Here is a 57,671-nt window from a genome sequence, read left to right as displayed (position 1 = left end):
TTAGCATGGTTGAGATGGCAAAAATCGCATTGACAGTCGCACCGTAGCCGACGGTAAACATATGATGCACCCATACCATGAAACTAAGAAATGTAATCAGGGCTAACGCAATAACCATCGACAAATAACCAAACACGGGTTTTTTAGAAAATGTACTTATGATATCTGAAAACAGCCCAAACACTGGCAGAACAATAATATATACTTCCGGGTGGCCAAAAATCCAAAACAAATGCTGCCATAAAAGCGGGTTTCCGCTTCCTCCTGCAAAAAACTCAGTCGCAAATATATTATCAAACATTAAAAGTAAAACAGCGGCCCCAAGCGCCGGAAAAGCGAGCAATATTAATATAACGGCAACAAGGCTCCCCCACGTAAATAAAGGCATTCTCATATAGGTCATACCGGGAGCTCTCCTTTTCACAATCGTGACGATAAAATTGATAGCTGTCATAATCGTACCGATACCGGCAACCTGAAGTCCCAGCGCATAAAAGTTGTTCCCGGTATTGTTCGAATACCCGCCTATAGCTAATGGCGAATATGATGTCCAGGCTGCTTCCGGCGAACCTCCTAATAAGTAGCTGATATTAATAAGCGCGCCGCCGCAAATAAACAGCCAAAAACTTAAGGAATTTAAAAAAGGAAAAGCAAGATCCCTTGCCCCGATTTGCAGTGGCACCGCCACATTCATTAAACCGATTAATAAAGGGGTAGCCACAAAAAAGATCATTGTCGTCCCGTGGGTAGTCATCATTTGGTTATATTTTTCCCCTTGAAATACCCAAAACTCGGCATTCGGAAATGCGAGCTGAAGACGGACAAACATAGCATCAAGCCCGCCTCTTAAGAAAAAAACGAAAGAAGCTGCCAAATACATCATCCCGATTTTTAAGTGATCCGTTGTTCGCATCCAATCCCAAAGGATTCCCCACTTCTTTTTATAGGAGAGGAAAAAAATCGCTGCTGCTCCTAATAGCAGCGCGCTAACATGTCCAAAAATCACGTCCGACACTAAATCAATTTCTGTATTAAAAAAGGGGATAGAATTCATATCAATCCCTGCCTTCTTCTACTTTGTTTCCTTTAATACTGTGCAAATAATCTACCAATGCATCCATTTCTTCTTCGGTTAAATTGTCATAGGCTGGCATTTCCGTTGAAGGTTTAAACGACTCGGGATCACGAAGCCAGGCTTTTACATTCTCTTTATTATTCGCCATCATACCTGAAATTTTTTCTTGTTCCCCGTATAAAGCTAAATTAGGCCCTCTGTCATTGTCTTTATCAGCACCATCAACAGCATGACAGGCCAGGCAATTTTCTTGAAAAACACGTTCCCCTTCATCTACCGCTCCTTCTTCCTCCGGCTCTGTTTTTTCTGGTGTTATATCCTGCCCTACCGCTTCACTCCATGCTTCAAAATCCTCTTCTTCTTCTACTACAACTTGAAAGCGCATATCCGTATGAGCTGCACCGCAGAGCTCCGCGCATTTTCCGTCGTACACTCCAGGATCGCCTGTTTCTAAATACAATTCATTTGTTTCGCCCGGGATGGCATCTTTTTTTCCTCCCAGCTGCGGAATCCAAAAGGAATGAATGACATCAGATGATTTAAGTTCAATTACAACGTCCTCATTTGCAGGCAGATGCAGCTCCTGTGACGTTCGTATGTTTTGATCCGGATAATCAAATTGCCACCAATATTGATGACCAGTTACGTTTACCCGGAAAGCATCACGATCCGCTTTTGTTTCTAAATCATATGTTTGCATTAACATCGGCACAGCTAATACTCCGAGTACAATCACCGGCAAAATCGTCCACGTTATTTCGAGTTTTTTATTGTCATTTCGAAGCGTATGATCAGACCTGTCTGCTTTTGAATGTTCCCGGTACGTCCATATAAACTTTGCAAACAGAATAAACACGGTCACAAGAACTATCATCATAACCGCTAAACTAAAAACGATTAAATGGCTTTGTTCTTCGGCCACGCCGCCAGCCGAGTCCAAAACGTCCATTCGACAGCCAGAAGTCAGGATGATTAACAACAAAACCCAGGTACTTGTCCATGCTCCTTTCATCCATATGCCTCCCGTTATTTGTTGCACATCTTTTGAAAGTCTTTTTCCTTTTTGTTCTACTTGCAAACATAGAAATATCAAGACATATCTGCTTCTCTCGTTCTTGTATTGCTTTTGTATTAGGAGTTTATTTGTTTAAGGAGACATTCAAAAAGCAGAGGTTCATTTCACAGCAATCCTTACTCTCGTTCTGCAATTATTTTAATCGAACGTAACCCGTCGGTTTATGAAAAAGAAGAAATTCACAAAGACGGCGTAAAGAAAATTTAGGGACAAAAACCTATTGGTGAGCAATAAGCAGAATAATTTTATTCACCTCTTCAAAAAATAAAGCCAATAAGTGAATGAAAGGACAGGAAATCAAGGTCAAGAGGGGAGTCTGGAGAAAAAAATTCAATTTTCATTACAGGAGGAAATATGGACACATCACACTATACCCGCTTAACATCTGCCGAAATAGCATCTTTATGGACTTCTTATTTAAACAACACCATGTCTATATGCGTACTTAAATACTTTTTAAAAACAGCTGAAGATGAAGAAATTAAATCAGTAATTAAAGATGGACTGCACTACTCTAAAAATTACAATAAAATTATTACAGACATATTTCATGCTGAGCAGTTTCCCATCCCGCAAGGTTTTACTGAAACAGATGTAAACTTAAACGCTCCTCGTCTATTTACTGATATTTTTATAATCAATTTCCTGAAAAGCATGGCAAAAATAGGGTTGGGAACCTATTGCTTAGCATATTCCTTAGCTTCTCGAAACGACGTACGCTCTTTATACAAGCATTGTACTGAGACGACAACAATACTTGATGAAAAATCTTTAGAAGTATTAAAAAATAAAGGTATATATACCCGGTCCCCTTATATTTCTTATCCTGAAAAAGTACGTTTTGTTCATAAAAAAAATTTTTTAGCTGGTTTTACGACAAAACGGAGACCTTTAACTGCTCAAGAGATCACACATCTTTTTACCAATTTAGATACAAACATATTAGGACATATGCTTATGATCGGTTTTGCTCAAACAGCTGAGTCAAATGATATTAAAGAGTTTATTTGGAAAGGACAAAAGATAGCAGAAAAACATAAAAAACAATTTTCACAAAAGTTAATGGAAGACCATTTACCAACCCCTGGTCCTTGGGATTCGGGTGTAACCAAGTCAAAAGAAGCACCGTTTTCAGATAAATTGATGTTATTTATGATATCGTTTCTTACTGCATCTGGTATCAGTAATTATGGTCTTGCTATGGGAGCGAGCCCACGACATGATATTAGTTTTTTATATGCACGCCTTCTGTCTGAACTTGGAACATTTGCAGAAAACGCTGCTGACCTTGTAATCGAAAAAGGGTGGTTTGAAGAACCTCCACAATCAGAAAACCGAAGAAAATTAGCTGATACTTAAAACGTCACCGTTCACTATAATAAATAGGAAAATATGCCAGAAGTTGTCTTTGAATGTGGCTTCTCACCAAGTCCTATGGTGGAAGCCGCAATTTTTCTCATACTTTTTTAATTAAATGAAACGTTCTTAACAGTTCAAGAAAAGTACAAGCGTCTTGCTCACGAGCGATAAGTCATGGAGGGTCGGCATATGGAAAGCTGATCTTTTCTTTCCATTGTCGAACCGAAGCAATCTCGAGCGAGTAGGCGCTTTAGCTAGACATGTAAAACGCCACATATTTATCATTTCTTACCTTTTAAAAAAGACCCGAAGTCATATACCCCGGGTCTAACACTTATCTCCTGTGCCTATTTATTCTTCTATGAAATATTGTTCGAGATCGTCTACCATCAGATTAGCAGCAAGATAACCACCTGCTGTATTCCAAATAGCATCACTCACTTGATGAGCATTTCCTTCTTTTACAACGTCAAGGTTTTGGAACAATGAATCTTCGGTCCACTCTTCTTGAAGTTCTGTTGCTGCCCCGTCCCCTGTCTCATACGAGAAGTAAAACAGTACATCTCCATCCATATCCGGAATGCTCTCTTTTGTTGCTTTTTCTATAAAATCATCACTCTTTTGGTTTTCAGGACGGTCAAAACCAATGTCGTCCAAAATGACCCCTGAAAAAGAGTCTTGATGATAAATTCGGACATGGTCAGGCATAAAACGGATGACGGAAACTTTTTGATCGAGAGTGTCTTCTCCTGCTTTCTCAGCAAAATCGGTAAGACGCTCATCATACTCAGTAAGTAATTCTTCTCCTTCTTCTTCCATATTTAATGCTTCAGCATATTGTTTAAAGTTCGTTTGCCATTCCCCACGTAATGTTTCAGAGAACACGGTTGGCGCAATTTCATTTAACTGATTATAAATATCTTCTTGGCGCATTTTATTTCCAATGATCAAATCAGGGTTTAACGAAGCCACTTTTTCAATATTAACATTGGATTCATCACCAACTACTTCTACCCCTTCCATTTGATCTGAGATGTGATCATACCAAGGGTCGCCCGTCCAAGATTCCACGGCCCCAACTGGTTTTTTGCCAAGGGCGAGCAAAGCTTCAGTCCCTTCATTTGTTAAAATGACGACGTTTTCCGGTTCTTCCTCAATGGTTGTTTCCCCCATTGCGTGCTCTACCGTGTAACTTTCAAACTCTTTTTCTGCCTTATCATCTTTAGAATCAGAAGACGCAGCTGTGTCTTCATCTGTTCCGCAGGCTGCCAATAATAAAATACTTGCTAACACAAACATGAATGCAAAATATGTTTTTTTCATAATTATGTATCCTCCCTGCAACTGATTATTATTTTCAATTACGTATCGTATCATAATATAGATACTTTGTTTCGTCAACAAAAATTGATAATGATTCTCAAAATCGTTGACAGTGGGAGCCGGAAGAATTAATGTAGAGAGTGTATATTTTACTATTATAAACATCATTCAAAACAGGGACTTGGTTAAATATGGAAATAAAAACAACGAAAATGAAGGGATGGGGATTCGTTGCAGCAATTCTAGTGTTATGCTTGGCTACAATGGGAAGTATCGTTTTAGGATACACCGAGGTAAGGTTGCATCACTTGTATGAAGTCCTCTTTCACTTTGAACATTTTAAAGAGTCTAACACACATATTATTATCCTTGAAGCTAGAATTCCAAGAGCGCTTATTGCAATCTGTGTAGGGGCATCTCTAGCGATTGCCGGGGTGCTCATGCAGGCTTTAACGAGAAATCCGCTCGCTTCTCCCAGCATTTTTGGCATTAATGCTGGAGCCTCCTTATTTATTGTAGCGGTTGTCATATATATTCCATCTATTTCGTTACAAGGAATGACCTGGGTGTCATTTGCTGGTGCTGCAGCAGCTTCTCTTATTGTTTATACGATTGGAGGATTAGGACGAGAAGGTTTAACTCCGCTTCGTTTGACACTTGCCGGTGCAGCGATTGCAGCATTGTTTTCTTCCCTGACACAAGGTCTGCTTGTTCTAAATGAAAAAGCTTTAGATGAAGTACTATTTTGGCTGGCCGGTTCTGTACAAGGAAGAGGACTTCAATACTTATATCCGGTGCTCCCTTATTTTATCGGTGCTTGGGCAGGATCGCTCCTTATTTCACGTCACATTAACATACTTATCATGGGAGAAGATATTGCCCAAAGTCTCGGGGGACGGATCGCTGTTATAAAAGCAATAGCTGGAATACTGATTGTCGGTTTAGCGGGCGGGGCAGTCGCCGTAGCAGGACCAATTGTTTTTATTGGTATTGTTGTTCCCCATTTTGCACGCGCTATTGCCGGTCAGGATCATCGCTGGGTTATTCCATATTCTGGTGTACTTGGAGCCGTATTACTCTTATTAGCGGATATTAGTGCACGTTTTATTATTATGCCGGAGGAAGTTCCAGTCGGGGTCATGACCGCTATTATTGGCACTCCCTTTTTCGTCTATTTAGCCCGAAAAGGATGGAAAGAATCATGAGCAAAAATAAGGTTTTCCGAACGAAAAACGATCGATTTTCATTTATGTTTGACCAAAAATCAATTTTTAACATTGTTTTCATGACATGTGTGCTGCTGGTTTTGTTTCTTGTCTCCGCTTCTATAGGGGAATCTTTTATCCATCCACTTCAAGTGATGAAAACGTTGTTCGGACATGGGGAACCAGGTGATCAGCTCATCATTGAGACCTTGCGGATGCCAAGACTGCTTGTCGCCTTATTTGCCGGTGCAGGTCTTGCTATATCTGGAGCAATACTGCAAGGTATGATAAAAAATCCGCTGGCTTCACCAGATATAATTGGAATTACAGGGGGAGCAGGTGTGACTGTCGTTCTTTTTCTTGCTTTATTCAGCAACGATAATCACTCCCTTATCGTGAGCGTCCAATGGATGCCGTTAGCAGCATTTCTTGGGGCGGTCGCTCTAGGGTTTATCGTCTATTTTCTCTCCTACAAAAACGGAATTTCCCCGATACGTCTTATCTTGATTGGCATTGGTTTATCAACGCTTACGCAAGCATTAACAACGATGTTTATGATGCTAGGCCCGATACATAGAGCTGCCCAAGCCAACCTCTGGCTTACAGGCAGTGTAAACGGGGCCAGTTGGACAGACGTTCAATTGATTGCTCCTGTTATTATTCTCTTATTTCTATTGACACTCGTAAGCTTTAGAAAAGTAAATGCTCAAACGTTGGGAGGAGAACTTGCTTTAAGCATTGGAGCTCACCTTCAGCGGGACCGGATCCTTATGCTTATTTTATGCACAGGATTAGCCGGTACTACGGTGGCGTTTGCAGGAGGGATTGGATTTGTGGGATTAATGGCTCCCCATATGGCAAGGCGTCTTGTCGGTTCTTCCTATGGAGCACTTATCCCTTTATCTGCTCTTATTGGTGCCATCCTTGTTATGGGGGCTGATTTACTCGGCCGAACCGCCTTTTCACCGCATGAGGTTCCAGCCGGTGTATTCACCGCCACGATCGGAGCTCCTTATTTTATTTATTTATTATATAAAAGTAAAAACAGATCCTAAGGGGGAGAAGATGGAATGAAAACAATTGAAGGTAAAAATGTCACGATTGGCTACGGTGATACGACCATTATTGACTCTTTAGACGTTGCGATTCCAAAGGGAAAAGTGACCGTATTAATCGGTGGTAATGGCTGCGGGAAATCTACTCTTCTGCGTTCTTTATCCCGTCTCTTAAAACCAGATGCCGGTCAGATTATTTTAGAAGGTGCCGATATTTCAAAAATGCGTACAAAGGAAATAGCTAAAAAGATGGCTGTTCTGCCTCAGAGCCCAACAGCACCTGAAGGTCTGACCGTACTCCAGCTCGTAAAACAAGGGCGCTATCCTTACCAAAGCTGGGCAAAGCAGTGGTCAAAAAAGGATGAAGAGGCTGTAACAAAAGCACTAGAAGCGGCCAATATGGCTGATTTTCAAGATCGTCCTGTCGATTCTCTCTCCGGCGGACAGCGGCAGCGGGCTTGGATTGCTATGATACTTGCTCAAAACACAGAAACATTATTTTTAGATGAACCTACAACTTACCTTGATATGACTCATCAGATTGACATTCTTGATCTATTATTTGATTTAAACAAACAAAATGGCCGAACCATTGTCATGGTGCTGCACGATCTTAATTTAGCTTGCAGGTATGCAGACCATATTATTGCTATTAAAGATAAAACCATCTATTCACAAGGAAAGCCTGAAGACATTATTTCTTGTGATTTAGTAAGAAATGTATTTCAAATGGAATGTCAGGTAACCGAAGATCCGCTTTTTGGTACACCACTTTGCATCCCTTACGGTAAGGGACGCTGCTTATTTAATAAGATGGATGATAAACATGAAAAATCTCCAGTTAAAATCGGATGAGGATAAATAAGAAAAGTGCAAGCGCCTTGCTTACGAGCGACAAGTCCTGGAGGGGCGGCATATGGAAAGCTGATCTTTGCTTTCCATTGACGAACCGAAGGAATCTCGAGCGAGTAGACGCTGAGCTAGACATGTAAAACGCCCCATATTTATAATTTCTTACCTTTTAAAAAAATTACATTTGTTTCGAGCTTGTTTTAAACGAAAACGCTAAAGATTTATTGAGCCGCGATCGTTTGACCGATTATATGTATACCATTCTAGAAGAGCTGTATGCGCCTATCCTAATGGATACTGCTTTTGATTTTTCTAAACGGTACAGCTATCTTCTTGTGGTCCCTGCCTTCTATTCCTTCTCGATATGGGATAAAAAATTAAATATGCCCATTGATCAGTTAGTTGTTATCGAGAGTCAAAAACTGCTGGCTTCCTGAAAAATACTATCAAGATCACCCGGTTATACAACTCCCGAAAGTCTCGAAGAAAGAGCACAGCTTAGAATGAGGGGGGCAGAAACTATCTTTGCTAACCATTTGCATATATTGTTATGTGCATGCGTGCGAGCTGGGCGTTGATCCATGCATCAAAAACAACAGAATGTATGATTTCTTATGCTAAAAAACCTGATCCAGCAGCAAATCTGCGGATCAGGTCAGGATTAGCGGTTATCGATTTTTTCTGGATGCATGTCATGATATAGCAGCCGTTGAGACGCCATTTCTTCATATTTCGTATCGGGGCGGCCGTAGTTGACATACGGGTCAATCGAAATGCCGCCGCGCGGAGTAAATTTCCCCCACACTTCCAAATAGCGTGGATCCATCAATTCCACCAGATCATTAACAATCATATTGATCGCATCTTCATGAAAGCCGCCGTGGTTGCGAAAACTAAATAAATACAACTTTAATGACTTGCTTTCTACCATTTTCTTTTCAGGTATATAACTAATATATAAGGCTGCAAAATCAGGCTGTCCTGTTTTCGGGCACAGCGTAGTAAACTCCGGACAGTTAAATTTTACAAAGTAGTCCCGGTTCGGATGATTATTTTCAAACGTCTCTAATAGAGACGGATCATATTCAAACGTATAACTCGTATCTTCACTTCCCAAGTGGGAAAGGTGCTCTACACCTTTTCTTTCGGGCATATTTCTTACACTCCTTGTTTATTTCCCCACAGCAATGTATGCAGCTGCGGCAAGACTTTAACTTCATTTAAACGCTCAGAAGCAATAACTTTTTCCACCAGTTCTTCATATCTGTTTAATAAATGAGATAACAGCCAGCTGTTATCGGCTGTTTCGAGATGCTCATTACCTGTTTGTAAAAACATAGCTACGTGCGGGTAACGCTCATGCACGCCTGCAGCATAATCCAAATCTTTATCGTCAAATATGACGATTTTTAAACTGACTTCTTTATTTTTCCGATCGTTTAATTGGCGAATGTATTCGTCGAGCTGCTCCCAGTTTGTATCCATGCCAGAGCTGGGCGGTTTAGGAGAAATCGTTACTTCATCAATGTCTTTCATCCAGTGCTGCCATATTGTACCTTGTGTTTCTACAGCCGTTTTTATGCCTTTTTCTTGCAGTACTTGAACGACTTCAGCCAATCCGCTGTGAAGAGCCGGATTTCCGCCTGAAATCGTAACATGGTTAAAAGCAGCACCACCAATGCTTTCGAGCTTTTCAATAATCTCTTCAACATTTAACAGCTCCGCTTGTTGCGAACCATCCCACGTAAAAGCCGAATCGCACCAAGCACAACGGTAATCACAGCCGCCGGTCCGAATAAACATTGTTTTTTGGCCGATAACCATTCCTTCTCCTTGAATCGTCGGCCCGAAAATTTCTAATACAGGGACTTTTTTCATGATGAAAAATCCCCTTTCTTCGGGCGGTACACCACATAGCTTGTCGGGGTTTCCCGCACGAGCACCTGAAGACAGCGCGGATTGTTTTGACATTGATCTAACTCGCGCTGCACAAGCTGCCAAATCGTCCTCGCCACTACTTCTGTAGTAGGAAACGTATCTGCTGCACTTGTTTGAGACTCGCCAAATTCGTTGTGATCGTTTAATAAGGAATGGTCAAATCGCTTATGAACAATGTCTTTTAACAATTTAAAGTCGATTAAAAAGCCAGTGTCATTCAATTCGTCTCCCGCGATGGTCAGGTTAATGACATACGTATGTCCATGAATATTTGTGCATTTACCTGCAGCGCTTGCAGGGATAAAATGCGCTGCTGCCAGGTGCATATCCTTATTCAATTCATACCGGTATTCATGCTGTACTTGCGGGTAAAATTGATGAAGCATTATTATTCCCGTTCCTTTTCTTTAATATATTGTTCATAACCAGCCTGACGCAGCCTGCATGCTGGACATTCTCCGCAGCCATCCCCTCGGACGCCGTTATAGCAGGTTAATGTCTTTTTCTTCACATAGGAAAGTCTGCCAAGTTTATCAGCAAGCTCCCATGTTTCTTTTTTATCGAGCCACATTAACGGGGTGTGCAGTACAAAGTCTTTATCCATCGCCAGGTTTAAAGACACATTCAGCGATTTAACAAACACATCGCGGCAATCGGGGTAACCGCTGTAATCTGTCTCACAAACCCCGGTCACAATGTGTTTTGCCCCTTTTTGAGACGCATAGATCGTTGCAAAGGAGAAAAATAACAGATTTCTTCCTTCAACAAAGGTAGATGGCAATTCTCCATCTTGGCCGTCCTGAACTTCTATATCATCTCTTGTTAAGGCGTTTGGAGCAAGCTGATTTAATAATGACATATCCATTATTTTATGCTCTATACCTAGCTCTTCTGTAATGGACTCCGCTACCTTTAACTCTTCACGATGGCGCTGGCCGTAATCGAAAGTGACAGCACTGACCTCTTCAAATCGTTCAAGCGCCCAAAATAAGCAGGTGGTACTATCCTGGCCGCCGCTAAATACGACTACTGCCTTTTCATTAGTAAAACTCAAGGCCAATCCCTCTTTCTTATCCATGTGCCTGCTTGAAGACACAACTTTTAATATATTTATATAGCTGTAAGACTACCGTCTGTCTTCAGCTGGCTATTATTTGTTGACAACATTCCTATTATAACATTTTCAGCCTTATTTAGCTTTTTAAAACTTCCTGGCTTCGAATGCACTATTCCCATTATAGGATTTCCTAACGAAAAGGCTCGATTCTATGATGAACCGAACCCTTTACGTCTTATAGATCGTATTATAAAGTTCTATTAACTTTTTCGTCCTAGAGTAATAATAACCTTGAAGGTAGTGACATTGCAATGATTGCAGCTTACGAACGTGTGATTCGTTTTTATTTCTTCTGCGGTGACTTTTTCAGCCGAGAACAATCCACCAAAGCCAATTACCAAGTAAATCCCAAAACTTCATAATCGTTTCGCTATTGTTCCTTTTTCAAAAGAATTTCAAAAGGATAAAAAAGAAAAAAAGAGTAATCGGAAGAAAAATAAAGGAAATACCGTATTTTATCCGTTTTCACAGGAAATGTTTCCGTTTTCCTATTTATATTTAGATTTTGCGAAAAAATTTATGGAGGAGGATAATGAAGACATAATGAATAGAAAGAAGGAATACAAATGAAGAAATTCTTTGTGGATTTTCTTGAAAACAAGTTTGCGCGGTCACAAAAAGAAGCTGCGCGTGTCATCAAAGAATATCAAGCCGGAAAAGGACACATCGACCACTTTTTCTTAAAATAAAACGATTGGAAGGTATCTTTTAAGCGTTATTCACTTAGAGGATGCCTTCTTTTTTTAAACCAGGATTTTTAAAGGATGAAAGGATAAGCAAAACTACGATTTCCTCCATTTGGACTTGACGGTAAGTCTAGTTTTTCTAATAAATTTTTTTTAATAAGCCGATTCAAGATAACCAAACTTTCAGAAGCCGTGCTGCCGCCTCACTCATTAATCCATTTTACCTGAAATCTCTGCTAAGTGTCAAAAGTCAAAAAATTGTTCTTACAATCAGACATTGATCTGCTGCCAACAAGTTCTTTTACAAAACGACGACCTGTTTTCACACACCGCTGGAAGAGCCGTCTCCCATGCTTTTGAGACAGCTCCTTGGCGGCTTTGTTTTTGAAGTCATTTTTCACTTGTTTCTTCATCAAGGTATACTTGGCTTCCGACTGCTTTTCGCTGTCCTTGATATTTCCCTTGGTATGGCACCGCTGCTTTTTTATCCATAAATGCGAACACGAGCTGAGCTATTCGGCGCCCAGCTTTTAACCGGATAGGCAGACGATTAGCGTTATACAGTTCAAGAGTGATTTCTCCTTCAAAGCCGGGATCGACCCAGCCGGCGTTTTGTATAAACAGCCCCATCCGGCCGATGGAACTTCTTCCTTCCACAAATGCAGTTACTTGATCCGGGAGCCGGATATATTCTGTTGTGGTAGCAAGCAAGAAGGAATGAGGCGGAATGATGACTTCTTCACTTTCAAATTCTACGTATTTTGCCGGTTCATCAAGAGCTATGGATTCAATCGCATTCTCATCAATTTTTAAAAAATGAGTACCCAGTCGTATATCTACGGATGCTGGCTGGATTTGATGTTCCTTTATGGGATCGATCTGCAGCTCCTTTTGGTCTATCATGGTTTTGATCGTTTGGTCCGATAAAATCAACAGTATTGCCTCCTGGTCTCTCGTTAAATTCTTTTTCTCTTATTTAGTATATATAATTGCACAAGCTTACGCTAGAGAAGGATAAGATTGTAGATCCATTTTTTTCGATGAACTGTTCATCGGTTTCCATTCTAGTCTCCTCTCTACGTACTTTTTAGAATGTTTTTCCTTCATGTATTTCTCGAAAACTTAACCCTACTGGCTGATCCAACCGTTTTCGAATCGTCACATAATGCATAAACGTAAGAATAACAATGCCTGTATTCATTCCTATAATGATCCCATCCATTTGCAGCTGCGGCATGGAGCCGAGTACATACATGAGAATAAATGAAACCGTCGTAGACCAAATAGAATGAAGAAACGCATCCTTTACGAGTCCAAGGCCGATAAGAAAAGCTTGCATCGGTATGACAAAAAAATGAAAGAAAAAGTAAGGAGCCAAAAGCTGCAAATAAACCGCTGCAGGCGACTTTTCAAAAAACAGGCTCGTCAATTCGCTTGAGAAAAAATAAAAAATCCAAACAGCCGGGACAGCATAGACAAACGTTCCCGCCATAATTTTATTTAAAAGGACGCTTAACGAAGAAACGTGTTTTTTGGCATATGCTTCAGAAACAGTCGGAATAAGAATAATCAGTAATGAATGAGCAATAAAAGCTGGGAAAAACCCAATCGTAAACGCAACCCCTGCCAGCTTTCCATATTGCACAGTAGCCTGTTCTTCTACCACTCCTGCGTTCATAAGAGCTGCTTTTATCAAAAACGGCTTAACCGCAAAGGAAGCAGCATGAAAGATTCGAAGTCCTGTAGTCGGCAGGGAAACAGCCAAAAGTGTGTGTAAAACGGATGTTTTTTTCATAGGCTCAGAAGGTGTTTTTTTCAACCTTTTCATTTCTCTTAAAAATAATACAAACAAATATAAAAACACAACGATTTCAGTACCAATCAGGGTGCACAAGCTTAATAGAATAGCAACATCGGCTTCAAAATGGAATAACTGAAATACAGCTATTAAAAGGACCAGCTGGACTGCTCTTCTTAAAAAATTAGCTATAGCAATTTTCCCCATATGCTGCGTTCCCATAAAATAACCTCTAGCAATCGATGAAAACGCGATGACAGGAATAAGAATCAATAATAAGTACGGCAATGCTATATGATACTTATCAAAAACCGGGATCAGCGGAAACACAATAAAGGCCGCTGCTAAACAAGCAACCATAAAAGCAATCGTAAAACGTATCGTATGGTAAAGCAAACTTCTATGGTATGTCTCTTCTTTTTCTGCCACTGCTTTTGAAATCGATATGGGCAGCTCCATACTCGCTATAACAACCAAAAACACGATCGTTGGAAGAATGGACATATATAAACCAAGTCCTTTTTCTCCCAGTTCACGGGCTAACACCATATTAATCAAGAACTCCAAACATTCTCCCAAAAATGCCGCCACAATAAGCAAGAATGTCCCGACAACAAATGTTTTTTTCATATGGCCTCCCCTTCTCTCCACAACTCTTTTATTTATATGAGACAAGTTGCAGAAGTATTTATCGAGACGAAGCCTGTATGAGAAAAACTTGGCTGTGCTGTCTTAATGATTCATCCATGCTAAAATTTTATCCTTTTTTTAAAAAAAATGCCGCCAGCCCTTAATCAGGCTGACGGTGTTCCTTTTTCTATTTCACTTTAAAGTCCAACTCAATTTCATATCCTTGTTCAGAGATTACTTTACCAAACTTGTATTCTCCAATTAAGGCATTATATTGGTTTGTTAATGCTTGAAAACTTTCCGGGTCTTTCTGATCTAATGCTTTGTCAATCATGCGCTGCAGCCGCTCCTTATTAAAGGAATAAACAGCGTATTCCATGGTCATTTGAGCATATAGCGATTGAAGCACCTGTCTTGACGGCCTTCTGCCATGCTTTGCCGACTTTATTTTTTTCATAAAATGCTGTTCATGAGTAGGATGTAACATTTTCGTCGAACCCCCTATCCTTTCACCGGACTTTACCGGTATTTGGCTTTCTGTCCTGTCCTTGGCGGGCGACGCGCGCATGAAGTACTGGCCCGGGCTCAAGCATGTATTTATTTACTGACTACATACCCGCATGGCGCTTCCTCTAAACGCTTTTTGCTTACATCTTTCTATTGAAGTTTAATCTTGGTGCCTGCTTCCTGTCTCGTGTTCATAGAAAAAATTATCAGATTTTTCTAAAACTTAAAATTGCAAAACTGTTTCCTGTTATAAGACATGGAAAGTGCTTAGAAGATTGAGCTAACAACAGAGACGGCTTGAAATAAATGAATCATGCTTTTGATTTAGCTTCTGGGTTTTGAATCCATTACAGTAAATGTTGCAGTGTGTTATTGCATATATATGTGCCGGCTGTGTTAGAAATGCGGGCTGTTATACAATTCTTTCTTAATTATATTATTTCATTCGATACAGACAACGGAAATTCCTTCACAGTTTTGTAAACTCCATTATTTTCCTCTTCCCTATTCCTAATGAGTTCTTTTATGACCGCAGAAGCCACCAAAGCTATCATTCTTTTATAATGGTTTTTATAGCTGCTCTGCACCCTTTGTTTCCTTCGGAGAGCTTACAACCTTTACGTTTTACATTTTTCATTTTTCAAATCTTTCTATCTCCACGTCTTTTACGAGCTGTTCGGCTGGTTTTATCTCTGCTTTCTCCAGATCCCGAACCATTCAAACCCCGAGCACAGAATGTTTATCCCCACGTCGCGACTTCCTTTTAAAAAAAGCGCGGCTTTATTTTTTATTAAGGACGCATCTGTTTTTATTTTTTGTATGCGCTTTCTTATATTATAACCTATGTTACTGCTCTATTTAAATAACTGATCTCAGCTTTTTTTCTTTAAATGAAATATTAACGGAAAAAAACTCCACTTGTATAATAAAACAACCTTTCGTTATAATAAATATACAAACAAACGTTCGCAAAAATGAAAAGAGGGATACCGTGCAAATTAAAGAAGAAGAACATATTATGATTCATTATTTTATTTTGCTTCCTCTTGTAAAAAAAGTCCTTGAAAAAGACTTTCAGCTCTTTGAAAGTGGAGCGTTTAAAGTGAAAGATCCTTATTTGGACATGATACAGGAGGCATTACGTATGCTGCACAAAGACATGCGCCATATCAAACAATACATGCATCAAAATCGTATTCGTGTAACCTTCCAGGAAAATGACGGTATGTTTTCCCGCTACAGTTATGTCTGCAGAGGGTATGAAGGATCAAGCAGTTATTTAAATGCAAATTTAAAGCGTCAAACTCGCCATTGTATGGAAGCCTATTTTCTCAAAACCTCCCCGCTTCAATCCGACTCCGTCCTTCACTAACAGACACACCCTCGTTGTAACAAAATCGATAATTGACAAACAATAATCACGAGAGTACATTACAATATAGAAAAACTTGGCTAGCGCCAAGCCTTTAGATGCAGGATTATTGCCTAGTTACACTTATACTGATTTCTTCAACATTTTGACGACGTCGATGATTCATCCATCATAAAATTTTATACTTCCCTGTCAGTGTAAGAAAAGCGCAAGCGCCTTGCTCACGAGCGACAAGTCCTGGAGGGGCGGGATATGGAAAGCTGATCTTTGCTTTCCATTGACGAACCGAAGGAATCTTGAGCAAGTAGGCGCTGAAGCTAGACATCAAAAACGCCAAAATTTATACTTTCTTACCTAATAAGAAAAGCGCAAGCGCCCTATGATATATGGTGTGGCTATCCATGCATAGGAAGGACTTTTTGATGGCAAGTGTCATCGCAAAAACGCCTGCAAATTTACAGCAGCCAAAAGCATGTTTGCCAGGGATTAGAAGGGAGACAAACAAGGCCATGAAGAAACAATTTGCTGTTATTGGACTAGGACGATTCGGTATCAGCGTCAGCACGGAGTTGTATAAGCTGGGCCACGATGTACTTGCCATTGACATCAATGAATCCAAAGTAAACGAGATAGTAAATGATTCCACCCATAGCGCGGTTGGCGACGGAACAGATGAAAAAACTATGCGCAGTCTCGGTATCACCAATTTTGACCATGTCATTGTAGCCATCGGGGATGATATCCAGGCCAGCACTCTTTGCACATTACTTTTAAAAGAAATGGGAATCGATTCTGTCTGGGTTAAAGCACAAAACTACTATCATCATAAGGTTCTCGACAAAATTGGGGCGGATAAAATTATCCATCCAGAACATGATATGGGTAACAGAATCGCACAGCACCTCGTTTCAGAAAAGGTTATTGACTATATCGAACTCTCTGATGATTTTTCCATCGTAGAAATAGCAGCACCACGCTACATGGACAACCAAACACTGATGGATCTAAATATTAGGGCCCAGTTTGGAATAACCATTTTAGGAATTAAAAGAGGAAAAGATATCAATATTTCTCCGATGGCGGACGACAAAATATTTGAAAACGATGTTTTAATTGTCATAGGGCATAAAAACGACTTAAAGCGCTTTGAAGATAGTAATTAATAAAAATCAAAAAATGCGTTTCAAGAAAGACGGCTTAAGGGTAAAGGCCAATCAGCTATATTATTGATGTAGGAGTGACATACTTGGGAAAAGACAACTATACATATACTACTAAAAAACCTGGAACTGTCTTTATTATATCCGCTATCTTTGTATTCTTATTTGTACTTTGGGGATTTATACGGCCGAATCAGTTAGCCAGCGTTGCTGCAACATCACTGAATTTCACCATTGAAACCTTCGGCTGGTTTTACATGATGGTTGCTGCTTTTTTTGTAACTTTTATCATATTTTTAGCGCTAAGTCCGTATGGAAAGCTTCGTCTTGGAAAGCCAGAAGACCGTCCGGAATATTCCTTTTATGCCTGGCTCGGTATGTTGTTTTCCGCGGGGATTGGCGTTGGCTTTGTGTTTTGGGGAGTAGCTGAACCAGTCCTCTATTATGTCGATACACCACTCGGCCAAGATGTGGAAACGCAAGCGGAAGCAGCACAGCTTGGACTTGATTACGGGATTTTTCATTGGGCTCTTCATCCGTGGGCCATCTTTTCTTTAGTCGCCCTGGCCCTTGGTTATGTTCAGTTCCGAAAAAACCAGCCCGCTTTAATCAGTTCGGCGTTTTATCCTTTATTTGGGGATAAGGTGCGCGGAAAAATTGGACAGAGCATCGATGTACTTGCTGTATTAGCTACTTCGACAGGTGTTGCTACTACATTTGGTTTAAGCGCCATGCAAATCAGCGGAGGACTTTCCTACCTGACAGGAATGCCTAATAATGCCGCCACACAGCTGATTATTATTGGAATCGTGTCCGTGCTGTTTATGATTTCTGCCGCTACTGGACTCGATAAAGGGATCCGTTACTTGAGTATTGTGAATTTAACCGTTGCAGGCCTGCTTCTTATTTTTGTGATCTTTCTCGGGCCTACCATTTATTTACTAGAAAGTGTCACCACTTCGCTTGGCGCGTATATTTCCAATTTCGTTCCGATGAGTTTAACGATGACTCCGTTTACCGACAGCACTTGGATTGGTACAAACACCATTTTTTATTGGGCCTGGCATATTTCTTGGGCTCCATTTATGGGGATGTTTATCGCGAGAATTTCAAGAGGCCGCACAATCAGGGAGTTTATTGCCGGCGTTCTTTTAGTTCCTTCTTTACTCGCTGTTATTTGGTTCAGCGTCTTCGGCGGCTCAGCTTTAAACCTTGAAATGAACGGTATAGCGCCTATTGCTGATATTGTTAACGATACAGTAGAACTTGCATTGTTTGCGACTTTACAAGAATTTCCTTTAGCAGGACTAACAAATGGCCTGGCGTTAGTATTAATTTTGATTTTTTTCATCACATCAGCAGATTCCGCTTCTTACACATTAGGCGCCATGACGTCAAAGGGAAGCCTTGATCCATCGTTATTCACAAAAATTACTTGGGGGCTCCTCATTGCAGGTACAGCCTCTGTGCTGCTATTGTCCAATGGACTTGAAGGGCTTCAAACCGCTTCTATTGTAGCAGCTCTTCCATTTTCCATTATCATGACTGTCATGGTGTTCTCGATGTTTAAAATGTTTACGCAGGACTTAAGAAAAGAAAAACAACAAAAACGCAAGCACCAGATGAAAAAGATGAAAAAAGAAATGAAAGAGGAAATTCTTGATGAATTAGAAGAAGAAATCGATGACTTTTCGAGAGATTCCATAAAGAACACAGACAGCGAAGACTCTTCGAAAAAATCAACCGATTAATTCAAACCGACTGATCGGCTCTCATTAAACGCCCAAAAAACCCTGTTGAGATGCTCCATCCCAACAGGGTTTTTTCGGGACTTAACAGCTGGACCCTTCACCATACCCTGTTTCACCGATAATAGTCATTCCATTACTCGTTCCTATTAAAATTTTTCTAAAGGTACAAAACTCGTTGGAAAATTATCGTTTCCAACAGGTTTAAAAAATATTGTTAAGAGTTCCTGAGTGCAGTGCTCCTAACTTGTTCTTAAACCATTGCAGCTATTGCTGTCTGTTTATCAGGAAGAAAAGATAAGCTTTTGTCCACCTTGATAGGCACTCCATCTGTTTTCCGTAAGAGAAATGATGACTTGATCTCCAGGGTGAAATAATTCATCAACCGGACTATGAATCGTCCACTGATCCTCTCCTACAAGGACAGTATAATGAAGGTCTTTTCCTTGAAATTGCACATTTTCCACATAACCTGGTATTCCGTTTCCCTTTTTACTAAGACTTAATTCTTCTGGCCGGACCGGCATGATATTTTTTTTCATAAAGTAAGGAGAAATATCTTTTTTATCCCAAGCAACCATTTCGCTGCCATTAGGATGAAACTCTCCGTTTTTCCAAAAACCACGGACTAAATTGGCTTTTCCTACAAAGGAGGCTACAAATTCGGTTTGTGGAAAACGATAAACAGTTTCCGGTTTCCCGATTTGTTCAATTGTCCCATCCTTCATCACAATAATTCGATCAGCCATGGCTAATGCCTCGCCTTGATCATGTGTCACATAAATAACGGACGTTTGAGTGAGACGATGGATCTTTTGAATTTCTTTTCTCATCTCCATCCGCAATTCAGCATCCAAACTGCTTAATGGTTCATCCATTAAGAGAAGTGTAGGTTTTGCCGCGATAGCCCGTGCTAGAGCAACCCTCTGTTTTTGTCCGCCAGATAACTCATGAGGCATTCGATCTTCATATCCACATAAGTTCACCATTTCCAGCACTTCTTTTATACGAGCTTCTTTATTGGCTTTTAGCTCTTTAGGTACAAACTTATGATGTTGAAGAGGAAAACGAACTTGTTCTTTCACTGTTAAATGAGGCCACAAGGCAAAAGATTGAAAAACCATTCCTATATTTCTTTTATCGGGTGGAATCAAATGAGTAGGAGAAGCTACCTGCTGGTTGTTCATTTCTATTTGCCCCTCGCTAGGAGATTCAAAGCCTGCAAGTAATCGCAGAAGAGTTGTTTTCCCGCATCCAGAAGGACCTAGTATAGCAATGAATTCCCCTTCTTTCATTTCGGCTTCAATTGAAGAAATGGCAGTCGTGCTGCCGAATTTTTTTGTCACTCCCAGTATCTTAGTACTCATACGTTTTTCACCTTCTTATTCCAAAGGTTTTGTAAACCAATCATTAAACCAATCCCCATTAATAACAAGAAAACAACAACGGAAGAAAACGCCGTAGAATGTGTTGTATAGCCTGCCTGTTCAAAATTAAAAATAACTAGCCCGATCGTTTCGCTGCCAGAAGACCAAAGTAAAGAAGAGACCGTAAGTTCGGTTAGAGCAGTGATAAATACTAAAAATGCTCCGCCCGTAACTCCCGGCAGAATGAGCGGTGTCATGATTTTCCTCCACTTGGTATATCCCTTTGCTCCAAAAATGTGAGATGCTTCTTCCATTGAACGGTCTACTTGCATAAAGGCCGTTACACTTCCTCTGACTTGCAAAATCATAAATCGGGTAACATAGGCAATGATTAAGATCCAAATACTTCCATAAATTCCTGGATTCCACCCAGGAAGAGGTTCCATCCAAGCAAAAATCATAGCAAGAGCTAAGACAACCCCTGGAAGAGCATAAGGAATGCCAATGACCACTTCCAAAAACCGCATAAAAGAAGAAGGCTTATTGATCCGAACGTATGCGATTATGGTCCCTATTACAAGCGCAGTAACAGCCGTAATTAGAGCTAGCATCAAACTGTTTGTCATGGCAGCTTGTACTTTATCATTTTCAAAAAGCACAAACTTGTAGTGGTTCAGCGTTATATTTTCCCATGACAAGTCAAGCCCATACGTACGTGTTAAAGAAGAAGAAAGCATCGAAAATAAAGGAACAAAGCTAATAAATAAAAGAAATATCCATAATAATGTTTCCACCCATACACGATACCTTCCAAAGAAAAAACGAGGTTTTCGGTCTTCACGCGGCGTTTCCATCTGCTTTGATTTTCTGATAAACAGCCACTGTAAAAGGGTTCCTATAATGGCGGTTCCGCCTAATATAACGGATAATGTTGCTGCTCTTGAAAACGCTAGCGGACCTATATTTACTACTTCTTGATAAATGGCCGTACTTAACACCGGAATGTTAGCCGGTATCCCTAAAAAAGCAGGTATACCAAAATTATCAAGGTTTGCCAAAAAAGCCAAAAGGCCGCCCCCCGCTATACCTGGCATAGCTAACGGAAACGTCACTTTGCGCAATGTTGACAACCTGCTTGCACCAGAGGATCGAGAAGCCCATTCTAATTCACGTGGTATTTTTTTTAAAACTCCAATCGTAAACAGATAGACTAACGGATAATGTGATAAACCAAGTATAAAAATCATTCCTTCTAAACTATATAAATCTAAAGGTTCTAGCTTCCCTGGGAATAACTGAAGAATATTAGCAATCCAGCCATTTGAGCTCATTAATTGAGTCCAAGAAAGGGTCACTATATAAGATGGGATAATAAAAGGCAGCAATACAAAAATATGAATGAAACGTTTCGCCCTAATATCGCTATACGTTACCAAACTTGCCAGCATCACCCCTAAAGTAATCGAGAATATAGTGGATCCAAGTACCATAAAAAAGGTATTCTTCAAGACAAGCCACGTTCTTCGTTCTGATAATATGTGGCTGTAATGACTGAGTGTGGCACCTGTTTCGTCTGTAAAACTTAATGCAAGCAGACGAAGCACAGGTAAAATAAAAAATATAAGTAATATTAATAACGATACAGCAGTGATTACCTTTCGATTTAAAATAGTATTTGAGGAAAAAGAGGAGGATGTAATCACGTCCTTTCCTCTTTTCGGATGTACTTGCTGGTCCATAGAATATCTCCTCAATTTATAATCTATTATTCGTCTGCGATTTGTTCAAATTTCTGTTTGTCCTCTTCCCGCGTTTCCAGCAATTCTGCAACGTCGTGGGAAAGAACATCAAATTCATTTATGCTTTTTAATCCTTCCGGCACCTCAATTCCTTCTTTAATAGGTGTATATCCAAATTCTGCAGAAACTTCCTGTCCCTTTTCAGACAGCACAAAGTCTACAAAAGCCTTTGCCGCTTCTTCGTTATCTGTCTCCTCCATTATTCCAATTGGTTCGGTAATAACAGGTACACCTTCTGAAGGATAAACCAGCTCAATAGGAGAACCTTCTGCTTTAGCTCTGGCAACGATAAAATCAACAACCATTCCATACGACTTTTCCCCGGCTGCTACTTCTTGAAGTACTCCTCCATTGCCTTGGACGACTGTCATACCGTTTTCTTTTAGATTCTCAAAATATTTCCAGCCGAACCCATCTTTTCGGCTCATTACCCCAACATTATAAGCAGCAGCGCCGGAATATAACGGGCTTGGCATTATTGCTTTTTCATGAGCTTCTTCTGAGGCGAGAACGTCCCAGGAATTCGGAATAGAATCGACTTCGTTTGTATTTACAGCTAGAATCGTTGCCATAATTTTTGTTCCATAATATGTATTCTCCGGATCAATGAATTCTTCTGAAATGCCTTCTGATTCTTCAGAGTCGTAAGGTAACAGCAGCTCTTGTTCTTTTAAACTTTCAAATGTTACAGCATCCGCCACCAGCATGACATCAGCTTGAATATCACCAGCCTGATTTTCAGCTTGCACTTTACTAATCACTTCTTCTGTACCAGAGCGAAAAATATCGACTTCCACTTCCGGATACTGTTCATTAAACGCAGATACTAACGCATTAGCGTCTTCATCAGGTTGTGATGTGTAGAAACTGAGTGTTCCAGATATATTCGCTTCTTCTCCAGATGCTCCCTCATTATCGCCGCATCCTGCTAATACCAGAGATGTTAGTGAAGCAAGTACCATCCATTTAAGTTTTTTCATTTAATGTCCTCCTTGTTTCTCGCATTCCTTTATGAAAAAATGCAATGAAGTATATGATTTTAATTGTAGAAGACATTTTTTAACTTGGTATGAATAAAACTCATCTTTCATGTAAACGTTTCGTTAATCTATTAGCCATTAAAAACACTCTGCATTAATAGCAAAAAATAATTTGCTACCAGACCCAACGCATCTTTTCCAGCTTTTGTACAAAAACAAACAATTTAGTTCATGTTAAAAATTAAAATAGAATTAATAATTAGAAAAACTTAGCTTACCGCCAAATAGCGAAAGTCGTAGTTTTACTTATACTTTTATCTTTTACATAAGTAAAAGCAAAAGCTAAGCTTTGTCGCCGAGAAAAGGAAGGACTACCATTACTGTCTCGGGAAACAGCAATAAAAAACACCTAAAAAAGACTGCTTCGCTAACAAAGCAGTCTTTCTGTTCTAAATTAATAGGTAGATGTATTCGTTATTTTTTGAAGATAATACAAACATTTAAGCCACAATGATGCATTTTTTCTAGCTTCATAAGGAAATGTATAATACGCATCCTTATTAAACCAAAGTCGGTCAAAAAATAGTTGTGCGTCTCTTAAAGCAGGCGTATCTTTTGTTCCTTCTACAAGTACGCTGGCATCTAGATTATAATTTTTTAAGTTTCTTCGCGTGAAATTAGCAGAACCGCCAAGAGCAAATATTTTATGATCTTCTTCAATCAGCATCAGCTTTGTATGAAATTGTTCCCCTTTTGTTTCATACCAGCGAATGTCAAGATTTTCTTTTTTATTTTTCATAAGCTCGTAAGCTACCGGTTTGTTAGGAATACCATTTTTACGCTGACCGAACGCTTCCATGTTTTGATCAAAAATGATTTTAATAGCAGCTCCTCTTTTATGAGCTTTAAGCAGTGCTTTAATAATCTTTGTATCCGAAAGGTATAAAATGGCCAAGTGTATTTTGCTTCCTGCTTTTGTTTTGTTAATTAACTTTAAGGCTTCTTTTCGCGTCTGGCCTTCTGTGAGAAGCTGAATTGCGGCATCTTCATGTTTTGGAGAAGCTCTGCTTTTCATCCTTTTTGTCCGCTGCGGTAAAATGGAGCCTCCACTAAATGCGGCTACTGCTTGTTCAGATTCTAGACCGTCATCTATAATATCTCCTTTTACAGCAAATCCGATATTATTAAAATAAGCACTAGCATCATGGGGGTTAAAAGAGGAGATCAACGCTTCGCGATCTGTATATATTACTTTTCGGTGGTTTGCTTTTAAATTCAGCATTTTCAAATACGTTCGCAGTGTTAAAGACGGCTGTTTTTTACTCATAGCATGGGGAAGCCATCCATAACCTTTTGTTCCAAACCATTGAAAATAAGTTCTCCAAAAACCTGCTACTAGAGGGTTTGAATCACGAATTTTGCGTAAGTTCGTCATGACTACTTCAATCCCATTGTTTTTAAGCCTGCTTAAGTGAGGAGATTTATGAGTGCCATACGCCGTATTAACCGGATCTGTAATAAACATAATCTTCATATCGGGGTATGCTTTCTTTTTCTCCACTAAAGCTTCGGTTACACTTTTTGCAACCTTTGGATATTCTATTTCATGGCAATGATAATCATTAAACAAAAACTGATCGAGAACAATAAAGGATTCTGCTTCTTCAATCATTTTTAATATTTTAAGGTACAAATCATTTTCCCAAACAGGTTCTTTATTTTCATACCAAAGGTTATACAAAAATTGTAAATCTTTTGCTTTACGCTTTTTTCCTCTCATCGCTAACCCTTTAGGAAGTGGTTTAAACATGCCATAAATCATCGCCACAATAGGCGGGATAAGAAGAAACCGTTTCCAAAAGTATTTCATACCGCCCCCCCTTTCTATGTCTGTGACTAGATTTCCCTAATTATTGGCATGTCAAACAAAAAAGGGGGGACAAAAATTTAATTGGTTTCTAAATCCGCAGCTGGTCCGAAGAATTCAAAATGCATGCGTTCTTCTGAGATGTTGAAGTCATTCTTCAACATCTGATTAACAGCTTGAAGAAAAGGAAACGGACCGCAGAAATAATAATCTGCTTCTTCTTTAGGCAAAAGTGACGCAAGCCATTCTTTATCAATACGGCCTTGTTTTTGTATATAAGGATCCGCATTATCTTCTTCTGTTACAACATCGTAGCATACATGATATGATACGTTGTCACATTCACCAGCAGCTTTGGCTGTAGCAGCATGCATAGCGTGGTGTGCGCTGCTTTGAGCCGCTTGAATAAATGTAACAGGTCGTCTGTTTTCGTCGACAAGCGTATTAAACATGCTCATTAATGGAGTAAGTCCAACCCCGCCGCTGATAAGAACAACCGGCCGGTCTGAAGGCTGCAGATAAAAATCCCCCGCTGGAGCAGTTAATTCAAGCACGTCCCCTTCGTTGACTGAACGATGAAGATAATGAGACACGATCCCTTCAGGAAGCAAGTCTGATCCTTCTTCCCGCTTTACACTAATTCGGAAATAATCTTTGTTGGGCGCATCAGATAAAGAATACTGTCTAAGATGCAGAAACTCTTCTCCTGGGATTTCAGCTTTGACAGTTATATATTGCCCAGGTTCAAACGATGGAAGACTGCCGCCGTCTCTCGGGCGAAGATAAAAGGAAGTAATAACATCGCTTTCGGGTACTTTTTTATCGACCGTAAATGCACGGAATCCATCCCATCCGCCGGACTGCTGGGCAGCTTCTTCATACATTTTTTGTTCTACGGAAATAAACACATCAGCAATGACACCGTATGCTTCTTCCCAAGCGCTAAGGACATCATCTGTCGCTGCATCACCTAATACTTCTTTCATAGCAGCAAGCAGGTTTTCTCCTACAATAGGATACTGTTCCGGTTTAATTTGAAGACTGCGGTGTTTATGGGCAATTTGTTTTACAACAGGCAGTATGTTTTCTAACTGATCAATATTTTTTGCCGCAGCTAATACAGAATTTGCCAGCGCCTGCGGCTGCCGCCCTTTTTTTTGGTTCGTTTGGTTGAATACGTTTAACAGCTCAGGGTTTCTTTCAAACATTCTCTTATAAAAGTGAGTTGTAATTTCCTCTCCCCTTGCTTCTAAAATCGGAGCAGTAGCTTTCACTGTTTCAATTGTTTTTGGATGCAAAGCTGTTTTACTTTGACTCATCGAAACGTCCCCCTAACTTAAATATGCATTTATAATACATGTTTATCTTATCATAAAATAAGTATTTAAAATGCATATTTAAGCGTCTACTTATGTCTATTTGGTGAAAATATGATAATATATAGTTATTAAAATTTATTATAGATGGAGCGTTTCCCATGCAACTAACGTCTTATACAGATTTTACTTTACGTATGTTAATTTATCTGGCAGCCGTTGATCACCCTAAGCTTTCGAGCATCAAAGAAATTGCAGCAGCTTACCAGATTTCTTATAATCATCTCACAAAGGTTGGTCATGAATTAGTGAAACTCGGGCTTATTCAGTCCATTAAAGGAAGAAACGGGGGAATACGGTTAGCCAAAACGCCGGAAGAAATTAATATTGGCTGGGTCGTTCGGCAAACAGAGGATAATCTCAATTTAGTGGAATGCTTTGATCCTGAGAAGAGCACCTGCGTACTAACAGGACAATGCCGCTTAAAAGGGGTGCTCCAAGAAGCGCTGACGGCATATATGCAGGTTCTTGACCGTTATACACTCGCGGACATAGCAACGAACCGCTCGGTCTTAAAAAGTCTTTTGCAATCACCTGGTATTTCCCAATAAACCAATAATGAGGGACATTGTATGATTGTGCGGCATACTGTTTTACCAAATAAACATTACGATGAACTTGAAGCAGCTAGAGGAAAAATAGAAATAGGCAGCCAATCTTTTTTTTATCACGTATATTTTTATCAAGGTGTGATGATTGATACAGGGCCTCCGCGTGCACGAGCACATATAAACCGCTTTGTAGAGGAGAAAAAACCTGACAAAGCCTTTCTAACCCATTATCATGAAGATCACAGCGGAAATGCTTCCTATTTACATCGAAAAAGTCATTTAAAGGTATACAGTGGACAAAAAACAGCTTCTATTTTGAAACATGGGTTTGCTTTGCCTTTATACCGCAAAGTGATATGGGGAAAAGATATGGAGCCTTTTACTCCTCATTCTATCGACGATACTTATATAGATCATCGTGACGGAAGGCTGCTTCTGATTCCTTCCCCCGGCCATTCTGACGACCATTACAGTTTATATGATCCAAAGAGAAAATGGTTGTTTGCCGGTGATTTATTTTTAGCGAAACAGCTTCGTTATGGAATGAGAGAAGATTCGGTCCCGCAAATGATTCAATCTTTACAAACCATACTCCAATACGACATCGAAGCGGTTTTTTGTGGACACGCAGGCATTGTGAAGCAAGGAAAAGATGCACTACAGGCAAAACTTACCTTTCTTCTGGATCTTTCTGACCAAACGTTAACTCTCAAGCGTAACGGGTATAACACCAAAAGGATTACAGAAAAGCTATTTACAAAGAGCACCTTAATGAAATGGGTTTCAGCAAATGAATTTTCACCTCATCATCTTGTTAACTCTATATTAAAAAGGGAATAGAAACCTCCGCTGGTGGAATTGCTTATACTTTGTTCCTTTAACAAAGTTAAACATTCTTATAGTATATAAATAAAAGCAGGGTTGTCATCTCATCAACCCTGCTTTCGCCTATCTGTATGGGTGATACGGTAGAATGCAGTTCGTCCATTTTCCATCGAACGCAATTGCAGGTACTTAGGCGATTCACCCTCGCTGTAGTGTACATTTAAAGCCATTGCTTCCGCTGCTTTTGTTAGAAGTTTCTCGTTTTTCTCAAAAATATATATAGTAAAACATTCGTTGTCTTTAATGATAGGAACTGTAAAATGCTGACGGCTCCATGCTTTTGGATATTCTCTGTATTGAATCCAGCCAGCGATATCACCCGGTTCCTTCTCAAGGAAAGGGAGCAATAGACCAGAGACATGGACGAGCCACAAGTAATAAGAAGTATGATGTCGAAACCAGAGCGGCGACAGCGTCTGCCATTTTTCTTTAAACACGTCAGTAAGGAGTAATGCCGTCCGTTCTTCTTGCTTGTATTTTAACACGTCAGCAGCTACTTCATTAATAACGTCCTGTACAGCACGTTTCCAACTGTCCATTTTAAATCCCTGAACTGGATAGAAGGGTCCTTCTTGCTTGAAAAAAGAGTCAAATTGTTCTTCCATTTCCCCTTCCTCCTTTCCTCTTTCTACTTTCATTGTACGCCCTGACTCAAAACCTTGTAAATGAAAAAATCAGCCGCGGAACATATATTTTGTCCGCGGCTGATTTTTTATAAATATTGGATTAAAGACGTGGCAACAGTGAAATAAATCATTAAGCTAATAAGGTCATTTAACGTTGTAATAAAAGGACCGGATGCAATAGCCGGATCTAATTTTAGTTTATTAATTACAAGGGGAATTGTCGTGCCAATCACACTTGCCATACCAAGCGATAACACAATAGAAACACCAACTATTCCTCCAAGTAACGGGTCTCTATAAAAAATGGCAAGCAGCAATGCAATAACGGCACCAGACATCATTCCGATCAGTAAACCGGTAGAAAACTCACGGATAATCGTTTTCCACAATCCACGCTTTTCTAGAGTCCCTGTCGCAAGAGCACGAACAGATACCGCCAAAGATTGTGTTCCTGTGTTTCCAGCTGATCCCATAATCATCGGAATAAACGCAGCCAAAAGTACGACTGTTTCTAATGTCTCTTCAAATCTGCCGATCACTTCTGCTGTAACCAAGCCAAAAAACATAAGCAAAATAATCCAAGGGGCTCTTTTTTTGGCAGCTTGAAACGATGTTAAGGTTACATCAGTTGACCCTCTCGCTGCTGTAATTTCTCCTAAATCCTCTGTTGCTTCTTCTTCTATAACGTCTAATACATCGTCTACTGTTACAATCCCAAGCAGTGTATTATCATCATTTACAACCGGTGCAGCAAGAAAATCATATTTTTGAATGAGCTGAGCTACTTCTTCTTGGTCGGTTTTTTCGTGAACAGACACGACACGGGTGCTCATAATATTTTCTATTTTTTCTGTAGAAATAGAAGTGATTAAGTCACGGATCGAAGTAACCCCGGCCAAACGCTCCTTTTCGTCTACAACATACAAGTAGTAAATCGTTTCTGCATCAGGTCCTTCTTGACGTAATAATTCGATAACATCACCTACTGTATCATAGGCTTTAATCGATATGAATTCTTTTGTCATGATAGCGCCGGCTGTTTCCTCTTCATAAGCAAGCAGCTCTCTTACATCATCGGCATCTTCATCATCCATCGATTTTAAAATATCCGACACATTTTCTTGCTGCAGTTCACTAAGAAAGTCTGCTACATCATCAGCGTACATATTATTAAATACTTCGGCAGCATAATGATCATTCAGCTCAAGCGCAATATTCTTTTGTTCGTCGACTTCTAAGCCTTCAAATATTTCAGCGAACTCCTCCGGGCTTAAAAATTCATATATCCGCTTTCTTTCCAGCTCTTCTAAATGAAGAAACACATCGGTTTGATCAGCCGGATGCAGCTCTAAAAACAAGTGGCGAAATTCTTCTATATCATTTTGCATCGCCGCTTTTATAATGTGATCCATATATTCATCTCTTGTACTCTCGTTTAACTCAACCACGGTCAATCCCTCCATCTGGAGAGATCCTTTTTCTCTCTACGTCAGCCAAGTGAGACGCAGGGGAAATGGACCTCTCCTTATTCTATTGCCAAAATCTAAACGTTGTAATCCCAGCCAGCCCATCCTGCTATATGGACAACTATCCAAATCCCCTCACCTCACTTTTATATAAAATGTTTTGACTGACTTTAAGGTGATAAAAGACTTCTTTGAAATACTAAAAGCACGCCCTCCTGTGAATGAAGGCGTGCTCTCTTTGACAAATGCAATACAAAACACAGCCCCATTCGTAGAGCTTTAGCACTGCACGGCATAGGGCCAAAGCCCAGCTGCATTAAAAACCACCTTATATCGATGGTTTCTGTTGACCCATTGGCGTCTTTGGACATTTTTGGGCAGCAGCGTTTCTCCGTACAGGAGCCTCACCTAACGAGGTTACTTTTACATATCTATTCTATTAGTACATGGTAGAATATAACGTCATAAGCATGCATATGTCAATTACCTGCCGATGAATTTTTATAAAGATTATATTTAGGTACCCGGGACTTTTACTTTCTCGGGTTTCTTTTTCTTACCATACACTTTTGTCGTTAAATACGGCGCATAAAGAAATAACAATATACCAATGCACGTTGATAATAAAATAAACATACTGCTGAAAGCCATAATTTCTGCTGCTGCAAGACTAGCAATAATAATGGAGAACTCGCCTCTTTGCGTAAAAGACAGCCCTGCTCGAAAAGACACTCTAGCAGACAAACCATACATCCTGCCACCGGCCATTCCAACAAGCAGCTTAGCCAATACAGACCAAATTAAAAGCACCGTTAACAGCAAGGGCCAAGATATCCCGTTTCCAATATCTATTTGGGTGCCGAACCAAAGAAAAAACAGCGGCAAGGTTAATTCGCGAACCGGTAATACGAGCGGCTCCATCTTGCTGCTTTTCTTTGATTCAGCCAGCATAATACCGGCAAGAAACGCCCCTAGTACTTCTGATAATTCCAAATAAATGGCAAGTCCGCTATAAGTAAAAGCAATTCCAATAATAAGTAAATGAAAAATGTCTGACCCGGCATTACGTTCTATAAATCTAGAAAGTTTTAAAAATACCAATCGGCCTAAGATAACGGCAAAAACGATAAGAAGAACCACTTTTCCAAGCAGCCATGAAAATTCAAATCCATTCAAACCTTCACCAGCACTTAGACCAGCCAGAACTGCTACCATAATTGGAGCTGCTAAATCCTCAAAAATAAGTACACCGAGAATAAATTCCGATTCTGGATTAGCCGTTCGTTTCGTGTTCTCCATCATTTTCATCGTGATCGATGAACTCGTTGCATATAATACTCCTCCAATAAACAGAGCAGATAATGCATCCAGGCCAAGCAACACACAAATCATCACAGACAATACAAAATTTAAAAACAGATCAAGCGTACCAGCAGGCGTCACTCTCTTTGCAATTCCTGCCAGCTGCTTGATCGGAAATTCCATTCCCAGCATGAAAAATAAAAGTACAATTCCGATTTCTCCAGCAAAATATAAAATTTCAGAATCGGCTAACAGGCCGCCTACTGCGATACCTACAATAATAAATAATATGACATCAGGAATTTTCGACCTCAAGCCAATAAATCCGATGGCAAACATCGCTAGAAGAATAAGCCCTGCCGCAAATAATTCTGGCACATGAGCTTCCACTCTTTAGTTCGCCTCCCCCTCTGCTAATTCTTCAAAATCCGAAATCTGGCTGCTTTTCCCAACAACCATAACGGTATCTCCAACTTGGAGGGTTTCCTTCACTCCCGGACTTGCGATAACTTCATCATTTCGAAAAATACCGACGATAGATACACCCGTTTTTTTTCTTACTTCTGCTTCTCCAATGGTTTTTCCAGCAAAGGGGCTTCCTTCTTTTAAACTAATCCATTCCACTACAATTTTGCTTTTGAACAATTTCATTTTATCGCTGTCAACTGGCTGAAAAACAGCACCAAGAAGCTGGGCACCTAATTCACGGGTTTCATCTGACGTAAGTTCCATGGAAAAATCCGCCTCGTCTTCATCCGGATCTTGAAAAAAGTACAATTCCCGTTTACCAGTATGATGTGTTACGAGCACTACCATGCTTCCTTCGGCCGTTAAAAACGACATTTTCTTTCCGATCCCTGGTAAATCTGCCATTTTCACTTCCACAAAACTCTCTCCTTTTTCTCTGTCATTCTTCTAATATTGTATAGCAGTTTATGCTTTCTGAACAGAAAACTTCCTTTATATTGTTCACTAGAATGCCATGCCATTTAGCTTGTCAAAAACTTGCTTTTCTCCTAAAGTATTTCTTGGATACCTGATTTCAAGGAGGAAACAGAATGGAAAATAATTATGCGTATAAATCTCCCCAAACCCTTTCTAAATGGGTGATCACCTTTATCATTATTAGTCTAATATTTTCAATAGCTTCTATTATCGGTAGTATGATTGAATGGAATACATACAACCAGTACAGCGGCAGTGACACGTTTGATAACTTGGGACCGCAAGATATGGCCAAGGTGGCTGCAGTAGCCGTTGGTGTTCATCTCCCCAAGACCTTTTTCTTTATCGTATCCATTTTAATCTTTCTTATATGGATATACAGAGTTCACCAAAATGGAAGGGCTTTGCAGCTGGACGGTACTATTTATGCTCCTGGCTGGTCCGTTGCTTTTTATCTTATTCCCCTGGTGAATTTAGTGCTTCCATTATTATCCTTGCTTCATTTACATAAAGGCGGAACAAAACGGGCTGCTGATATACAAAAAAGTGAGGAACAACCAAAAGTCTGGCTGATCTATGCATGGTGGATCTTATTTTGGAGTTCTTATTTATTATCTATTCCAGGCAATCTTGGAGCGGAAGAAGAAACATTTGAACAGCTTAAAGGAGAAATACCTTCTTTTCTGGCATCTGAAGTGATATATTTTATAGCAGGAGTATTTCTTATTTTCATCGTTAAAAAAGTGACAAAAGTTCAAGAAAAAGCCGCATAACCCCGGCTTTGAAAAAGGAGCTGCCTTCGAAATGTGGAAAGCTGCGCTCTTCATTTTCATTACTGTGTTTTTTGCCGTCGTTGCCGCAGGAGCAGGTTACGCTTATTATCTTTACAATGAAGCATCTGAAAATGTTGAAAAAATGAATCAAAGTTATACAGAAGAAGTTGGAATATCAGGAGAAGCGAGAATCGATTCTCTACGCGGCTCTGTGTCTTTTTTGATTGGCGGAATTGGCGAGCGTCCCGGCGAACCCGGATTGGCGGATGTTATTATGGCCGTTTCGATTAATCCAGAGGATGAATCCATGCTGTTGTTTAATATTCCAAGAGACACTCAAGTTTCCATACCGGGGCGAAACAAACCAGAGAAAATAAACCATGCTTACAGCTATGGAGGTATGAAGCTAGTAAAAGAAACGACCGAGCAAAAGCTGCAGCATTCTTTTGATTTTGTTGTGGAAGCAAACATGCAAGGTTTTCAAGAAATAGTTGACGCGCTCGGTGGTGTCGAAGTGGATAATGCCTTCGCTTTTTCCCAAAATAATGTAGGCAATACGAAAACCCATCATTACGATAAAGGGCTGATCGAACTAAACGGAGAACGTGCGCTTGATTATGTGAGGATGAGAAAAAAAGATCCTCGTGGTGATTTAGGAAGAAACGAGCGGCAGCAGCAAGTTCTTAAAGCACTTTTGCAAAAAACTCGTTCCGTTGAGAATCTTCTTAACGGACAAGATATGTTAAATATACTCGGAGAAAATGTAAAAACCAACATGACGATGGACGATATCCGAACTTTATTCACAAGCTATCGATCCGCTTTGAATTATACGCGCTCCTTTGAATTAGCAGGTGAAAATGACACCCAAGACGGAGTCAGCTATTATCTTGTTTCGGAACAAGAATGGCAAAAAGCATCCCTGCGCCTTGAAAATCATCAACAGAAGCAGTGACCGATTGGTGTCACTGTTTTTTATACCCAATTAAAAATTACTCAACAATCACGCCGAAAATATCAAAGATTTCTCTCGTATGGCACTGTACATCCTGCTTTCTAGTTTGTTAAAACTGATAATTTTGTTCCTTAAACAAAATTAAACTTTAAAGAAAAAAGAGCGATAGTATTAAAAGAAGTGCAATATCACACTCTATGGCAAACTAAATATATTTCTATTTAATGAAGTAATCTTTTACAGGTTAGTGACAGCAATAGACATTACTACCTTTGTTAAAGTAACATTCATTTATGAATGTACCTTTTCCCTGATATAACAATAAATGAAGGGTGAGAAATATGGACGTGGAAAATAAAGTAGTGGAATCGTATAAAAAGATAGTTGTACTTGGCGGAGATGGATTTTGTGGTTGGCCTACAAGTCTTCATCTGTCAAACTTAGGGCACGATGTAGTCATTATTGACAATCTTTCACGCCGAAATATTGACAATGAACTGGAAGCAGAATCCTTAACTCCTATTCAGCCAATGGGCATGAGGTTAACAGCTTGGGAAGAAGTTTCAGAAAAAAAGATCGGATTTTATAATATTGACATTGCTGTTGAATACGAAGAACTCCTGCAGATCATTAACAAGGAGCAGCCTGATGTAATTGTTCATTTTGCTGAGCAGCGGTCTGCACCCTATTCAATGAAGTCTCCAAAACATAAGCGCTATACCGTTAATAACAACTTAAATGCAACTCATAACGTTCTTTGCGCTATCGTGGATTCAGGACTCGATATTCATCTCGTCCACTTAGGAACAATGGGGGTTTATGGCTATGGTACAGCAGGAATGAAGATTCCTGAAGGTTACCTCGACATCGAAGTGCAAACGGAAACCGGAGAACGAGTGGAACAGCAAATTCTATATCCAACCAATCCTGGTTCCATTTATCACATGACCAAGTCCCAAGACCAGCTGCTCTTCCTCTATTACAACAAAAATGACAATGTAAGAATTACCGACCTTCATCAAGGAATCGTTTGGGGCACTAATACAAGAGAGACGAAACTTGATGAGAGGCTCATCAATCGTTTCGATTATGATGGGGACTACGGCACCGTGTTAAATCGCTTTTTAATGCAGGCGGCCATTGGCTATCCCATTACCGTTCATGGAACAGGCGGCCAGACACGTGCTTTCATTCATATTCAAGATACCGTGCGTTGTATTGAGCTGGCGATAGAAAACCCTCCCCATCACGAGGAAAAAGTAATGATATTTAATCAAATGACCGAAACGCACCAAATTAATGACTTGGCCGGACTTGTCAGCGAGATTACTGGTGGAGAAGTCGCATACGTTTCTAATCCACGTAAAGAGGCTGCTGAAAACGATCTGCATGTAGAGAATAACCTTTTCCTGTCAAAAGGTTTAGAGCCTGTTACTCTAAATGAGGGGTTATTGCAAGAAGTTACTGACGTTGCGAAAAAGTATAAACATCGTGCTGATGAGTCAAAGATTCCTGCAAAGAGTACGTGGACAAAAGAGCAACAGCCAGGCATACCAGGTAGATTAACAAATAAATAATCTTTCTTATTTTTGTTTAGGTTTCCGGTAATAATCCATCTCTTCAGCGATCTTCATCTTTTAAGGCGCTTTTTTATGATGAAATGCAGGGTTTTTCTTTATAGAAAGATAGAGAAACTTTAGTCTAGTATAAAGAAACTTGCTATCGTTTCATAGTAATTGGAGATGGTCATAATAGAGTATGTGCCAAAAGGATTACAATTAAAAACCAGGCCCGAAATGGGACCTGGTTTTTAATATTATAAGTTGACGGAAATGTCAGCACCTTCACGAAGCTCCTCAATAAGCGATTGAGTTACTTCCCCTTCTTTTTGCATTTTTACTTGTTCTTTAAGATCTGGTTTCACTTCATCAAAAGATGGGATTTCTGCTTCCTCTCCACCCATTTGCTCTTGTTGAGCTGTCAACTGATCGTAAGCTTCCTCCAGTTCTTCTTCAGTTGGTTCGATGTCACCAGTCTCATCAGCAATAAGCTGATCGACTTCTACTTGGGTTTCAACCTGAGACAATACCTCTTCCTCACTCATACCTTGTTCTTCTATGGCAGCCATAAACTCCTCTTTTGATTCAACCCCGTTTTGTTCTACTAATTCATCCAATGTTTCATCAATATCTTCTTGTGAAGCATCAAAGCCACGATTATCTGCCTCCTGGGTTAGAAGTTTAGTACCAACCAAACTCTCTGCAATTTGTTCTTTTAATTGAGCTTGGTCAACTTCTTCTCCGGTCATTTGTGATTGCATGGCCGCTTGCTGAAATTGGCTTTCATATGTAGACTCAAACTCTTCTTTTGTGATTTCTTCCCCATTTACTTCTGCCACTACATCAGGAGTCCCTTCTAAATCAGGTTCGGGCATTTCTGCCTGTTCAGCATCTTCACCGCCTTCTTGAGTTGCATTACCTTCTCCCTGTTCACTATCGCCAGCAGACTCTTCTTCCTGCGTATTTGGTTCCTCAGAATTATTTCCAGCTGTTTCATCCTCACTACTGCATGCAGCTATAACAGATACAGATACAGCAAGGGTTAAACTTAATAACCATTTTTTACTCATTTTGATACTCCTTTACTAATCATATTGACGGTCAGTGTAACATATCCCTACCTAAACCTAACAACATCTAAAGGAATATTCACATAATATTTCATTTTTTTTGGTCTAAGACTATTTCCACAAACAAAATTTGATAACAGCATCCTAAAAGAATGATTTGCTAAAAACTCTGGAGCTTATGGGCAATATTAGTTAGGCTTTAGAAGGTGGCTTGTGCAAAAACATAGTGAGAAGCATGGAAAAAATTAAGTAGAAGATGTCATGCCAAAACATCAGCATAGAACTTTAACAAGAAAACCTGGAAGAAAGACATCTTTCCCTTTCCAAGTTTTTATTATGGATATTGTTTATTTGGACAAAAATAAGGAAAAAGAAAAATTGCAACATACTAATACAATTAACATTGAGGAGCTGCTGTTATTAAAATCCTATAAGAAAAGCGCCAGCGCCTTGCTCACGAGCGACAAGTCCTGGAGGGTCGGCATATGGAAAGCTGATCTTTGCTTTCCATTGACGAACCGAAGGAATCTCGAGCGAGTAGGCGCTTGCGCTAGACATGTAAAACGCCACATATTTATAATTTCTTACTTTTGAACAAAAACAACGTGTTACTCACCTATTTAGAGATAACAAGACCTTGAATTAGAAAAACCAGGGCTTCTCTCCGAGTCCTTATACTGAATGTTAGTTTTTCTTATACTGTTTACCACTAAATCTTAAAACAGAATAATAGAAAAACACTATACTTTTCATTTGGAGGTGAATTCCTTACCCATTTATGGAGTAAGGAGCGCTGTGGAGATATTTAGTCTGATTATGGTTGCTATTTTAATTGCATTGACTGCGTTCTTCGTTGCATCGGAGTTCGCCATCGTCAAAATAAGAAAATCAAGGGTTGAAACTTTAGTAGAACAAGGAAAACCAGGGGCAAAAGCCGTCAATAAAGTAACCAGTAACTTAGACGGTTATTTAGCCGCCTGTCAGTTAGGGATAACAGTTACAGCACTTGGTATTGGTTGGCTTGGTGAACCGGCCGTTGCTCATCTTCTCCACCCAGTCATTGCCTCAATTGGTCTTTCAGATGCAATGGTCCACACTATTTCCTTTATTATTGCCTTTGGTATCATTACTTTCTTGCACGTAGTCATTGGGGAACTGGCACCAAAGGCATTCTCGATTCAAAAAACAGAAGCCGTCAGCTTATTACTTTCCCCTCTATTAGTCATATTTTATAAAGGGATGTATCCATTCATTTGGTTTTTAAACGGTTCAGCCCGTATGTTAGTCGGTATGTTTGGTCTGCCTCCTGCTACAGAGAGCGGAGAGGTGTACTCTGAAGAGGAAGTGCGCTCCATTTTATCGACCAGTCATGAAAGCGGTGAAATCAACGCTTCTGAAATGAGTTATTTAAATAATGTGTTTGAATTTGACGAACGGGTAGCAAAAGAAATCATGATTCCAAGGACAGAAATTGTATGCATTTTTAACGATAATACGTATGAAGAAAATCTTGACATTATACGAGCAGAAAAGTACACACGTTATCCTGTAGCCGACGGAGACAAAGATTTTATCATCGGGGTTGTTAACACGAAAGAATTTTTCCATGACTTTCTTAATCAAAAAGAGAAAGACGTTAAAAGTTATATTAAACCAATTATTCACGTAGCAGAGAACACACCAGTGAACGCAGTGCTGACAAAAATGCAAAAGGAACACAGTTATATAGCTATTGTAGTGGACGAGTATGGTGGAACTGCTGGTCTGATTACGGTGGAAGACATCATCGAGGAAATCTTTGGAGAAATTCAAGATGAGCTTGATATCAATGAAAAACCGATGTTTCAACGAATAGATGAGAATACTATTTTACTAAATGGCAAGCTCCTCATTTCTGAAACAAACGAATTACTCGGCACACAGATTAGCGATGAAGAACTTGATACAATTGGAGGTTGGTTTCTCACCCAAAAAGTCGAAGCAAAAACAGGAACGACCATAGAACACGACAACTATCAGTTTAAAGCGAAAGAAGTAGAGGGCTACCAAATAAAATTAATTGAAGTAAAATCTATGGATAAAGAAAACGAAAAACTCTCTTCTCCAGATAAATGATGGTGGATCCCATTACCCTTTGCTCACGTGATAATGTATTCATTCACAAGTGTGAATTGAACGAACCTTGTTAATTGGAGAACCTTTGGCGTTGTAATAAGTTTTTTATCCTCCAATGGATCTATTGGGGGATATGCTTATGCTTAGAGGTGAATGCACCTTCAATGAACAAGTTTTAAAACCTCCTTATTCGGAAAGAGATATAAGAATCATTCTGGATGAATATTATTTTCGACATAAGATTAAATAGCCAAAGAAGGATTTTCTCAGACGAAAGGAGTTAATAACTAATCGCCGTAATTTCCATTCTTTTGTTTATTGCAGCTGCCATAGTATCGGCAATATCTGCTATTCGTTTATCTAAGTACGCTGATATTATCAGTAAAGAAACAAAGATTGGCGGATTATTAGCCGGAACTATTCTCTTAGCTGTAGCCACGTCATTGCCAGAATTAACTACCACTATCTCTGCTAGTATAATTGGTAACGCAGACATCGCTGTAGGAGGCGGTTTAGGAAGTATATTGTTTAATATCTTTGTTTTACTTGTATTAGATATATTCTTTCGGAATAAGCGTCTATTCCTACATGTTTCTGATAATCATATATACACTGGGATTATTGCTCTCTTGCTTTGTGTAGTCTCCGCGACAGGGTTAGCAGTAAACCTTGCTTTTTCGATCGTAAGCATTGGTATAACAAGTATTACAGTAGCTTTGATATATTTATTGGGAATGTGGTTTATTTCTAGCAAACAAAACAGTAATAACGGCAATACATCCGCAGAAAAGTCTAGTAACATATCTGACACGAAAATAGCCATTAATCAAGCAATAAGGGGGTTTATCTTATTTGCACTTGTTATTTTCGTTTCAGGTAGCACGCTGTCTTTATCAGGGGATGCCATGGCACAAAATACCGGTATTAGTGCGTCAGCAGTGGGAAGTATATTAATTGCCCTGGCTACATCTATTCCTGACGCAATGGGTGTGTTTATGGCATTAAAACTAGCCAATGTCAACATGGCTATTGGAACTATTTTGGGTAGTAATTTATTTAATATTCTTGTCGTTGCTATTGGAGATATTTTCTACTTTAAAGGGAGTATTTGGCAAGACACTAGTGATGAGATGATGTATTTGTCTTTCGTCGGTTTTTTCTTAACCGCTATTGTTATGCTGATCATCAAAAGGGATCGCACACGCAACACATTCACTTACATCTCCCCTTCTATGATTGCTGTAGTTAGTTATTTAATTGTTATTGGTTTTATAATATTGGGGTAATATAATCTCCTGGTAAAAGGACGTAAAGGAGCTGTCCCATAAGTTAGCCCTCAGCAAACGCAACTGGGAATATACTCGCTTTTCCCCTCAGGGTAGAAGTACGACATCTACTCCAACACTCTTAGCTCATTCTCGTATGTCTTCTTTGCCGCGGGTGACGGTTTTAGCCTCCTCGTGAAAAAAGGGGGTCTTCACACTGCCCTCTTTCACGCAGGAGTTTCACATATTCCAGTTGCTAGATGATTTTCATACCCTAAACTAACCTTTTTAGATTTTTCCTTCGAACAATTCTCTAATTAATATTTATTCCTTTTTTCAGTGTTTTCCTGTGTTCTAGTCCCATCTTTATAGGTAGATAAAGGCGATCGATTCTTTTAGTTATTGTTTTACATCATCCAAGCCTTTTTCATTCGGGACGAAATAATATATCCCATCAATATATTTATTGAGAAAACATACTTAAGCGAGAAACAGACATGACAAAAACTGCTAATCAAGTTTAAACGAACTTATAGCAAAGGAAGTAACAGAATTTATATATTTCTGGGGTAAACCATACTAGAGCGGGTGTGTTGATTTTGAAGTTAATGATACCGTTCAGAGGATGGTGTTTCAAAGTCCTAAAGCTTCCCAAACAAGAAAAGTCATAAAATGGCAAGAAATTTCATCGAGCTATCGTTAGACCAGAAGGAAGTTACCCTGATCAGTGGAATAGTTTTCGATCACCTTCAGCCTCTGCCCTCATTATCTTGCCAATAAATTTAAATCTTTGATTGTTTTACAACTGGCATTCCATCCCTCCAATATGACCCTATATTTGTATTTAATTTTTAAAAATAATATTGAATTTGTCCATTACTTTGTTTTAGGAGATGAACATAAAAAAATTAAAGTATGGAAACTTAACATATAGGATAAAAAACGTAAAACGTTATATAAGGGAGTGTCATTATGCCTGTTTCAGACCTCATATTAAGACTTATAATTGCTTTTTTAACTTTATTAGCCCTCACACGAATAATGGGGAGAAAAGAAATATCACAAATGACTTTTTTTAATTTTGTTTCTGCTATCTCGATTGGTACGATCGGGGCATCTTTAGCGATTGATTCTAATTTAAGTATACGTAACGGTTTGATAGCTTTAATTAGTTGGGCTGTTTTTACTATTATTTTAGGACTTATTGATATTAGGTCTAAAAAGGCACGTGTGGTGATTGAAGGGCAACCCAGAATATTAATAAAAAATGGAGAAGTAATGGAAAATGAAATGCGTAAAGCACGCCTAGACATTGATGCGTTAAAAGCACTGCTCAGAGAGAAAAATATTTTTTCCATTTTGGATGTCGACTATGCTATTTTTGAAACTGATGGAAAACTCTCCGTTATGAAAAAAGAATTAAAGAAGCCTTTAACCAGAAATGATATGAACATCCAACCATTTAAGACAAATATTTACCCCATTGAAACAGCTGTTATTTCTGACGGAAAAATCGTTACCTCTAATCTTGAAAAGTTAAAAATAGATAAACAATGGTTAGAAGAACAGTTACAGTCATACGATATCCACTCAGTTTCAGAAGTTTTTTATGCTGAATTACAAAAAGATGGCACGTTATATATCGATAAAAAGGATGACCCATTACATTAAACAACAAATCAACTTTATTTATCGAATAATGTTTATTGAATTATACCACTACCCATCTTTTTATATTTATGGCGTTACACCTTTTTATTATTTTTAAAATGGTATCGGGATGTATCCGCTCCGCTATTTCCCCACCGAAAAAACGCTATTACGTAATCTTTCAAGTGGTTTGCAAAAAGGAACTAGAACCGAACTTCTCTAAGACGACCACCTCTTTAACACTCCGCACGATCATCCGTTCAAAATAAAATCACAGGCGATCTGCCAGAGTAAAGGGAAGAACCATCCTTATTATATTAGGAAGGATGAATTTTAAATTTTGCTTAAATTAGATTTTTATATTGACTTATTTTAAAAAGAAGAGTAGATTAATTTTTACTGCAAGAAATTTAATATAAGCAGGGATGCAACATGCGCCAATATTTGAGTCAAAAAGTCGTACATATCAGTCCACCACAATTTCTTGCCTTAAGCTTTGCTGTTATTATCTTGCTTGGCACATTGCTTTTAAAACTACCTTTCGCCACAACCGCGCCATTATTATGGATAGATGCTCTATTTACAGCTGCTTCAGCCACCACAGTTACTGGATTGGTCGTAGTAGATACAGGCGGAACATTTACGGTTTTCGGACAAGTCGTGATTATGGTGCTGATCCAAATCGGCGGTCTCGGTTTGATGACATTTGCCGTCCTTATTTTTATTATATTTGGTAAAAAAATTGGCTTAAAACAAAGGCTTATCGTGCAAGAAGCTCTTAATGCCACGTCTATTGGCGGATTAATCAGGCTTATCCGTACGTTATCCATTTTTGCTCTTTTTATAGAAGGAATTGCTTCTCTTATTCTAGCGATTCAATGGGTGCCCGAATACGGCTGGGCTTTTGGTTTATACACAAGCTTATTCCATGCGGTGTCTGCCTTTAATAATGCAGGATTTTCTCTTTGGGATGATAGTCTTACCCAATATGTTGGTCACCCTTTAATTAACATCGTTATTAGTGTTTGCTTCATTATTGGCGGCATTGGGTTTACTGTTATTGCAGATCTTGCCGGGAAAAGAAAATTTAAGAATTTATCATTGCATTCTAAATTGATGATCACAGGGACTTTTACTGTAAACATTATTGTCATGCTTTGCTTTTTCTTACTTGAATTTAATAACTCGGCATCTATCGGAAATCTTCCATTAAATGAAAAAATGTGGGCTTCCTACTTTCAAGCAGTTACTCCTCGTACTGCTGGATTTAATTCCGTTGAAATCGGCGAACTCCGGCAGGACACGATCATGATAATGATTCTATTAATGTTCATAGGGGCTGGAAGTGGTTCTACAGGAAGCGGAATTAAATTAACGACCTTTTTAGTGATGGTGCTCGCGTGTATTGCTTTTTTAAAAGGACAAGAGGAACCTGTTGTATTTAAAAGAGCAATCCGCCAGCATACCATTCTTCGTGCGTTATCCATTATTGTCATCAGCTTGCTATTTATTTTTATGAGTTTGTTTGTTCTGCTCCTAACAGAGAAAGTTCCTTTTCTTATTGTATTGTTTGAAGCAGTCTCGGCTTTTGGTACGGTAGGGTTGTCTATGGGACTGACGCCAGAATTAACAGATATAGGAAAACAAATCATTATCTTAATGATGTTTATCGGACGAGTTGGACCGCTAACGCTTGCTTTTACTATTGCAAAGCCAAAAAGAAGTGCAATTCGTTATCCTGCCGATGATATATTTACGGGGTAAGGCATTTATTGCCGTAAGCTAGTTTTCCTCTATTTCACGTGTACTCGTTCTATTATTGCTTAAACGTCGAATATCTCCGTTTTACTCAAAACGGAGATACAGCCTTAGAAAAATCCTATGAAAATGGAGTAGATAAATTTCATTATTATCTGACCTCTATCATATTTATTCAATGTCTTATTTATAGGTTACTTTTGGGCTTGATCTTGTTTTTTCATAAGGTGCGCCATCAGCCCGTTGTAAGTTACATGAGCGGCAATCGGCGCCCATAATGCTTCTGTCCATATAAATAATCCACCGAGAACCATCCCCATCCCAAACACAATAACATGGATAAAGACGTTCCCTTTGTACTGAGGAATGTGCAGGGCCATAAATATAAAGGAAACGATCAAAAGAGCAGGAGCGGCTCCGATGTACATTATCAACAAGCCAAGTATCGTTCCCCGAAATAATATCTCTTCAGAAACACCTGCTCCAAAAGCAATCGTAAAAATTCCATACTTTTTATAAAGCATTTTTTTAATGAGCCTTGTATATTCATTTCTTGGGAGAGACAAATTGGTGAAATAATAAAGCAATACTACCAGCCCTGTAAATCCAATACCGATCATTGTTCCAATCAAGATTTCAACAAGAGCAGCATTTGTCAGCCACCATTGCTGTAAATAGGCTAGCCGTCCCTCACCGTGAAAGATGAATATGAGAACTATTGCAATGACCACAAACAAACCAAAGCTTTTCCACACACTTGTAAGTGTAATGTCATCTGGCAGTTTTTTATTTTCTTCCAAATGATCAGCTCCCGACTTTGCCAATACATCAACGGTAACTCTAATGAACGGCTTGACTAGATATAGGCGTTTCCTACAATATGATTTCGTGCTTTCTTCCGTTTCTATATTATGATGATTCCTTCACCTGTAAATTACTAAAATTAAAAATGTGTTTTAGTTGATAATTCATGATGTCTGCCATAAAGTAGCTCGAATCAGGCCACGATTTCCAATAACTCTGATCCATTTCTTTGCCGCCTTCATCACTACTTTCCTCTTCTAAAGCAACAGACTTGGTATTACTTTTCTTTTCTGGTGATGCTTTGCCTTTTTCTTGTGGTAAATACGTCGCAAAGATAGTTCGGCCCGTTTCATCTGCTATTGTTAACTGACCGTTATTATTCATTTGAAAATCAAGTTCAACCTCTTTTCGAACAGAGTATGGCCTGGAATCGGGAACGATGTAGGAAGTACCATCTGGTGCTTGATAGCGTGCACCTTTCTCTAAGTGTTTTTCTTCAAATGTGTCAAATCCTAAATTAAGAAGTTCTGTTGTGTCTTGATAAGCCTGGGTGCTGTTCCCCGCTTTCATCACAACAGCAATCAACTCTCTGCCTTCTCGGTTTGCGGAAGTGACGAGAGTGAATCCTGCTTCTGAGACATACCCATTTTTCACACCGTTTGCTCCTTCATAGTCCCATAGCAGCTGATGGTGGTTTCGAAGCTCTGTTTCCCAGCCTTCACCTTTCCAATGCATTTCTTTTGTTCCAACAATGTCACGAAAAATGTCATTATTCATGGCATAGCTCGTTATTTTTGCCATGTCTTCTGCAGTAGAATAATGATCGGTTCCATGCAGACCATGGGGATTAGTAAAGGAAGTATTTTCAATGCCTGTTTTTTTCTCCAAATATCTTGTCATTTCTTTTGAAAAGGCTTCTTGCGATCCAGATATATGTTCTGCTACAGCTGCACTCGCGTCATTCCCGGAATTAATCATCATCCCTTGAATGAGCTGCTTTAATTCCATTTCTTCACCTTCAAGCAGATAAACAGAAGTTCCCTCCACTTCCACTGCTTCTTTGCTGACGGTTACTTTGTCTTCTAAAAATCCTTTTTCAACAGCCATAATCCCCGTTGCAATTTTTGTAATAGAAGCAGGATACATCTTTTCGTCCCCTGCTTTATCATATAGCAGTTGGCCCGTATTGGCGTCCATTAACACAGCAGATTCGCTATGTAAAGAAAGAGCAGCTGCTGTGTCTTCATCTTCTGCTTGTATTAAACTTACTGTATGTATATTATGTATGATCATAACGATAAAAGTACAAATTACTATTTTCTTTATTACGTTGATGAGCAGTCACTCCCTTTCTATTCTATTGTTTAAACCTAGTTCCATTTTAGTAGATGGCTGTTACAGTTATCTTTTTATCCTATTGCAAGGATCTAACAATTCCACTAGTTTTATTCGACAAAAAGTTACATGTTCCTCCAGAAAAAAACCGCCCTTTTGTATTACACATGCAGGCGGCAATAGTGTTTTGCTTAGGAAGGTTCAATTTCTTCCATATAACCTTTAATATCTTCTTCTGTCATCGCTCCAGTTAAAATGCGCTGAACTTCTCCATTTTCATCGACTAAATACGTAGATGGAAGCGGACCAACACCATATCGGTCCATTACACTTTTATTTTTATCTTTCAATACCGGAAAGGTTAAATCCAGACGATCTACAAATCGTTCGATGGCAAGATCAGATTCTCCAACGTTAACCGCTAGAATTTCTACCCCTCTATCTTTAAAATCCTTGTAATGGTTATCCATATAAGGCATCTCGTCAACACAAGGCGGACAATATGTACCCCAGAAGTTCAAAAAGACCCCTTGTCCGCGCATATCTTCTAGTTCAACTTCTTCTCCTTGCATGGTAGTCAGAATAAAATTAGGAGCTGTATCTCCCTCTTTTACTGCCTTCTCTTCTCCTGTAATGAAATTGGTATAAAACACATATCCAAGCAAAATGGCTATAACACTCAATATTGATGAACGCATAATAAAGCGTTTTCGTTTTTTGGACATCTTCTAACCCTCCTGGTTAACCACCATTGATATAATTAGTTTCTCACGAATATGCCCGGCTGTTCAAGCTGTTCCCTATAAGAAGCTTTGTGTAATTATAGTATAAATGCTTAGCAGAATCAGTAGATAGGTAACTTGTAACGATTTATTGAAAAAACGTCTTGTTTCGTTTAGAATGTTTGTTTTCTTTTTCAGCTCTGCCTGCCTCGATTCAGCTCTTCGGATTCAGCGCTTCCTCTCTTAAGCTTGCTGGCAAGTTTTTATGAATGAAGCCGTAGAAACACTAGCAAATTTAACTTTTCCTGAAGTTTACAAAAAGCTTTTCATTTAGACAATAGACAGTCAAACGCTACCTTAATGACTACAAACGGCTTCGTCTATCCGTGCACTTCTGCCAAGAGTATTCTCTTCTCTCTGCCTATCCTATTTTAAACGTTTGCAGATGAGAAAGAAAATATTTGAGACGATTCCCCCTTTTTTGCTGATTATATCCATTTACAAAGTGAAAGGAGGTGAGCGGACGATGGCAGAAATCGTAAACAGCCGCCTGACACTTGAACTAAACGGCGGAGCAGATGATAACGGAAACAGCATAATTAAGTACAAAAGCTTTCACAATGTGAAAACAGATGCCACTGATGAGGATCTCCAAACGGCTGCAATCAATCTTGGCGGACTTCAAGAGCTTCCGATCGTTTCTGTAAAGCGTGTAAATGAATACGACATCTCTACTTTTTAATCTAAATTAACCCATGAAAGGCAGGTGATGTACCCATGAGTAAGCGTTTAGAACTTCGTTTTTCAAATGAAGATGGAAGAAACGTAACTGTCGCTCTCGATAATCCTGTAGAGTCACTCGATGATGAGACAGTAGAAGCAGCGATGGATACCGTTATTAGTACAAATATCTTTCATTCTTCTGGAGGTAATTTAGTAGAGAAAAGAGACGCCAGGATTGTAGAACGTACAGTAGACACCGTTTATGAAGGATAATTAGCGGATAATAAGGAGGCTGGCACATCCAAACGGAGCCAGTCTCTTTCCCATTTAGCTGAGAGGAGAATAAACATGGATATTTGGCTCACTGCTGCAGGAGAATATGGTATTACAGCTGTTATTGCTTTTTATTTATTGCACCGAATGGAGAAAAAACTTGATATTTTGATTTACGCGGTGCAAAATTGGTCTCATGAACATGCTGCCTCTTCCGTTTCTTCTGAGCAGTTATCAGTCGAAGATAATAAAGTAAAGCAAGTGAAATAGAGAACTATAATTAAAATGAACTTGTGGAATTCGTTTCCGTTATTGCTACAAATCATCGGGTATGGATAACTTTGTAAGCAGTAACGGAACGAATGTCCATTCTGTAAAAATCATGTTTTTGTTCTTTTTATAACTTAAGCCATGAATAGTTACTCCTTATTTTCCTGTTATTTACAACAAATCGAGACAAATTATAGTCTTTTTGCTATGATTGACTTGTTTTCGCAACAAAAGGTAATGGACTTACGTATGGAAAGATATAATGATAAAAGAAAGGAGTGGTTCATAGAATGAAAGTTTCTTCCACCACCGGAAGCGAACGTATTCTTACGCTTGATTTTATCCGAGGAATGGCGCTTTTAGGTATTCTGTTTGCCAACATGGCTTTTTTTAAATCGCCTGTGTTTCAATTGCAGAGTCTGCCTGGTGAGCTGGCATCTCTTCCGCCTGAACCATTAAATCAATGGTCAGTGTTTAGCATCGATATGTTTATTGTCGGGAAATTTTATCCTATGTTTTCTTTTTTATTTGGGCTTGGATTTTATTTATTTTATGAACGGCTGCGTGAAAAAGGTCTTGACGCACGCAAAGTTTACTCAAGACGTTTATTTTTTTTACTAACTCTTGGTGTTATACATCTTATATTTATTTGGTCAGGAGATATTTTGCATACATATGCTATCACTGGTTTTTTACTATTGTTATTTATTCAGCGTAAACCTAAAACGATTCTTATATGGAGCATTGCATTACTTATTGGTTCTGCTTTTCTATTAGGAGGACTAATGATCATCAGCAATCTGGTTGTTGCTTATCAAGAAGGCACTTCTTTTGAACAAAACGCACAAAACGCAGTGAATACAGCGCTTTCTACGTACAGCAGCGGTTCTTATTTAAGTATCCTTTCGTTTAGAGTTTCTCATGAAGTACCTTTAGTTTTGTCTAACCTTATATTAAGCATTCCAAACATACTCGGTTTGTTTTTACTAGGTTTATATATTGGTAAACGAGATTACATCCGTCATGCAGACAATCACTTCTCTTTTTGGAAAAACCTTCTACTTATAACACTGATCAGCGGCGGCCTTCTATCCATTTTGTATGCATGCTTAAAAAACGGGATTTTTTCATTAGCTCCGTGGCTTTCCACCGGTTTAGCAGAAGGTTTAAATATTATAGCAGGTCCATTATTGATGCTTTTTTATATTTCAAGTGCCGTTTTACTTTTCCGAAAGCCTTCTGTTGAGAAGCTTTTGAAACCTATTGCTTTGGTTGGCCAAATGGCCCTCACAAACTACCTTTTCCAGTCCGTGATTTGTATTTTTATCTTTTACGGATTCGGTCTTCAATTATATGGGAGAATTGATGCGGCAAACGGAATGCTCATCACCCTCATTATTTTTGCAGTTCAGACATTATTAAGCTGGTTCTGGCTGAATAACTATCATCAGGGACCGATGGAAAAAGTATGGAGAAAAGTAACGTATAAGTAGTAAAAGAAAGTTTCAGCAACTTGGATTGTCATGATACCGCAGAAACACATGGCTTGCCGCCAGTCCAAATGGCAATATATATTGATCTTTAAAAAAATTAAACTTTCCTAAAATATATAAAAAGAGCGGCCCTATCATTTTTGGCCGCTCTTTCACTGTTAATTGGTTGGTCTCATCGAAACATGTATGTAAAAATTTCCAATGGTACTTTGCAGTGGAAGCGTTATAAATGATTGTTCCATTCGAAAAGTGGAAACACCTTCATTTACTACAGGTGGAGAAATATCAATCACAGCTGATGTATTAGTGAGTTCAGAGGCTGCTTTTCCTGCTACCCAGTTGCCAAATTCCTGAATAGCACTCCAGCCCATGTCATCCATTTTTGAGATTTCCATACCACCCATCATCGTACCAACAATAGATAAAGCAGTATTTTCTTCCATCGAGCAAATGATCTGCCCTTCAAGCGTTCCATTTACCCCCATAACCACGGAAATATCGGAAGATTGGAATTGTTTCCCTGCTTTAAGCGGTGTGGAAAAAGAAGCTTCAATCCCTAAATGTTCCTGAACAATGGCAGAAGCTGCTTTTGTTATTGCATTAATATGGTTTGCTTCCATTTGTGTGGATGAAGGCATATTTTTCTCCTCTCATTATCCTAAGACTTTATTAATAGCATCCATAACTCGATCAGCTTGGAAAGGTTTTACGATAAAGTCCTTCGCTCCGGCTTGGATCGCATCAATTACCATTGCCTGCTGTCCCATAGCGGAACACATGATAATATTGGCGCCCGGGCTGCTCGATTTTATTTCTTTTAACGCTTCAATGCCATCTTTTTCCGGCATGGTAATATCCATTGTCACAAGGTCCGGCTGCAATTCATTATATAATTCAACCGCTTCTTGTCCATTTGCTGCTTCACCAGCAATATCAAAATCATTTTTTTCTAGAATATCCTTTATCATCATTCTCATAAATGATGCATCGTCTACTATTAACACGGAAGCCATCTAATCACCTCATCGTTGTTTTTTGCAGGCTTCGTTTTTATGCGCCTGCTTTATCTTCTTGTTTTTGTAAAATTTTATCTAAGTGGAGCAATGTAAAAAGTCTATTTTCTAATTTTACGACCCCTCGCAGATATTCTTCTGCTACGCCTCCCACTACTTCAGGAGTAGGTTCGATTTTGGAAGCGGGAATGTCCATTACATCATTTGCTCCATCAACGATAAAACCTAGTTCATTTCCTTCTTTGTTTAAAACTAATATACGAGTTGCTTCATCAAATTCCTTACTCTCGATTCCAAACCTTTTTCTTAAATCGATGACAGGAGTAATGACGCCGCGCAAATTCATCACTCCATTAATATACGCTTCAACCCCGGGAATGCGTGTTACCGGCTGCATTCTTTCTATAGACTGTATAAAATCAACTTCTATTGCATATTCTTCATCTTTTAACTGAAAAATGATCACCTTTAAATCTTTTTCATCGTTAGAACTCCCTGCCACGCTATCCACCTCGTCTTCTTATTTAATTAACGCATTTGTATCTACGATTAAGGCAACTTGTCCGTCACCTAGAATTGTTGCTCCAGATATGGCAAAGACATCGCTTAAATAGTTGCCGAGTGATTTTAATACAATATCGTGCTGTCCAATAAGAGAGTCTACGACAAGCCCTGCCACTTTTTCTCCTTTATTTATTATAACAAGTGAATAAAAATCATTATCTGTTTCGTCTTTATCTTTTGCAGGCACTTGAAATATTTCATGAAGGAATACTAGCGGCACGACTTTACCGCGAAAATCTATTACTTTTTGATTATGAGCACTGTATACTTCTTTTTTATTGACAATAGCTGTTTCTATAATCGCAGTAAGAGGAACAGCATATTTTTCTTCTGCTACTTCTACTAACATTACATCAATAATAGAGAGTGTCAGCGGCAGCTGAATAGAAAATAAGGAGCCTTTTCCAAGTTCAGAATCAACCGTGACTACACCGCCTAAGGATTCAAATGTACTCCGGACTACATCAAGCCCGACGCCTCTGCCGGAAACATCAGTTACCTCTTCGGCTGTACTAAAACCAGAAGCAAACAGCAGGCCATACATTTGCTGATCAGTCATCTTTTCCAGGTCTTCTTCGGTAACTACGCCGTTTTCTAGCGCCTTGTTGATCACTTTTTCTTTATTAATTCCAGCCCCATCGTCCTCTATTTCAATGAATACATGGTTTCCACTGTGATAGGCTCTGAGCTCAACTGTTCCTTCTTCCGATTTGCCAGATGATTTTCGAACGTCAGGATGTTCGATACCATGATCAATAGAGTTTCGAATCAAGTGAACGAGCGGATCTCCTATTTCATCAATAATCGTTCGATCTAGCTCTGTTTCTGCTCCGATAATTTCGAGATTCACCTTTTTGCCAAGTTCTTTAGATAAACTTCGAACCATTCTCGGGAAACGATTAAATACTTGATCTACCGGCATCATTCTCATATTTAAGATAATTTCTTGAAGATCTCCAGATATGCGTGACATGCGTTCTACGGTTTCATTTAGTTCCGTATTATTTAACTCGCTTGATATTTGTTCCAACCGCCCTCGATCAATAACAAGTTCTTCAAATAAGTTCATTAATACATCGAGACGATCGATATTTACTCGGATCGTTTTGTTCAGCTCTGTTCCTTTTTTACCAGGTGAAGATTCTTTTTTCTTTCGCTTTTCCTGCTTTTTAGCCGGTGATGAATTTGCTTTTTCTTCTACCTGATTCTTCTCTTTCGTTGTGTTTTCTTTGTATGGATCGATGTTGACTGTTTTAATATAGACAGAACTGATTTCCGATACTTTTAATATACGTTGTTTTATTTCGTCAGCTTCTGTTGTAGTAAGCAAGGTGACCACAAACGTAAAATCAAATTTTTCTTCTTCGAGTTCATCAGCTGGAGGAGTAGATTTAATAACATCACCAATCTGTTCAAGGACTTCAAACACCATGTATACTCTAGCCGCTTTTAACATTGTCTTTTCATCCAGCGATATTTGAATTTGATAAGCCTGATATCCTTGTTCTTGGGACTGGGTAAGGACAGTCCATTCATATTCGTCGTAATTCTCATTTATTGTGTTTGCGGGTTGAACTGCTTCTGCCGTGGCTGCTTCTTCCCCGGATGCTGCTGGTTCCAGCCCTTGAAGTGTCTCAAGGTGTTTTACTACCGCATCGACATCCTGTTTTCCATCCCCGCCATTGGAAATGTCTACGATTATTTCTTCAAGATCGTCGACGGCTTCAAAGACAATATCCATGACGTGTGAAGTCACTTCTAACTGGTCATTGCGAATAAGATCAAGCACGTTTTCCATATTGTGGGTAAGGTGTGCAAGATCTTCAAACCCCATCGTTGCTCCCATTCCCTTTAACGTATGGGCTGAACGAAAAATCTCTCCTACAATGGATAGATCTCCAGGTTCTTTCTCGAGCTGAAGAAGATTATCATTTATTGCTTGTAAATGCTCTTGGCTCTCATCAATAAACACTTCTAAATATTCTGATTGACTCAACTCCCAAACCCTCCCGGACCACTTCAAAATGCAGCCTCTTAAACTAGTTATGTTTTTCTTAATATCGGCTGTTTTAAGAAAATATCCATATGTATATGCCGATTTTATGTTCAGAGACTTTATTCATAGTCTCTTATACCTATAATACTACGTTCTTTTCTATCATTAAAGCCCTTTTCAATGAATGGTTGTATAAGAAAAGCGCAAGCGCCTTGCTCACAAGCGACAAGTCCTTGAGGGGCGCCATATGGAAAACTGATCTTTGCTTTCCATTGACGAACCGAAGGAATCTCGAGCGAGTAGGCGCTTGCGCTAGACATGTAAAACGCCAAATATTTACAATTTGTTACCTTTAAACAAAAAAACTGTTACCATCACAAAATAGTAATGCTAACAGTTTATTTATATTAATTTAAATCAAAGTGTTTGCCGTTTCTTTCATAAACAATCCATTCAGCAAGATTAGTAGCATAATCAGCAATTCTTTCAATATACCGGCCTGTAAAAGCAAGCTGCGTAGTCTGCTCCACATTTGTTTTATCCGTAGAAGCAAACAAGTCTTTAATAAACAGACGATATTTCTCATCCACTTTATCATCCATCATAGCGATCTGTTGAGCACGCATCATATCTCTTTCCCGGTATGCAGCAAGCGCTTCATTTAACATTTCTATCGCTATGGCAGCCATATCTTGAAGTTCTAAAATTTCCGATTCGTGCGCGCTTTCTTCCATACGCTTTGCTGATTTTACAATATCAACTGCTAAGTCCCCAACCCGTTCTAAATCACTTGAAATTTTCAATGCCACAATGGTTGTTCTTAAATCTGTAGCAACTGGCTGCTGTCTAGCAATCATTAATGTAGCTCTATCATGAATTTCCAGCTCTTTTTTATTTATCGAAGCATCATTTGAAATAATTTGATCCATCTTTGTTTTGTTTTGTCTAGCAAGGATTTTGAGAGCTTCGGAGAAAGCTTCAATTACCGCTTCCCCCATACTAAATATATCATTTTTTAACTGGGACAGTTCTTGATCATAGGTCCCTCTTACTCCCATTATAATGCCTCCTCTTTTTCTGATCTTATCCGAAACGGCCAGAAATATAGTCCTCGGTTCTTTTATCTTGCGGCGAGGAAAAAATAGTAGAAGTGTCATCATACTCGATAATCTCGCCATTTAAGAAAAAGGCAGTTTTATCAGATATTCGTCCAGCCTGCTGCATGTTGTGAGTAACGATGACAATGCTGTAATCTTTCTTCAGCTCCTGAACCAGTTCTTCAATTTTTAACGTTGAAATCGGATCAAGCGCTGAAGTTGGTTCATCCATTAAAATAACGTCTGGCTCAACAGCTAGACATCTTGCTATACACAAACGCTGCTGCTGACCGCCAGATAATCCAAATGCATTTTCTTTTAAACGATCCTTTACTTCATCCCATAAAGCTGCACCTTTTAAACTTTTTTCTACAATGTCATCTAGAATTTTTTTATCTTTTATTCCATGGATCTTTGGTCCGTAAACGACGTTCTCATAAATAGATTTTGGGAAAGGATTAGGTTTTTGAAAAACCATTCCCACTTTTGTTCGCAATTGTTCCACTTTATATTTTTTATCAAATATATTTTCATCTCTATAATAAATAGATCCATTGGTTTTCACGATAGGAATCATTTCTGTCATTCTATTTAACGTTTTAATAAAAGTAGACTTCCCGCACCCAGAAGGGCCGATAATAGCTGTGACTTGATTTTCAGGAATATCCATGTCTACATTTATAAGTGCCTGATCTTTCCCGTACCAAAGATTTAACTGATCTACTTTATAAACATTTTTATTCATATCAACAGCCTTATCTTCGTTTGTTTCTTCAACAACAGGTTCGCTTTTTGTGTTTGCTAACATCCTAAACCCTCCTTAAATTAAAGCCTTTTTTGGAATTTATTTCGTATCCACACGGCGATTGAATTCATTACCAGCAGCATAACAAGAAGAAGAATAATGCCTGATGCAGCAACAAAATGAAATTCTTCCTGAGGACGGCTCGTCCAGTTAAAGATCTGAATAGGCATTACAGTAAACTGTGATAATAAATGTTCCGGTAAAAATGCTACATATGTCAGTGCCCCTATCATTATTAATGGAGCCGTTTCCCCGATAGCACGAGAAAGAGCAAGAATATTTCCAGTTAATATGCCAGGAAGAGCAGCTGGTAGAACAATTCGATACGTGGTCTGCCATTTTGTTGCTCCCATTCCATAAGACGCTTCTTTTAATTCAGCAGGCACAGAACGTATAGCTTCTTGTGATGCTACAACAATAATTGGCAATATTAATAACGCCATGGTAAACCCGCCAGCCAAAACGCTGCGGCCTAGAGATAATTCACGTACAAATATCGTTAAACCTAAGAGACCGAATACGATAGAAGGAACACCTGCTAAATTGGAAATATTCATTTGAATAAGACCGGTGAAACGGTTTTTCGGTGCATACTCTTCTAAATATATGGCCGTTCCTACTCCTAACACAAAGGAAACAGGTGCTGTTACAGCCATCATCCAAATCGTACCTATAAAAGCAGAATAAATTCCCGCATCAGCTGGCCGCCTAGATGGAAAAGATGTTAAGAAATCCCAGCTTAAAAAGCCAATTCCTTGAGTGAAAATCCGTATAAGCAGTACCAATAAAACAATCAGACTAAATCCTGTGGCACCTATAAATAATCCTTTGAACAACTTACTTTTAATTTCACGGCTGGAAATATTAGCTGCGTTTTTCCCTTTTCCTTGCGTATAGCCTGTGGCTGTTTCATCTCCAACTGCTCTCATTAGTATACCTCCCGGAAACGCTTAGAGATGATGTGGGCGATGACATTCATCACTAAGGTAAAGATAAATAATGTCATACCTACCGCATAAATGCTGTAATACTCCGTTGTACCATAACCTGCATCACCAAGCGTAACCTGTACAATATAAGCAGTCATGGTTTGTACGGCTGATGTGACATCCATAGATGTTGTTGGGTTAGACCCTCCAGCGACTGTAACAATCATCGTTTCACCAATTGCTCTGGATACAGCCAGTACAAAAGAAGCGATAATACCTGATAGAGCTGCTGGAAGAACAACCTTTACAGCTACTTCAAAGCGAGTTGAGCCAAGAGCAAATGCCCCTTCACGCATCGATTGCGGTACGGCACTCATAGCATCTTCCGACAATGAAGCTACCATAGGAATAATCATAATACCAACTACAATTCCAGGGCTCAATGCGTTATAAATGGATAGGCCAGGAATGATGTTTTGCAATAGAGGGGTCACAAAAGTTAGAGCAAAAAAACCATATACAATGGTAGGGATCCCAGCCAATACTTCCAAAATCGGTTTAACCATCCGCCGGGTTTTATCCGATGCATATTCACTCAAAAAAATGGCTGATGCTAATCCAATAGGAATAGCAATTAACATGGCAATAGCTGCAATCATTAATGTTCCAGTTATTAACGGTCTGATTCCGTATGAAGGATCACCATGAAGCGGATACCAATCGCTGCTTGTAATGAATTCAGCCACTTGAACCTCTTGAAAAAAAGAAAAAGTTTCAAATATTAGCGTTAAAACAATACCTACTGTCGTAAGAATGGAGATAAGAGCACAAGTCAAAAAAACTTTAGGCATAAGTCCTTCAGCAAATTTTGTCATCCCTCGATTAGACGCTTTTTCCTCTATCATTTTACTAATAGAATGATTGGAACGATTATTCATTCTGCATCCCCCTTGATGCTTTCCTCATTAAAAATATAAGTGATTCTTACATGCTGCCAAATCGTTTTATGGGAAAAGCTTTAGTCCATACAACACATTATTGACACTATTAAAAAGGAAAAGGAGAGTGCCTCTATAAAGAGGCACATAATTTTTAGTTACTCTCCTGCTGCTTCTTCAATTTTCTGTTGATTTTCTTCATATTGTTCTTCAGGAAGGTTGATATATCCAACCTCAAGAGCCATTTCTCCAGCTATTTCATTTACAAATTCTACATAGTCACGAATGTGAGGCTCTTGCAGTGATTCTTCTTTAACATAAGTGAAGATTGGACGAGAAAGCGGTTCATAAGACCCATCATTAATTGTTTCTTCAGTCGGTTCTACCGGACCGTCTCCATTGTCAATCGGAACTATTTTTAATGTATCTTGATTTTCAGCATAATACGCATAGCCAAAGTAAGCGATAGCATTCGGGCTGCCCATTACACCGTTAACTAATACATTGTCATCTTCAGAAAGCTGAGCGTCTTTTGAAATATCTTCATCTTCAAGAATTGTTTCATTAAAGTAATCAAATGTACCAGAATCAGTACCAGGGCTGAAACGTTCGATTGGCTCGTCCGGCCATTCATCACGCACATCACTCCATGTTTCAGCTCCTCCGTCTACCCAAATCTTTTTGAGTTCATCGACTGTTAAGGAATCTACAAAATCATTTTCCTCGCTTACTACTACGGAAAGTCCGTCATAAGCTAAAGACAGTTCAATATAATCGATTCCATTTTCTTCAAGCATTTCTTGTTCTTCTTCCTTGATTGGACGAGAAGCATTACTCAAGTCTGTTTCACCAGCAATGAATTTTTCAAAACCACCGCCTGAACCAGATACTCCTACTGGAGCTTGTACATCAGGCTGTTCCATTGTATATTCTTCGGAAACAGCTTCCATAATCGGAAATACTGTAGATGATCCATCAATTGCGATTTGACCTGAAAGATTTTCACCATCTTCAGAAGCTTCTTCTCCTGAATTTTCATCTTCATTAGATTCTTCTGTTTCATTTTCTGCAGAGGTCTCTTCAGAGTCTGTTTCTTCTTCTCCCTCTCCACAGGCTGCAGCAATAACCATAAATGCTACTAATGCTAATAGCATCCAAACCTTTTTCATGCTCACAAGCATTTCCTCCTCTTTCTCTTAGGTTAATAGATTCATATGGAGAATGATTTCTCCCACTCACAATTGCTAGTATAAAAGAGGTTTATTAAGGAGACGTAGTGATAATGTAAAGATTACGTAAATATATGTTGAATTTTGTTAAAATTAGATGGAAAAATTATCAAACACATGACATATGTAAGGATGAGATAAAGTCGCTGTTAAGAGATCACTACTAATTAAATGTTAAAATTCCTGTAATTTCCTAGTCATAATTAAGAAAAGCGCAAGCGCCTTAAAAGAAGGAAGTTCGGCTACGAGCGTCACGTCCTGTGACAACGCC

56 protein-coding genes, 1 pseudogene and 1 riboswitch (1 of these 58 running past the window's edge) are annotated in these 57,671 nt (G+C 39.1%); of the genes and pseudogenes, 21 read left to right on the top strand and 36 right to left on the bottom strand.

The genetic code is table 11. The features are described 5' to 3' along the window. Together FZF09_RS07765 and coxB are read right to left on the bottom strand one after the other, a co-directional pair. A protein-coding gene (locus tag FZF09_RS07765) for a cytochrome c oxidase subunit I (protein WP_158736025.1) crosses the window boundary here: on the bottom strand, positions 1 to 1,054 show its 5' portion. 905 nt of this gene lie to the left of the window's left edge; the window shows 1,054 of its 1,959 coding nt (coding positions 1-1,054); the start codon lies at positions 1,052 to 1,054; its stop codon lies beyond the left edge, outside the window. A 1-nt stretch (position 1,055) separates the two neighbouring features. Further along, positions 1,056 to 2,087, bottom strand: coding sequence for a cytochrome c oxidase subunit II (gene coxB / locus FZF09_RS07760; RefSeq protein ID WP_158736024.1), 1,032 nt, complete (start codon positions 2,085 to 2,087; stop codon positions 1,056 to 1,058). Between the two features lie 417 nt (positions 2,088 to 2,504). On the opposite strand from coxB, the gene FZF09_RS07755 reads away from it, so the two are divergent. Then, positions 2,505 to 3,509 carry a DUF3231 family protein gene (locus tag FZF09_RS07755; protein WP_158736023.1) on the top strand — a complete coding sequence of 335 codons (1,005 nt, stop codon included), beginning with the start codon at positions 2,505 to 2,507 and terminating at the stop codon, positions 3,507 to 3,509. 351 nt (positions 3,510 to 3,860) lie between these two features. On the opposite strand, the gene FZF09_RS07750 is transcribed toward FZF09_RS07755, so the two are convergent. Next, a complete protein-coding gene (locus FZF09_RS07750) occupies positions 3,861 to 4,832 on the bottom strand; it encodes an ABC transporter substrate-binding protein (protein WP_158736022.1) in 972 nt (323 codons plus the stop codon). Between the two features lie 191 nt (positions 4,833 to 5,023). On the opposite strand from FZF09_RS07750, the gene FZF09_RS07745 reads away from it, so the two are divergent. Genes FZF09_RS07745 through FZF09_RS07735 form a run of 3 tightly spaced genes read left to right on the top strand, consistent with a single transcriptional unit; the run spans position 5,024 to position 7,947 of the window. Continuing rightward, positions 5,024 to 6,037: a FecCD family ABC transporter permease gene (locus tag FZF09_RS07745; protein WP_158736021.1), complete on the top strand. Its 1,014-nt coding sequence runs from the start codon at positions 5,024 to 5,026 to the stop codon at positions 6,035 to 6,037. After that, on the top strand, positions 6,034 to 7,092 hold the full coding sequence (locus FZF09_RS07740; RefSeq protein WP_158736020.1) for a FecCD family ABC transporter permease: 1,059 nt from the start codon (positions 6,034 to 6,036) through the stop codon (positions 7,090 to 7,092). The genes FZF09_RS07745 and FZF09_RS07740 overlap by 4 nt, the downstream gene beginning before the upstream one ends. 15 nt (positions 7,093 to 7,107) lie before the next feature. Beyond that, positions 7,108 to 7,947, top strand: a complete 840-nt coding sequence (locus tag FZF09_RS07735) for an ABC transporter ATP-binding protein (protein WP_158736019.1) — start codon at positions 7,108 to 7,110, stop codon at positions 7,945 to 7,947. Positions 7,948 to 8,605: 658 nt separating this feature from the next. Here the strand turns inward: FZF09_RS07735 and queF are convergent. Genes queF through queC form a run of 4 tightly spaced genes read right to left on the bottom strand, consistent with a single transcriptional unit; the run spans position 8,606 to position 10,960 of the window. Next, on the bottom strand, positions 8,606 to 9,097 hold the full coding sequence (queF, locus tag FZF09_RS07730) for a preQ(1) synthase (protein ID WP_158736018.1): 492 nt from the start codon (positions 9,095 to 9,097) through the stop codon (positions 8,606 to 8,608). Positions 9,098 to 9,102: 5 nt separating this feature from the next. Continuing rightward, positions 9,103 to 9,822, bottom strand: coding sequence for a 7-carboxy-7-deazaguanine synthase QueE (gene queE / locus FZF09_RS07725; protein ID WP_158736017.1), 720 nt, complete (start codon positions 9,820 to 9,822; stop codon positions 9,103 to 9,105). Then, positions 9,819 to 10,268 (bottom strand): 6-carboxytetrahydropterin synthase QueD, encoded by a 450-nt coding sequence (queD, locus tag FZF09_RS07720; RefSeq protein ID WP_158736016.1) that lies wholly within the window; start codon positions 10,266 to 10,268, stop codon positions 9,819 to 9,821. Before queD ends, queE begins: the two co-directional genes overlap by 4 nt. 2 nt (positions 10,269 to 10,270) lie before the next feature. Beyond that, a complete protein-coding gene (gene queC / locus FZF09_RS07715) occupies positions 10,271 to 10,960 on the bottom strand; it encodes a 7-cyano-7-deazaguanine synthase QueC (RefSeq protein ID WP_158736015.1) in 690 nt (229 codons plus the stop codon). A gap of 605 nt (positions 10,961 to 11,565) precedes the next feature. On the opposite strand from queC, the gene FZF09_RS23015 reads away from it, so the two are divergent. After that, positions 11,566 to 11,688 (top strand): hypothetical protein, encoded by a 123-nt coding sequence (locus FZF09_RS23015; protein WP_255450441.1) that lies wholly within the window; start codon positions 11,566 to 11,568, stop codon positions 11,686 to 11,688. Positions 11,689 to 12,075: 387 nt separating this feature from the next. On the opposite strand, the gene dcd is transcribed toward FZF09_RS23015, so the two are convergent. From dcd to FZF09_RS23220, 4 genes and pseudogenes are all read right to left on the bottom strand, one after another. Further along, positions 12,076 to 12,618 carry a dCTP deaminase gene (dcd, locus tag FZF09_RS07710; protein WP_158736014.1) on the bottom strand — a complete coding sequence of 181 codons (543 nt, stop codon included), beginning with the start codon at positions 12,616 to 12,618 and terminating at the stop codon, positions 12,076 to 12,078. Between the two features lie 154 nt (positions 12,619 to 12,772). Further along, positions 12,773 to 14,113 carry a polysaccharide biosynthesis protein gene (locus FZF09_RS07705; protein WP_158736013.1) on the bottom strand — a complete coding sequence of 447 codons (1,341 nt, stop codon included), beginning with the start codon at positions 14,111 to 14,113 and terminating at the stop codon, positions 12,773 to 12,775. Positions 14,114 to 14,300: 187 nt separating this feature from the next. After that, on the bottom strand, positions 14,301 to 14,600 hold the full coding sequence (locus FZF09_RS07700; RefSeq protein WP_158736012.1) for an IDEAL domain-containing protein: 300 nt from the start codon (positions 14,598 to 14,600) through the stop codon (positions 14,301 to 14,303). Positions 14,601 to 14,967: 367 nt separating this feature from the next. Beyond that, a pseudogene (locus tag FZF09_RS23220) lies at positions 14,968 to 15,039 on the bottom strand (pyroglutamyl-peptidase I); the annotation flags it as partial. Positions 15,040 to 15,611: 572 nt separating this feature from the next. Here FZF09_RS23220 and FZF09_RS07690 point away from each other — a divergent pair. After that, the gene (locus tag FZF09_RS07690; protein WP_158736011.1) at positions 15,612 to 15,992 is read left to right on the top strand and encodes a YhjD family protein; all 381 of its coding nucleotides are present in this window, start codon (positions 15,612 to 15,614) and stop codon (positions 15,990 to 15,992) included. Between the two features lie 169 nt (positions 15,993 to 16,161). Here FZF09_RS07690 and FZF09_RS07685 read toward each other — a convergent pair whose 3' ends face one another. Then, positions 16,162 to 16,317, bottom strand: a complete 156-nt coding sequence (locus FZF09_RS07685) for a hypothetical protein (protein ID WP_158736010.1) — start codon at positions 16,315 to 16,317, stop codon at positions 16,162 to 16,164. 184 nt (positions 16,318 to 16,501) lie between these two features. On the opposite strand from FZF09_RS07685, the gene FZF09_RS07680 reads away from it, so the two are divergent. After that, the gene (locus tag FZF09_RS07680) at positions 16,502 to 17,155 is read left to right on the top strand and encodes a potassium channel family protein (protein WP_158736217.1); all 654 of its coding nucleotides are present in this window, start codon (positions 16,502 to 16,504) and stop codon (positions 17,153 to 17,155) included. A 74-nt stretch (positions 17,156 to 17,229) separates the two neighbouring features. Next, the gene (locus FZF09_RS07675) at positions 17,230 to 18,903 is read left to right on the top strand and encodes a BCCT family transporter (protein WP_370514435.1); all 1,674 of its coding nucleotides are present in this window, start codon (positions 17,230 to 17,232) and stop codon (positions 18,901 to 18,903) included. 281 nt (positions 18,904 to 19,184) lie between these two features. On the opposite strand, the gene FZF09_RS07670 is transcribed toward FZF09_RS07675, so the two are convergent. The 5 genes from FZF09_RS07670 to hmpA all read right to left on the bottom strand — a co-directional run bounded on the left by FZF09_RS07670 (position 19,185) and on the right by hmpA (position 26,232). Then, complete coding sequence (locus FZF09_RS07670; RefSeq protein WP_158736008.1) at positions 19,185 to 20,267, bottom strand: ABC transporter ATP-binding protein; 1,083 nt, start codon at positions 20,265 to 20,267, stop codon at positions 19,185 to 19,187. Further along, the gene (locus FZF09_RS07665) at positions 20,264 to 22,006 is read right to left on the bottom strand and encodes an ABC transporter permease (RefSeq protein WP_158736007.1); all 1,743 of its coding nucleotides are present in this window, start codon (positions 22,004 to 22,006) and stop codon (positions 20,264 to 20,266) included. The genes FZF09_RS07670 and FZF09_RS07665 overlap by 4 nt, the downstream gene beginning before the upstream one ends. Positions 22,007 to 22,032: 26 nt before the next feature. Further along, positions 22,033 to 23,046, bottom strand: a complete 1,014-nt coding sequence (locus tag FZF09_RS07660; RefSeq protein WP_158736006.1) for an ABC transporter substrate-binding protein — start codon at positions 23,044 to 23,046, stop codon at positions 22,033 to 22,035. A 454-nt stretch (positions 23,047 to 23,500) separates the two neighbouring features. Further along, the gene (locus FZF09_RS07655; RefSeq protein WP_158736005.1) at positions 23,501 to 24,916 is read right to left on the bottom strand and encodes a phospholipase D family protein; all 1,416 of its coding nucleotides are present in this window, start codon (positions 24,914 to 24,916) and stop codon (positions 23,501 to 23,503) included. 77 nt (positions 24,917 to 24,993) lie between these two features. After that, positions 24,994 to 26,232 (bottom strand): NO-inducible flavohemoprotein, encoded by a 1,239-nt coding sequence (gene hmpA, locus FZF09_RS07650; protein ID WP_158736004.1) that lies wholly within the window; start codon positions 26,230 to 26,232, stop codon positions 24,994 to 24,996. A gap of 158 nt (positions 26,233 to 26,390) precedes the next feature. Between hmpA and FZF09_RS07645 the strand changes: the two genes are divergently transcribed. Continuing rightward, positions 26,391 to 26,840 (top strand): RrF2 family transcriptional regulator, encoded by a 450-nt coding sequence (locus FZF09_RS07645; protein ID WP_158736003.1) that lies wholly within the window; start codon positions 26,391 to 26,393, stop codon positions 26,838 to 26,840. 21 nt (positions 26,841 to 26,861) lie between these two features. Beyond that, on the top strand, positions 26,862 to 27,680 hold the full coding sequence (locus tag FZF09_RS07640; protein WP_158736002.1) for an MBL fold metallo-hydrolase: 819 nt from the start codon (positions 26,862 to 26,864) through the stop codon (positions 27,678 to 27,680). Between the two features lie 92 nt (positions 27,681 to 27,772). On the opposite strand, the gene FZF09_RS07635 is transcribed toward FZF09_RS07640, so the two are convergent. From FZF09_RS07635 to FZF09_RS07620, 4 genes are all read right to left on the bottom strand, one after another. Further along, positions 27,773 to 28,330, bottom strand: coding sequence for a hypothetical protein (locus FZF09_RS07635; protein ID WP_158736001.1), 558 nt, complete (start codon positions 28,328 to 28,330; stop codon positions 27,773 to 27,775). 107 nt (positions 28,331 to 28,437) lie between these two features. After that, complete coding sequence (gene mgtE, locus FZF09_RS07630) at positions 28,438 to 29,799, bottom strand: magnesium transporter (protein WP_158736000.1); 1,362 nt, start codon at positions 29,797 to 29,799, stop codon at positions 28,438 to 28,440. 275 nt (positions 29,800 to 30,074) lie between these two features. After that, positions 30,075 to 30,240, bottom strand: a riboswitch (M-box (ykoK) riboswitch). Positions 30,241 to 30,333: 93 nt separating this feature from the next. Further along, positions 30,334 to 31,509, bottom strand: coding sequence for a cation:proton antiporter (locus FZF09_RS07625; RefSeq protein WP_233269437.1), 1,176 nt, complete (start codon positions 31,507 to 31,509; stop codon positions 30,334 to 30,336). Between the two features lie 3 nt (positions 31,510 to 31,512). Continuing rightward, a complete protein-coding gene (locus FZF09_RS07620) occupies positions 31,513 to 32,004 on the bottom strand; it encodes a cation:proton antiporter regulatory subunit (protein ID WP_158735999.1) in 492 nt (163 codons plus the stop codon). A 173-nt stretch (positions 32,005 to 32,177) separates the two neighbouring features. Between FZF09_RS07620 and FZF09_RS07615 the strand changes: the two genes are divergently transcribed. From FZF09_RS07615 to FZF09_RS07600, 3 genes are all read left to right on the top strand, one after another. Then, on the top strand, positions 32,178 to 32,837 hold the full coding sequence (locus tag FZF09_RS07615) for a DUF4328 domain-containing protein (RefSeq protein ID WP_158735998.1): 660 nt from the start codon (positions 32,178 to 32,180) through the stop codon (positions 32,835 to 32,837). Between the two features lie 31 nt (positions 32,838 to 32,868). Beyond that, entirely contained in the window at positions 32,869 to 33,792 is a 924-nt protein-coding gene (locus FZF09_RS07610) for an LCP family protein (protein WP_158735997.1), read from the top strand. Between the two features lie 341 nt (positions 33,793 to 34,133). Then, the gene (locus FZF09_RS07600; RefSeq protein WP_158735995.1) at positions 34,134 to 35,369 is read left to right on the top strand and encodes an NAD-dependent epimerase/dehydratase family protein; all 1,236 of its coding nucleotides are present in this window, start codon (positions 34,134 to 34,136) and stop codon (positions 35,367 to 35,369) included. A gap of 239 nt (positions 35,370 to 35,608) precedes the next feature. Here FZF09_RS07600 and FZF09_RS07595 read toward each other — a convergent pair whose 3' ends face one another. Next, positions 35,609 to 36,421 carry a SurA N-terminal domain-containing protein gene (locus FZF09_RS07595; protein WP_158735994.1) on the bottom strand — a complete coding sequence of 271 codons (813 nt, stop codon included), beginning with the start codon at positions 36,419 to 36,421 and terminating at the stop codon, positions 35,609 to 35,611. Positions 36,422 to 36,841: 420 nt separating this feature from the next. After that, on the bottom strand, positions 36,842 to 36,979 hold the full coding sequence (locus FZF09_RS07590) for a hypothetical protein (protein WP_158735993.1): 138 nt from the start codon (positions 36,977 to 36,979) through the stop codon (positions 36,842 to 36,844). Between the two features lie 237 nt (positions 36,980 to 37,216). On the opposite strand from FZF09_RS07590, the gene FZF09_RS07585 reads away from it, so the two are divergent. From FZF09_RS07585 to FZF09_RS07570, 4 genes are all read left to right on the top strand, one after another. Next, a complete protein-coding gene (locus FZF09_RS07585) occupies positions 37,217 to 38,536 on the top strand; it encodes a hemolysin family protein (protein ID WP_158735992.1) in 1,320 nt (439 codons plus the stop codon). 311 nt (positions 38,537 to 38,847) lie between these two features. Then, positions 38,848 to 39,822, top strand: coding sequence for a sodium:calcium antiporter (locus FZF09_RS07580; protein WP_158735991.1), 975 nt, complete (start codon positions 38,848 to 38,850; stop codon positions 39,820 to 39,822). A 951-nt stretch (positions 39,823 to 40,773) separates the two neighbouring features. Continuing rightward, a complete protein-coding gene (locus FZF09_RS07575) occupies positions 40,774 to 41,472 on the top strand; it encodes a YetF domain-containing protein (protein WP_158735990.1) in 699 nt (232 codons plus the stop codon). A 411-nt stretch (positions 41,473 to 41,883) separates the two neighbouring features. Further along, positions 41,884 to 43,215: a TrkH family potassium uptake protein gene (locus FZF09_RS07570; protein ID WP_158735989.1), complete on the top strand. Its 1,332-nt coding sequence runs from the start codon at positions 41,884 to 41,886 to the stop codon at positions 43,213 to 43,215. A gap of 188 nt (positions 43,216 to 43,403) precedes the next feature. Here FZF09_RS07570 and FZF09_RS07565 read toward each other — a convergent pair whose 3' ends face one another. From FZF09_RS07565 to resA, 3 genes are all read right to left on the bottom strand, one after another. After that, complete coding sequence (locus FZF09_RS07565) at positions 43,404 to 44,009, bottom strand: CPBP family intramembrane glutamic endopeptidase (protein WP_158735988.1); 606 nt, start codon at positions 44,007 to 44,009, stop codon at positions 43,404 to 43,406. Between the two features lie 109 nt (positions 44,010 to 44,118). Continuing rightward, a complete protein-coding gene (locus tag FZF09_RS07560; RefSeq protein WP_158735987.1) occupies positions 44,119 to 45,306 on the bottom strand; it encodes a D-alanyl-D-alanine carboxypeptidase family protein in 1,188 nt (395 codons plus the stop codon). A gap of 233 nt (positions 45,307 to 45,539) precedes the next feature. After that, positions 45,540 to 46,073 carry a thiol-disulfide oxidoreductase ResA gene (resA, locus tag FZF09_RS07555; RefSeq protein WP_158735986.1) on the bottom strand — a complete coding sequence of 178 codons (534 nt, stop codon included), beginning with the start codon at positions 46,071 to 46,073 and terminating at the stop codon, positions 45,540 to 45,542. Positions 46,074 to 46,596: 523 nt separating this feature from the next. On the opposite strand from resA, the gene FZF09_RS07550 reads away from it, so the two are divergent. From FZF09_RS07550 to FZF09_RS07535, 4 genes are all read left to right on the top strand, one after another. Further along, positions 46,597 to 46,812 (top strand): DUF1659 domain-containing protein, encoded by a 216-nt coding sequence (locus FZF09_RS07550; RefSeq protein WP_091586806.1) that lies wholly within the window; start codon positions 46,597 to 46,599, stop codon positions 46,810 to 46,812. A 35-nt stretch (positions 46,813 to 46,847) separates the two neighbouring features. Further along, positions 46,848 to 47,066: a DUF2922 domain-containing protein gene (locus FZF09_RS07545; protein WP_158735985.1), complete on the top strand. Its 219-nt coding sequence runs from the start codon at positions 46,848 to 46,850 to the stop codon at positions 47,064 to 47,066. A 75-nt stretch (positions 47,067 to 47,141) separates the two neighbouring features. Beyond that, positions 47,142 to 47,336 carry a YvrJ family protein gene (locus tag FZF09_RS07540; RefSeq protein WP_158735984.1) on the top strand — a complete coding sequence of 65 codons (195 nt, stop codon included), beginning with the start codon at positions 47,142 to 47,144 and terminating at the stop codon, positions 47,334 to 47,336. 290 nt (positions 47,337 to 47,626) lie between these two features. Continuing rightward, on the top strand, positions 47,627 to 48,829 hold the full coding sequence (locus tag FZF09_RS07535; RefSeq protein WP_158735983.1) for a DUF418 domain-containing protein: 1,203 nt from the start codon (positions 47,627 to 47,629) through the stop codon (positions 48,827 to 48,829). 158 nt (positions 48,830 to 48,987) lie between these two features. On the opposite strand, the gene FZF09_RS07530 is transcribed toward FZF09_RS07535, so the two are convergent. From FZF09_RS07530 to FZF09_RS07485, 10 genes are all read right to left on the bottom strand, one after another. Next, positions 48,988 to 49,467, bottom strand: a complete 480-nt coding sequence (locus tag FZF09_RS07530) for a chemotaxis protein CheX (protein WP_233269436.1) — start codon at positions 49,465 to 49,467, stop codon at positions 48,988 to 48,990. A 15-nt stretch (positions 49,468 to 49,482) separates the two neighbouring features. Beyond that, positions 49,483 to 49,842, bottom strand: coding sequence for a response regulator (locus FZF09_RS07525; protein WP_158735982.1), 360 nt, complete (start codon positions 49,840 to 49,842; stop codon positions 49,483 to 49,485). Positions 49,843 to 49,879: 37 nt separating this feature from the next. Continuing rightward, entirely contained in the window at positions 49,880 to 50,344 is a 465-nt protein-coding gene (locus FZF09_RS07520; RefSeq protein WP_158735981.1) for a chemotaxis protein CheW, read from the bottom strand. An 18-nt stretch (positions 50,345 to 50,362) separates the two neighbouring features. Further along, positions 50,363 to 52,402: a chemotaxis protein CheA gene (locus FZF09_RS07515; protein WP_158735980.1), complete on the bottom strand. Its 2,040-nt coding sequence runs from the start codon at positions 52,400 to 52,402 to the stop codon at positions 50,363 to 50,365. 119 nt (positions 52,403 to 52,521) lie between these two features. After that, positions 52,522 to 52,722, bottom strand: coding sequence for a hypothetical protein (locus FZF09_RS07510; protein ID WP_158735979.1), 201 nt, complete (start codon positions 52,720 to 52,722; stop codon positions 52,522 to 52,524). 87 nt (positions 52,723 to 52,809) lie between these two features. Then, positions 52,810 to 53,460, bottom strand: coding sequence for a phosphate signaling complex protein PhoU (gene phoU / locus FZF09_RS07505; protein WP_158735978.1), 651 nt, complete (start codon positions 53,458 to 53,460; stop codon positions 52,810 to 52,812). A 25-nt stretch (positions 53,461 to 53,485) separates the two neighbouring features. After that, on the bottom strand, positions 53,486 to 54,307 hold the full coding sequence (pstB, locus tag FZF09_RS07500; RefSeq protein WP_158735977.1) for a phosphate ABC transporter ATP-binding protein PstB: 822 nt from the start codon (positions 54,305 to 54,307) through the stop codon (positions 53,486 to 53,488). 17 nt (positions 54,308 to 54,324) lie between these two features. Further along, the gene (gene pstA / locus FZF09_RS07495; protein ID WP_158735976.1) at positions 54,325 to 55,233 is read right to left on the bottom strand and encodes a phosphate ABC transporter permease PstA; all 909 of its coding nucleotides are present in this window, start codon (positions 55,231 to 55,233) and stop codon (positions 54,325 to 54,327) included. Then, positions 55,233 to 56,171 carry a phosphate ABC transporter permease subunit PstC gene (pstC, locus tag FZF09_RS07490; RefSeq protein WP_158735975.1) on the bottom strand — a complete coding sequence of 313 codons (939 nt, stop codon included), beginning with the start codon at positions 56,169 to 56,171 and terminating at the stop codon, positions 55,233 to 55,235. The genes pstA and pstC overlap by 1 nt, the downstream gene beginning before the upstream one ends. A 158-nt stretch (positions 56,172 to 56,329) precedes the next feature. Then, positions 56,330 to 57,352, bottom strand: a complete 1,023-nt coding sequence (locus FZF09_RS07485) for a PstS family phosphate ABC transporter substrate-binding protein (protein WP_233269435.1) — start codon at positions 57,350 to 57,352, stop codon at positions 56,330 to 56,332. Positions 57,353 to 57,671 lie beyond the last annotated feature (319 nt).

Source organism: Alteribacillus sp. YIM 98480 (genome assembly GCF_009765375.1).
Taxonomy (GTDB): domain Bacteria; phylum Bacillota; class Bacilli; order Bacillales; family Marinococcaceae; genus Alteribacillus.
Note: the sequence above shows the minus strand (reverse complement) of the source record. Positions and strands in the feature narration are given on the sequence as shown.

Coding starts and splice junctions, on each gene's coding strand:
- coxB (WP_158736024.1), bottom strand. CDS start 2,087: ATGAAAGGAGCATGGACAAGTACCTGGGTTTTGTTGTTAATCATCCTG.
- FZF09_RS07755 (WP_158736023.1), top strand. CDS start 2,505: ATGGACACATCACACTATACCCGCTTAACATCTGCCGAAATAGCATCT.
- FZF09_RS07750 (WP_158736022.1), bottom strand. CDS start 4,832: ATGAAAAAAACATATTTTGCATTCATGTTTGTGTTAGCAAGTATTTTA.
- FZF09_RS07745 (WP_158736021.1), top strand. CDS start 5,024: ATGGAAATAAAAACAACGAAAATGAAGGGATGGGGATTCGTTGCAGCA.
- FZF09_RS07740 (WP_158736020.1), top strand. CDS start 6,034: ATGAGCAAAAATAAGGTTTTCCGAACGAAAAACGATCGATTTTCATTT.
- FZF09_RS07735 (WP_158736019.1), top strand. CDS start 7,108: ATGAAAACAATTGAAGGTAAAAATGTCACGATTGGCTACGGTGATACG.
- queF (WP_158736018.1), bottom strand. CDS start 9,097: ATGCCCGAAAGAAAAGGTGTAGAGCACCTTTCCCACTTGGGAAGTGAA.
- queE (WP_158736017.1), bottom strand. CDS start 9,822: ATGAAAAAAGTCCCTGTATTAGAAATTTTCGGGCCGACGATTCAAGGA.
- queD (WP_158736016.1), bottom strand. CDS start 10,268: ATGCTTCATCAATTTTACCCGCAAGTACAGCATGAATACCGGTATGAA.
- queC (WP_158736015.1), bottom strand. CDS start 10,960: ATGGATAAGAAAGAGGGATTGGCCTTGAGTTTTACTAATGAAAAGGCA.
- FZF09_RS23015 (WP_255450441.1), top strand. CDS start 11,566: ATGAAGAAATTCTTTGTGGATTTTCTTGAAAACAAGTTTGCGCGGTCA.
- FZF09_RS07705 (WP_158736013.1), bottom strand. CDS start 14,113: ATGAAAAAAACATTTGTTGTCGGGACATTCTTGCTTATTGTGGCGGCA.
- FZF09_RS07700 (WP_158736012.1), bottom strand. CDS start 14,600: ATGTTACATCCTACTCATGAACAGCATTTTATGAAAAAAATAAAGTCG.
- FZF09_RS07685 (WP_158736010.1), bottom strand. CDS start 16,317: ATGTCTAGCTTCAGCGCCTACTTGCTCAAGATTCCTTCGGTTCGTCAA.
- FZF09_RS07680 (WP_158736217.1), top strand. CDS start 16,502: ATGAAGAAACAATTTGCTGTTATTGGACTAGGACGATTCGGTATCAGC.
- FZF09_RS07670 (WP_158736008.1), bottom strand. CDS start 20,267: ATGAGTACTAAGATACTGGGAGTGACAAAAAAATTCGGCAGCACGACT.
- FZF09_RS07665 (WP_158736007.1), bottom strand. CDS start 22,006: ATGGACCAGCAAGTACATCCGAAAAGAGGAAAGGACGTGATTACATCC.
- FZF09_RS07660 (WP_158736006.1), bottom strand. CDS start 23,046: ATGAAAAAACTTAAATGGATGGTACTTGCTTCACTAACATCTCTGGTA.
- FZF09_RS07655 (WP_158736005.1), bottom strand. CDS start 24,916: ATGAAATACTTTTGGAAACGGTTTCTTCTTATCCCGCCTATTGTGGCG.
- hmpA (WP_158736004.1), bottom strand. CDS start 26,232: ATGAGTCAAAGTAAAACAGCTTTGCATCCAAAAACAATTGAAACAGTG.
- FZF09_RS07645 (WP_158736003.1), top strand. CDS start 26,391: ATGCAACTAACGTCTTATACAGATTTTACTTTACGTATGTTAATTTAT.
- FZF09_RS07640 (WP_158736002.1), top strand. CDS start 26,862: ATGATTGTGCGGCATACTGTTTTACCAAATAAACATTACGATGAACTT.
- FZF09_RS07635 (WP_158736001.1), bottom strand. CDS start 28,330: ATGGAAGAACAATTTGACTCTTTTTTCAAGCAAGAAGGACCCTTCTAT.
- FZF09_RS07615 (WP_158735998.1), top strand. CDS start 32,178: ATGGAAAATAATTATGCGTATAAATCTCCCCAAACCCTTTCTAAATGG.
- FZF09_RS07610 (WP_158735997.1), top strand. CDS start 32,869: ATGTGGAAAGCTGCGCTCTTCATTTTCATTACTGTGTTTTTTGCCGTC.
- FZF09_RS07600 (WP_158735995.1), top strand. CDS start 34,134: ATGGACGTGGAAAATAAAGTAGTGGAATCGTATAAAAAGATAGTTGTA.
- FZF09_RS07595 (WP_158735994.1), bottom strand. CDS start 36,421: ATGAGTAAAAAATGGTTATTAAGTTTAACCCTTGCTGTATCTGTATCT.
- FZF09_RS07590 (WP_158735993.1), bottom strand. CDS start 36,979: ATGTCTAGCGCAAGCGCCTACTCGCTCGAGATTCCTTCGGTTCGTCAA.
- FZF09_RS07575 (WP_158735990.1), top strand. CDS start 40,774: ATGCCTGTTTCAGACCTCATATTAAGACTTATAATTGCTTTTTTAACT.
- FZF09_RS07570 (WP_158735989.1), top strand. CDS start 41,884: ATGCGCCAATATTTGAGTCAAAAAGTCGTACATATCAGTCCACCACAA.
- FZF09_RS07560 (WP_158735987.1), bottom strand. CDS start 45,306: ATGATCATACATAATATACATACAGTAAGTTTAATACAAGCAGAAGAT.
- resA (WP_158735986.1), bottom strand. CDS start 46,073: ATGTCCAAAAAACGAAAACGCTTTATTATGCGTTCATCAATATTGAGT.
- FZF09_RS07550 (WP_091586806.1), top strand. CDS start 46,597: ATGGCAGAAATCGTAAACAGCCGCCTGACACTTGAACTAAACGGCGGA.
- FZF09_RS07545 (WP_158735985.1), top strand. CDS start 46,848: ATGAGTAAGCGTTTAGAACTTCGTTTTTCAAATGAAGATGGAAGAAAC.
- FZF09_RS07540 (WP_158735984.1), top strand. CDS start 47,142: ATGGATATTTGGCTCACTGCTGCAGGAGAATATGGTATTACAGCTGTT.
- FZF09_RS07535 (WP_158735983.1), top strand. CDS start 47,627: ATGAAAGTTTCTTCCACCACCGGAAGCGAACGTATTCTTACGCTTGAT.
- FZF09_RS07530 (WP_233269436.1), bottom strand. CDS start 49,467: ATGCCTTCATCCACACAAATGGAAGCAAACCATATTAATGCAATAACA.
- FZF09_RS07525 (WP_158735982.1), bottom strand. CDS start 49,842: ATGGCTTCCGTGTTAATAGTAGACGATGCATCATTTATGAGAATGATG.
- FZF09_RS07510 (WP_158735979.1), bottom strand. CDS start 52,722: ATGTCTAGCGCAAGCGCCTACTCGCTCGAGATTCCTTCGGTTCGTCAA.
- phoU (WP_158735978.1), bottom strand. CDS start 53,460: ATGGGAGTAAGAGGGACCTATGATCAAGAACTGTCCCAGTTAAAAAAT.
- pstB (WP_158735977.1), bottom strand. CDS start 54,307: ATGTTAGCAAACACAAAAAGCGAACCTGTTGTTGAAGAAACAAACGAA.
- pstA (WP_158735976.1), bottom strand. CDS start 55,233: ATGAGAGCAGTTGGAGATGAAACAGCCACAGGCTATACGCAAGGAAAA.
- pstC (WP_158735975.1), bottom strand. CDS start 56,171: ATGAATAATCGTTCCAATCATTCTATTAGTAAAATGATAGAGGAAAAA.
- FZF09_RS07485 (WP_233269435.1), bottom strand. CDS start 57,352: ATGCTTGTGAGCATGAAAAAGGTTTGGATGCTATTAGCATTAGTAGCA.